At 62.7% G+C, this 57,022-nt stretch carries 48 protein-coding genes, 2 pseudogenes and 2 riboswitches (2 of these 52 running past the window's edge); of the genes and pseudogenes, 26 read left to right on the top strand and 24 right to left on the bottom strand.

Features of this window, described 5'->3' with window-relative positions:
* Positions 1-469 carry the 3' portion of an ABC transporter substrate-binding protein gene (locus BM019_RS25060; RefSeq protein ID WP_009044468.1) on the top strand. Its footprint begins 629 nt before the window's first position, so 469 of the gene's 1,098 nt are visible here — the last part of the coding sequence; its start codon lies beyond the left edge, outside the window; the stop codon is at positions 467-469.
* 7 nt (positions 470-476) lie between these two features.
* Here BM019_RS25060 and BM019_RS25055 read toward each other — a convergent pair whose 3' ends face one another.
* The gene (locus BM019_RS25055) at positions 477-695 is read right to left on the bottom strand and encodes a DUF2970 domain-containing protein (RefSeq protein ID WP_009044467.1); all 219 of its coding nucleotides are present in this window, start codon (positions 693-695) and stop codon (positions 477-479) included.
* A 173-nt stretch (positions 696-868) separates the two neighbouring features.
* Positions 869-4,579: a methionine synthase gene (gene metH / locus BM019_RS25050; protein ID WP_092421124.1), complete on the bottom strand. Its 3,711-nt coding sequence runs from the start codon at positions 4,577-4,579 to the stop codon at positions 869-871.
* A gap of 156 nt (positions 4,580-4,735) precedes the next feature.
* Here metH and BM019_RS25045 point away from each other — a divergent pair, with 156 nt between their 5' ends.
* On the top strand, positions 4,736-7,027 hold the full coding sequence (locus BM019_RS25045) for a fatty acid cis/trans isomerase (RefSeq protein WP_009044465.1): 2,292 nt from the start codon (positions 4,736-4,738) through the stop codon (positions 7,025-7,027).
* A gap of 203 nt (positions 7,028-7,230) precedes the next feature.
* Entirely contained in the window at positions 7,231-7,815 is a 585-nt protein-coding gene (nfuA, locus tag BM019_RS25040; protein ID WP_007921862.1) for a Fe-S biogenesis protein NfuA, read from the top strand.
* 153 nt (positions 7,816-7,968) lie between these two features.
* On the opposite strand, the gene cobM is transcribed toward nfuA, so the two are convergent.
* From cobM to BM019_RS25020, 4 genes are all read right to left on the bottom strand, one after another.
* Positions 7,969-8,715: a precorrin-4 C(11)-methyltransferase gene (gene cobM / locus BM019_RS25035; RefSeq protein WP_092421122.1), complete on the bottom strand. Its 747-nt coding sequence runs from the start codon at positions 8,713-8,715 to the stop codon at positions 7,969-7,971.
* Positions 8,716-8,795: 80 nt separating this feature from the next.
* Positions 8,796-9,209 (bottom strand): cobalamin biosynthesis protein, encoded by a 414-nt coding sequence (locus tag BM019_RS25030; RefSeq protein WP_092421120.1) that lies wholly within the window; start codon positions 9,207-9,209, stop codon positions 8,796-8,798.
* The gene (locus tag BM019_RS25025; RefSeq protein WP_092421118.1) at positions 9,206-9,913 is read right to left on the bottom strand and encodes a CbtA family protein; all 708 of its coding nucleotides are present in this window, start codon (positions 9,911-9,913) and stop codon (positions 9,206-9,208) included. The genes BM019_RS25030 and BM019_RS25025 overlap by 4 nt, the downstream gene beginning before the upstream one ends.
* A gap of 11 nt (positions 9,914-9,924) precedes the next feature.
* Positions 9,925-10,113: a CbtB domain-containing protein gene (locus BM019_RS25020; RefSeq protein ID WP_092421116.1), complete on the bottom strand. Its 189-nt coding sequence runs from the start codon at positions 10,111-10,113 to the stop codon at positions 9,925-9,927.
* Positions 10,114-10,210: 97 nt separating this feature from the next.
* Positions 10,211-10,433: riboswitch (cobalamin riboswitch) on the bottom strand.
* A 105-nt stretch (positions 10,434-10,538) separates the two neighbouring features.
* Positions 10,539-10,738: riboswitch (cobalamin riboswitch) on the top strand.
* Positions 10,739-10,833: 95 nt separating this feature from the next.
* Between BM019_RS25020 and cobW the strand changes: the two genes are divergently transcribed.
* The 4 genes from cobW to BM019_RS25000 all read left to right on the top strand — a co-directional run bounded on the left by cobW (position 10,834) and on the right by BM019_RS25000 (position 17,519).
* Positions 10,834-11,901, top strand: a complete 1,068-nt coding sequence (gene cobW, locus BM019_RS25015) for a cobalamin biosynthesis protein CobW (protein ID WP_092421114.1) — start codon at positions 10,834-10,836, stop codon at positions 11,899-11,901.
* Positions 11,902-11,904: 3 nt separating this feature from the next.
* Positions 11,905-15,678, top strand: coding sequence for a cobaltochelatase subunit CobN (cobN, locus tag BM019_RS25010; RefSeq protein ID WP_092421112.1), 3,774 nt, complete (start codon positions 11,905-11,907; stop codon positions 15,676-15,678).
* Between the two features lie 177 nt (positions 15,679-15,855).
* Positions 15,856-16,863 carry a magnesium chelatase ATPase subunit I gene (locus BM019_RS25005; RefSeq protein WP_092421101.1) on the top strand — a complete coding sequence of 336 codons (1,008 nt, stop codon included), beginning with the start codon at positions 15,856-15,858 and terminating at the stop codon, positions 16,861-16,863.
* Positions 16,864-16,916: 53 nt separating this feature from the next.
* A complete protein-coding gene (locus BM019_RS25000; protein ID WP_175510728.1) occupies positions 16,917-17,519 on the top strand; it encodes a vWA domain-containing protein in 603 nt (200 codons plus the stop codon).
* 56 nt (positions 17,520-17,575) lie between these two features.
* On the opposite strand, the gene BM019_RS24995 is transcribed toward BM019_RS25000, so the two are convergent.
* Together BM019_RS24995 and BM019_RS24990 are read right to left on the bottom strand one after the other, a co-directional pair.
* Positions 17,576-17,899, bottom strand: a complete 324-nt coding sequence (locus tag BM019_RS24995) for a hypothetical protein (protein WP_009044456.1) — start codon at positions 17,897-17,899, stop codon at positions 17,576-17,578.
* A gap of 203 nt (positions 17,900-18,102) precedes the next feature.
* Positions 18,103-18,996 (bottom strand): annotated as a pseudogene (locus BM019_RS24990) (2,4-dienoyl-CoA reductase); the annotation flags it as partial.
* Here BM019_RS24990 and BM019_RS24985 point away from each other — a divergent pair.
* A pseudogene (locus BM019_RS24985) lies at positions 18,976-19,323 on the top strand (MerR family DNA-binding protein); the annotation flags it as partial. The pseudogenes BM019_RS24990 and BM019_RS24985 overlap by 21 nt on opposite strands.
* Before the next feature lie 87 nt (positions 19,324-19,410).
* On the opposite strand, the gene BM019_RS24980 reads toward BM019_RS24985, so the two are convergent.
* The 3 genes from BM019_RS24980 to BM019_RS24970 form a co-directional block, all read right to left on the bottom strand.
* Positions 19,411-20,742 carry a Wzz/FepE/Etk N-terminal domain-containing protein gene (locus BM019_RS24980; RefSeq protein WP_239691104.1) on the bottom strand — a complete coding sequence of 444 codons (1,332 nt, stop codon included), beginning with the start codon at positions 20,740-20,742 and terminating at the stop codon, positions 19,411-19,413.
* A 608-nt stretch (positions 20,743-21,350) separates the two neighbouring features.
* A complete protein-coding gene (locus BM019_RS24975) occupies positions 21,351-22,889 on the bottom strand; it encodes an MFS transporter (protein ID WP_092421100.1) in 1,539 nt (512 codons plus the stop codon).
* Positions 22,886-23,383: a GlcG/HbpS family heme-binding protein gene (locus tag BM019_RS24970; protein ID WP_085534293.1), complete on the bottom strand. Its 498-nt coding sequence runs from the start codon at positions 23,381-23,383 to the stop codon at positions 22,886-22,888. Before BM019_RS24970 ends, BM019_RS24975 begins: the two co-directional genes overlap by 4 nt.
* Before the next feature lie 103 nt (positions 23,384-23,486).
* Here BM019_RS24970 and BM019_RS24965 point away from each other — a divergent pair, with 103 nt between their 5' ends.
* The 9 genes from BM019_RS24965 (at position 23,487) to BM019_RS24925 (ending at position 31,135) form a co-directional block, all read left to right on the top strand.
* Positions 23,487-24,362, top strand: coding sequence for a LysR family transcriptional regulator (locus BM019_RS24965; RefSeq protein ID WP_092421099.1), 876 nt, complete (start codon positions 23,487-23,489; stop codon positions 24,360-24,362).
* A gap of 205 nt (positions 24,363-24,567) precedes the next feature.
* Positions 24,568-25,221, top strand: a complete 654-nt coding sequence (locus BM019_RS24960; protein ID WP_139217391.1) for a hypothetical protein — start codon at positions 24,568-24,570, stop codon at positions 25,219-25,221.
* An 18-nt stretch (positions 25,222-25,239) separates the two neighbouring features.
* The gene (locus tag BM019_RS24955) at positions 25,240-25,632 is read left to right on the top strand and encodes a PAAR domain-containing protein (protein ID WP_009044450.1); all 393 of its coding nucleotides are present in this window, start codon (positions 25,240-25,242) and stop codon (positions 25,630-25,632) included.
* A 2-nt stretch (positions 25,633-25,634) separates the two neighbouring features.
* A complete protein-coding gene (locus tag BM019_RS24950) occupies positions 25,635-26,204 on the top strand; it encodes a DUF4123 domain-containing protein (protein ID WP_009044449.1) in 570 nt (189 codons plus the stop codon).
* A complete protein-coding gene (locus BM019_RS24945) occupies positions 26,197-26,580 on the top strand; it encodes a hypothetical protein (protein WP_009044448.1) in 384 nt (127 codons plus the stop codon). The genes BM019_RS24950 and BM019_RS24945 overlap by 8 nt, the downstream gene beginning before the upstream one ends.
* A complete protein-coding gene (locus tag BM019_RS31085; RefSeq protein WP_239691103.1) occupies positions 26,577-27,416 on the top strand; it encodes a Tox-REase-5 domain-containing protein in 840 nt (279 codons plus the stop codon). The genes BM019_RS24945 and BM019_RS31085 overlap by 4 nt, the downstream gene beginning before the upstream one ends.
* A 17-nt stretch (positions 27,417-27,433) precedes the next feature.
* Positions 27,434-28,156: an Imm52 family immunity protein gene (locus tag BM019_RS24935; RefSeq protein ID WP_085534302.1), complete on the top strand. Its 723-nt coding sequence runs from the start codon at positions 27,434-27,436 to the stop codon at positions 28,154-28,156.
* A 401-nt stretch (positions 28,157-28,557) separates the two neighbouring features.
* Positions 28,558-30,117, top strand: coding sequence for a TerC family protein (locus tag BM019_RS24930; RefSeq protein WP_092421097.1), 1,560 nt, complete (start codon positions 28,558-28,560; stop codon positions 30,115-30,117).
* A 100-nt stretch (positions 30,118-30,217) separates the two neighbouring features.
* Complete coding sequence (locus BM019_RS24925; RefSeq protein ID WP_092421096.1) at positions 30,218-31,135, top strand: hypothetical protein; 918 nt, start codon at positions 30,218-30,220, stop codon at positions 31,133-31,135.
* A gap of 95 nt (positions 31,136-31,230) precedes the next feature.
* Here BM019_RS24925 and BM019_RS24920 read toward each other — a convergent pair whose 3' ends face one another.
* From BM019_RS24920 to BM019_RS24910, 3 genes are all read right to left on the bottom strand, one after another.
* A complete protein-coding gene (locus BM019_RS24920; RefSeq protein WP_092421095.1) occupies positions 31,231-31,692 on the bottom strand; it encodes a YccF domain-containing protein in 462 nt (153 codons plus the stop codon).
* A gap of 72 nt (positions 31,693-31,764) precedes the next feature.
* Complete coding sequence (locus BM019_RS24915) at positions 31,765-33,525, bottom strand: hypothetical protein (protein WP_239691102.1); 1,761 nt, start codon at positions 33,523-33,525, stop codon at positions 31,765-31,767.
* Positions 33,526-33,848: 323 nt separating this feature from the next.
* Positions 33,849-34,847 (bottom strand): bile acid:sodium symporter family protein, encoded by a 999-nt coding sequence (locus BM019_RS24910; protein WP_062822801.1) that lies wholly within the window; start codon positions 34,845-34,847, stop codon positions 33,849-33,851.
* A gap of 84 nt (positions 34,848-34,931) precedes the next feature.
* On the opposite strand from BM019_RS24910, the gene BM019_RS24905 reads away from it, so the two are divergent.
* From BM019_RS24905 to BM019_RS24895, 3 genes are all read left to right on the top strand, one after another.
* A complete protein-coding gene (locus BM019_RS24905) occupies positions 34,932-35,720 on the top strand; it encodes an AraC family transcriptional regulator (protein WP_062822800.1) in 789 nt (262 codons plus the stop codon).
* Between the two features lie 96 nt (positions 35,721-35,816).
* Entirely contained in the window at positions 35,817-36,065 is a 249-nt protein-coding gene (locus BM019_RS24900; protein ID WP_009044432.1) for a type II toxin-antitoxin system Phd/YefM family antitoxin, read from the top strand.
* Positions 36,055-36,336: a type II toxin-antitoxin system RelE family toxin gene (locus BM019_RS24895; protein ID WP_007930524.1), complete on the top strand. Its 282-nt coding sequence runs from the start codon at positions 36,055-36,057 to the stop codon at positions 36,334-36,336. The genes BM019_RS24900 and BM019_RS24895 overlap by 11 nt, the downstream gene beginning before the upstream one ends.
* Before the next feature lie 190 nt (positions 36,337-36,526).
* Here BM019_RS24895 and BM019_RS24890 read toward each other — a convergent pair whose 3' ends face one another.
* The 3 genes from BM019_RS24890 to BM019_RS24880 form a co-directional block, all read right to left on the bottom strand.
* Complete coding sequence (locus BM019_RS24890; protein ID WP_092421094.1) at positions 36,527-38,176, bottom strand: FMN-binding glutamate synthase family protein; 1,650 nt, start codon at positions 38,174-38,176, stop codon at positions 36,527-36,529.
* A gap of 52 nt (positions 38,177-38,228) precedes the next feature.
* Positions 38,229-38,711: an acyl-CoA thioesterase gene (locus BM019_RS24885; RefSeq protein WP_009044429.1), complete on the bottom strand. Its 483-nt coding sequence runs from the start codon at positions 38,709-38,711 to the stop codon at positions 38,229-38,231.
* A gap of 991 nt (positions 38,712-39,702) precedes the next feature.
* The gene (locus BM019_RS24880; protein WP_092421093.1) at positions 39,703-39,975 is read right to left on the bottom strand and encodes a hypothetical protein; all 273 of its coding nucleotides are present in this window, start codon (positions 39,973-39,975) and stop codon (positions 39,703-39,705) included.
* 548 nt (positions 39,976-40,523) lie between these two features.
* Between BM019_RS24880 and BM019_RS24875 the strand changes: the two genes are divergently transcribed.
* The 6 genes from BM019_RS24875 to BM019_RS24850 all read left to right on the top strand — a co-directional run bounded on the left by BM019_RS24875 (position 40,524) and on the right by BM019_RS24850 (position 46,992).
* Entirely contained in the window at positions 40,524-41,618 is a 1,095-nt protein-coding gene (locus BM019_RS24875; RefSeq protein ID WP_092421092.1) for a ParA family protein, read from the top strand.
* Between the two features lie 4 nt (positions 41,619-41,622).
* Entirely contained in the window at positions 41,623-42,477 is an 855-nt protein-coding gene (locus tag BM019_RS24870; RefSeq protein ID WP_092421091.1) for a RelA/SpoT domain-containing protein, read from the top strand.
* Between the two features lie 788 nt (positions 42,478-43,265).
* Entirely contained in the window at positions 43,266-43,652 is a 387-nt protein-coding gene (locus tag BM019_RS24865; protein ID WP_007927369.1) for a RidA family protein, read from the top strand.
* 241 nt (positions 43,653-43,893) lie between these two features.
* Positions 43,894-44,658 carry an IclR family transcriptional regulator gene (locus BM019_RS24860; RefSeq protein ID WP_009044425.1) on the top strand — a complete coding sequence of 255 codons (765 nt, stop codon included), beginning with the start codon at positions 43,894-43,896 and terminating at the stop codon, positions 44,656-44,658.
* Between the two features lie 37 nt (positions 44,659-44,695).
* Positions 44,696-45,913: an amino acid deaminase gene (locus tag BM019_RS24855; RefSeq protein WP_092421090.1), complete on the top strand. Its 1,218-nt coding sequence runs from the start codon at positions 44,696-44,698 to the stop codon at positions 45,911-45,913.
* A 161-nt stretch (positions 45,914-46,074) separates the two neighbouring features.
* Complete coding sequence (locus BM019_RS24850) at positions 46,075-46,992, top strand: sugar kinase (RefSeq protein ID WP_092421083.1); 918 nt, start codon at positions 46,075-46,077, stop codon at positions 46,990-46,992.
* A gap of 187 nt (positions 46,993-47,179) precedes the next feature.
* Here the strand turns inward: BM019_RS24850 and BM019_RS24845 are convergent, their stop codons facing one another.
* The 7 genes from BM019_RS24845 to BM019_RS24815 form a co-directional block, all read right to left on the bottom strand.
* Positions 47,180-47,455, bottom strand: a complete 276-nt coding sequence (locus BM019_RS24845; protein ID WP_007932676.1) for a peptidylprolyl isomerase — start codon at positions 47,453-47,455, stop codon at positions 47,180-47,182.
* 52 nt (positions 47,456-47,507) lie between these two features.
* On the bottom strand, positions 47,508-50,045 hold the full coding sequence (locus tag BM019_RS24840) for a PAS domain-containing sensor histidine kinase (protein WP_092421080.1): 2,538 nt from the start codon (positions 50,043-50,045) through the stop codon (positions 47,508-47,510).
* 304 nt (positions 50,046-50,349) lie between these two features.
* A complete protein-coding gene (locus BM019_RS24835) occupies positions 50,350-52,305 on the bottom strand; it encodes an acetoacetate--CoA ligase (RefSeq protein ID WP_092421077.1) in 1,956 nt (651 codons plus the stop codon).
* Positions 52,306-52,464: 159 nt separating this feature from the next.
* Positions 52,465-53,250 (bottom strand): 3-hydroxybutyrate dehydrogenase, encoded by a 786-nt coding sequence (locus BM019_RS24830; RefSeq protein WP_009044420.1) that lies wholly within the window; start codon positions 53,248-53,250, stop codon positions 52,465-52,467.
* 7 nt (positions 53,251-53,257) lie between these two features.
* Entirely contained in the window at positions 53,258-54,649 is a 1,392-nt protein-coding gene (locus tag BM019_RS24825; RefSeq protein ID WP_062822788.1) for a GntP family permease, read from the bottom strand.
* 285 nt (positions 54,650-54,934) lie between these two features.
* Complete coding sequence (locus tag BM019_RS24820) at positions 54,935-56,353, bottom strand: sigma-54 interaction domain-containing protein (protein WP_092421074.1); 1,419 nt, start codon at positions 56,351-56,353, stop codon at positions 54,935-54,937.
* A 284-nt stretch (positions 56,354-56,637) separates the two neighbouring features.
* Positions 56,638-57,022, bottom strand: the 3' end of a protein-coding gene (locus BM019_RS24815) for an ABC transporter ATP-binding protein (protein ID WP_092421070.1). It continues 1,190 nt past the right edge of the window; only the last 385 of its 1,575 coding nucleotides appear in the window; the start codon falls outside the window, past its right edge; the stop codon is at positions 56,638-56,640.

Below are 57,022 nucleotides of genomic sequence, written 5' to 3'. Positions count from 1 at the left end.
GAATCGCCAGCGCGCCTTTGAGCAGGCCCAGCAGTTGCTCAAGCGCTATCCGCAGACGCAGTTGATCTGGTCGGCCAACGACGAGATGGCCCTGGGGGCGATGGAGGCGCTGGAACAGCAAGGGCGGCGACCGGGCAAGGATGTGCTGTTCAGCGCCCTGAACAGCTCGCCGCAGGCCTTGCAGGCATTGATCGACGGACGCCTGACGGCGCTGATCGCCGGGCACTTCACCCTGGGGGGCTGGGCGATGGTGGTGCTCAACGATGATGCCCGGGGGCTGAACCCTGCGGCCCATGGTGGCCCGAGCTGGCAACTGGGCGTGTTCCAGCTCCTGGACAAGGTCCAGGCGCAGCGTCTGCTGGAGTTGCAGGGGACACAGCAATACGGCGTGGACTTTCGCGGGTTGTCGGCCGAGGGCAAGCCGGCCGGCTACCCTTATCCCTTCTCGCTGAATCTATTACTGCACTGACAGGCGTTCAAAGCCCCGCCAGGTGCACTACCAGCTTGACGATACCGAACAGGGTCAAGGCGAACACCGCGGTGAACAGAATGCCCAGGATCATGAAATGGCTGGGCTTGCCGTGGGTGAAGTCGCGCTTGCGGTTCTTGCCGCTCTGCACGCCAAAGGCCGCAGCGGCGACGCTTTGCAGCATCTGCCAAAGGGTCGGCGGCTTGTCGTTGGTGGGGTCGTCCATAAATCCCTCGACACAAATGGGTGTGGGGAAAGCATAGACAATATTCGCGTAGCTCCCGCCCACACACTCTGTAGGAGCGAGCTTGCTCGCGATCAAAACGTCAAGACAGCGCGATTCTTCAGATTCACCGCGTCATCGTTGACGTCTATCGCGAGCAAGCTCGCTCCTACAATTTAGTTGTCGTAGCCCAGGTTCGGCGCCAGCCAGCGCTCGGTCACGGCCTGGTCCTGGCCTTTGCGCGCGCTGTAGCTGCTGACCTGGTCCTTGTCGATCTTGCCCACGGCGAAGTACTGCGCCTGCGGATGGGCGAAGTACCAGCCGCTGACCGCCGCCGCCGGGAACATGGCGAAGTGTTCGGTGAGGAACACGCCGCTGCGCCCGGCCTTGCCTTCGGATGCCTCGGGATCGAGCAGGGCGAACAGGGTGCTCTTCTCGGTGTGGTCCGGGCAAGCCGGATAACCCGGGGCAGGGCGGATACCGCTGTACTGCTCCTTGATCAGCGCTTCGTTGTCCAGCTCTTCGTCCTTGGCATAGCCCCAGTAGTTTTTACGCACTTGCTGGTGCAGCCACTCGGCACAGGCCTCGGCCAGGCGGTCGGCCAGGGCCTTGACCATGATCGAGTTGTAGTCGTCGCCTTTGTCCTGATAGGCCTTGGCCACTTCTTCGGCGCCGATGCCGGCGGTGGTGATGAAACCACCGACGTAGTCGGTCACGCCGCTGTCCTTGGGCGCGACGAAATCGGCCAGGGAGAAGTTCGGCTTGCCATCGGTCTTGATGGTCTGCTGGCGCAGGTGGTGCAGCCTGGCCAAAAGCTGGCCGTCGGCGCCATAGACTTCCAGGTCGTCGTCCTGCACCTGGTTGGCTGGCCAGAAGCCGAACACCGCGCGGGCGCTGATCAGCTTCTCATCGATCAGCTTGTCGAGCATTTCCCGGGCGTCCTTGTACAACGCGGTGGCGGCTTCACCCACCACTTCGTCCTCGAGGATGCGCGGGAACTTGCCGGCCAGGTCCCAGGAGATGAAGAACGGCGTCCAGTCGATGTATTCGGCCAGGACCCGCAGGTCGATATTGTCCAGCACCTTGGCGCCGGTGAAGGTTGGCGTGGTTGGCTGGTAGCTGCTCCAGTCGAACTGCGGCTTCTTGGCCACGGCCGCCGGGTAGCTCAGGCGCTCGGTGCGGGCGCTGCGGTTGGCGGTGCGCTCGCGGACTTCCACGTACTCTTCGCGGGTGCGCTCGACGAAACCGGCCTTGAGTTCCTTGGACAGCAGCTGGGTGGCCACGCCCACGGCGCGCGAGGCGTCGGTGACGTAGACCACCGCGTCATTGCTGTACTTGGGCTCGATCTTCACCGCCGTGTGCGCCTTGGAGGTGGTGGCGCCACCGATCATCAGCGGCAGGTGGAAGTCCTGGCGCTGCATTTCCCGGGCGACGTGGACCATCTCGTCCAGTGACGGGGTGATCAGGCCGGACAGGCCGATGATGTCGCACTTCTGTTCCTTGGCCACCTGCAGGATCTTCTCCGCCGGCACCATCACGCCGAGGTCGACGATGTCGTAGCCGTTGCAGCCCAGGACCACGCCGACGATGTTCTTGCCGATGTCATGCACGTCGCCCTTGACCGTGGCCATGAGGATCTTGCCCTTGGCTTCCGGCTTGTCGCCTTTTTCCAACTCGATGAACGGGATCAGGTGGGCCACGGCCTGCTTCATCACCCGGGCGGACTTGACCACCTGGGGCAGGAACATTTTGCCGGCGCCGAACAGGTCGCCGACGATGTTCATGCCGGCCATCAGCGGGCCTTCGATCACTTCGATCGGGCGGGCGAAGGACAGTCGCGACTCTTCGGTGTCCTCGACAATGTGGGTGGTGATGCCCTTGACCAGGGCGTGCTCCAGGCGCTTGTTGACGTCCCAGTTGCGCCACTCTTCGGTCTCGGCTTCCTTGACGCTGCCGTCGCCCTTGTACTTGTCGGCGATGGCGAGGAGGGCGTCGGTGCCTTCCGGGGTGCGGTTGAGGATCACGTCCTCCACGGCGTCGCGCAGCTCCTGCGGGATCTGGTCGTAGATCTCCAACTGGCCGGCGTTGACGATACCCATGGTCAGGCCGTTGCGGATCGCATACAGCAGGAACACCGAGTGGATCGCCTCGCGCACCGGGTTGTTGCCGCGGAAGGAGAACGACACGTTGGACACGCCGCCGGAACTCAGCGCATAGGGCAGCTCGTCGCGGATGTAGGCACAGGCGTTGATGAAGTCCACCGCGTAGTTGTTGTGTTCCTCGATGCCGGTGGCCACGGCGAAGATGTTCGGGTCGAAGATGATGTCTTCCGGCGGGAAGCCGACGTCGTTGACCAGGATGTCGTAGGAGCGCTTGCAGATTTCCTTCTTGCGCGCCTCGGTGTCGGCCTGGCCGGCTTCGTCGAAGGCCATCACTACCACGGCGGCACCATAGCGCTTGCACAGCTTGGCGTGATGAATGAACTGCTCGACGCCTTCCTTCATGCTGATGGAGTTGACGATGCCCTTGCCCTGGATGCACTTGAGGCCGGCTTCGATCACTTCCCACTTGGAGGAGTCGATCATGATCGGCACGCGCGAGATGTCCGGCTCACCGGCGATCAGGTTGAGGAAGGTCACCATGGCCTTCTTCGAGTCCAGCATGCCTTCGTCCATGTTGATGTCGATCACCTGGGCGCCGGCTTCGACCTGCTGCAGGGCGACTTCCAGGGCTTCGGTGTAGTTCTCTTCACGGATCAGGCGGGCGAACTTGGCGGAACCGGTGATGTTGGTGCGTTCGCCGACGTTGACGAACAACGACTGGTGATCGATGGTGAACGGCTCCAGGCCCGACAGTCGGCAGGCCTTGGGAATTTCCGGGATCTGCCGCGGGGCATAGCCGGCGACGGCCTTGGCAATGGCCTCGATGTGCCCCGGGGTGGTGCCGCAGCAGCCGCCGACGATGTTCAGGAAGCCGCTTTGGGCGAACTCTTCGATGACCTTGGCGGTTTGCGCCGGCAGTTCGTCGTACTCGCCGAATTCGTTGGGCAGGCCGGCGTTGGGGTGCGCGGAGACGTGGGTGCTGGCCTTGTTCGACAGCTCTTCCAGATAAGGGCGCAGTTCACTGGCGCCAAGGGCGCAGTTGAGGCCGACGGAGATTGGCCTGGCGTGGGCCACCGAGTTCCAGAAGGCTTCGGTGGTCTGCCCGGACAGGGTGCGGCCCGAGGCGTCGGTGATGGTGCCGGAGATCATGATTGGCAGTTCGAGGCCCAGCTCTTCGAACACGCCCTGCACGGCGAAGATCGCCGCCTTGGCGTTGAGGGTGTCGAAGATGGTCTCGATCAGGATCAGGTCGGCGCCGCCCTCGATCAGGCCCTTGGTGGCCTCGGTGTAGTTCTCCACCAGTTCGTCGAAGGTGACGTTGCGATAGCCGGGGTTGTTGACGTCCGGCGACAGCGAGCAGGTGCGGCTGGTCGGGCCCAGGACGCCGGCGACGAAGCGCGGCTTGTCCGGGGTCTCCAGGGTCTTGGCGTCGGCCACCTGGCGGGCCAGGCGCGCGCCTTCGACGTTGAGTTCGTAGACCAGCGCTTCCATGCCGTAGTCGGCCATGGAAATCTGCGTGGCGTTGAAGGTGTTGGTCTCGAGGATGTCGGCGCCGGCATCCAGGTAGGCTTTCTCGATGCCGCCGATCACGTCCGGACGGGTCAGCACCAGCAGGTCGTTGTTGCCCTTGACGTCGCTCGGCCAGTCGGCGAAGCGTTTGCCACGGTAGTCCTGCTCCTCGAGCTTGTAGCTCTGGATCATGGTGCCCATGCCGCCGTCGAGAATCAGGATGCGCTCTTTGAGGGCTTGCTGAAGGGCTTGGAGGCGCGTGCTGCGATCGGACATGAAAGACTACCTGGAAGGGCCATTACGAAGGGCGAGGATCATAGCAAACCTGTGCGCTTTTAGAGCATGCGGCGCTTTTGCATGAATATCGCTCATGTTGGTGGCCGTGCTGGCCCGGTAGAATCGCCGGATTTTCTTATGGATTGGACCAGGGATATGTCTTACCGCGTTGTCATCGGCAGTGTGTTGCTGCTTTTAAGTTCGCTCGCCAGTGCCGAGGGTCCCGCGCCAGCGATCTCCTACACCCGCGATATCCAGCCGATCTTCACCGAGAAGTGCGTGGCCTGCCACGCCTGCTACGACTCGGCCTGCCAGCTCAACCTCGGCAGCGGCGAGGGCGCGGCCCGCGGCGCCTCGAAGATCCCGGTGTACGACGGCGAACGCAGCAAGGCGCAGACACCGACCCGCTTGTTCTACGACGCTTCCGGCAAGCACGCCTGGCAGGGCATGGGCTTCTACTCGGTGCTCGACGCCCAGGGCAGCCAGGCGGCGCTGATGGCACGCATGCTCGAGCTGGGCCACAAGACGCCGTTGCAACCCAACGCCAAGCTGCCGGACAACATCGTCCTGGGCCTGAACCGCGAGAACATGTGTGCGCAACCGGCCGAATTCGATGGTTATGCCAAGGCCCATCCGCGCGAAGGCATGCCGCTGGCGGTGACCGGCCTGACCGATCAGCAATACCAGACCCTGCAACGCTGGCTGGCCTCCGGTGCGCCGATCGACGAGCAGGGCCTGGCGCCGAGCGCCAGGGAAGCGATGCAGGTGCTGCAGTGGGAAAATCTGCTCAATGCCCCGGGCGCCCGGGAAAGCCTGGTGGCCCGCTGGCTGTTCGAGCACTGGTTCCTCGCCCATATCTACTTCGAGGGCGGCGAGCCGGGGCATTTCTTCCAGTGGGTGCGTTCGCGCACGCCGAGCGGCCAGCCGATCGACCTGATCAACACCCGTCGGCCCAACGACGACCCGGGCACCCAGGTGTATTACCGCCTGTGGCCGGTGCAGGGGGTGATCGTGCACAAGACCCACATCACCTACCCGCTGAGCGCGGCGAAGATGGCGCGGGTCAAGACCCTGTTCTACAGCGGCGATTACCAGGTCACCGCGCTGCCGGGTTATGGCCCGGGCCGCCGCGCCAACCCGTTCGAGACCTTCGAGGCGATTCCGGCCAAGGCCCGCTACCAGTTCATGCTGGATAACGCCGAGTACTTCGTGCGCACCTTTATCCGCGGTCCGGTGTGTCGCGGGCAGATTGCCACCGACGTGATCCGCGACAACTTCTGGGCGCTGTTCCAGGCCCCGGAACACGACCTCTATATCACCGACCCGGCCTACCGCGGCCAGGCCACGCCGCTGCTGGCCATGCCCGGGCAGAACGACGACGTCGGCAGCGTGCTGAGCCTGTGGCTGGCCTACCGCGACAAGCGCAACGAATACGAGATCCTGCGTCGCGATTCCTACGCCGATGCGCCGCCGCCAAGCTGGTCGACCCTATGGGCGGGCAACGACAACGCGTTGCTGAGCATTTTCCGTCACTTCGACAGCGCCTCGGTGACCAAGGGCCTGATCGGCGAGGTGCCGCAGACGATGTGGCTGTTCGACTACCCGCTGCTGGAGCGCACCTATTACCAGTTGGCGGTCAACTTCGATGTGTTCGGCAACGTCTCGCACCAGGCGCAGACCCGCCTGTACTTCGACCTGATCCGCAACGGCGCCGAGCAGAACTTCCTGCGCCTGATGCCCGCCGGCACCCGCGAGGACTTCCTTGACGATTGGTACCAGAACAGCGGCAAGTTCAAGATGTGGCTGGACTACGAGTCCATCGACGACGACAAGGCCAGCGCCCTGGTGCTGGACGAAAAGGATCCGAAACGCGACTTCGCCAACCAGTTGCTGAACCGTTACGGCGACCTCAATGCGCGGCCCGATCCGATCAACCGCTGTGACGGCGCCTACTGCTCGCGGCCGAATATCGACCCGGCGCTGCAGAACGCCGAACAGGCCCTCAGCGGCCTGGTTTCGCGGCCAGCGGCCGGCATGCGGGTCATCGACCTGTTGCCGGAGGCCACCATGCTGCGCATCCAGGCACCGAGCGGCAAGCGGGTGTTCTACAGCATGCTGCGCAACCGCGCCCACAGTAACGTGGCGTTCCTGCTGGGCGAGTCGCTGCGCTACCAGCCCGGCCTGGACACCCTGACCATCTATCCGGGCGTGCTCAGCAGCTACCCGAACTTCATATTCAACATTCCCGCCGGGCAGGTGCCGGAGTTCGTGGCCGAGATGGAAAACGCCAAGGACGCCCACCGTTTCGAGAAAATCGTCGAGCGCTGGGGGATCCGTCGCAGCCATCCGCAGTTCTGGCAGTACTTCCATGACCAGACCCAGTACATCCTCGAGACCGATCCGAAAGAGGCGGGCGTACTGGACATGAACCGCTACGAGAACCTCTGAAGGCGCCAAGCCCTTGAAATCCCGGGTCGCAGCCCTCAGGTTGCGGCCCGGCCCATTCCGGAAAAGCCTTGTAAAAAATCCCAGGCGTTGCGTTGACCACGCAGCGCGGGCCTATCGACCAAGGTCTATCCCGACAAAAATACTAGGACTTTGTCCGGCACGCCGATTGGCGTAAACTGCGCCCACGCCTGCGAGGAATTTCCATGACCGCTATTACCATTACCGACGCCGCCCACGATTATCTGGCTGATCTGCTCTCCAAGCAGAACACCCCGGGCATTGGCATCCGCATCTTTATCACCCAGCCAGGGACTCAGTACGCCGAGACCTGCATCGCCTATTGCAAGCCGGGTGAAGAGAAACCCGAAGACAAAGCCCTGGGGCTGAAGAGCTTCACCGCCTACATCGACGCCTTCAGCGAAGGTTTCCTCGATGACGCGGTGGTCGACTACGCCACCGACCGCATGGGCGGCCAGCTGACTATCAAGGCACCCAACGCCAAGGTGCCGATGGTCAACGCCGACAGCCCGGTCAACGAGCGCATCAACTACTACCTGCAAACCGAGATCAACCCGGGGCTGGCCAGCCACGGCGGCCAGGTCAGCCTGATCGATGTGGTCGAGGACGGCATCGCCGTGCTGCAGTTCGGTGGTGGTTGCCAAGGCTGCGGCCAGGCCGACGTGACCTTGAAGGAAGGCATCGAGCGCACCCTGCTCGAGCGCATTCCCGAGCTCAAGGGGGTACGTGACGTCACCGACCACACGCAGAAAGAAAACGCCTACTACTAAGGCGTTCGCTGCGAACATGAAAAACGGCGCCCCGTGAGCGCCGTTTTTTATGCCCATTATTCCAGGTGTCTTGCGGCGCCTGGATCGCGAGCAAGCTCGCTCCCACAGGGGGGCACGATCAACTGTAGGAGCGAGCTTGCTCGCAATACACCCTCAAGGCCGATACAGGTGCGCATGCCCGGCGCGATACAACGATGACTCGCTGAAGGCATCGGTGGCCAGCACCCGGCCCACCAGGATCAGCGCCGTGCGCCGAAAACCCTTGGCCTGGACCTTTTCGGCAATGTCCGCCAGGGTGCCCAGCACCCAGTCCTGGTCCGGCCAGGTCGCCCGGTGCACCACGGCAATCGGGCAATCGGCGCCGTAGTGGGGCAGCAGCTCGGCGACAATCTTTTCCAGATGGTTGACCCCCAGGTGAATCGCCATGGTGGTGCCGTGGGCGGCCAGGCTGGCGAACGCCTCGCCGGCGGGCATCGAGGTCTTATCGGCATAGCGGGTCAGGATCACGCTCTGGGCGACGTCCGGCAGGGTCAGTTCGGCCCCCAGCAAGGCCGCGCAGGCCGCGGTGGCCGTCACGCCGGGGATGATCTCGAAGGGGATGCCCAGCTCGCGCAGACAGCGAATCTGCTCGCCGATGGCGCCGTACAGGCTCGGGTCGCCGGAATGTACCCGGGCCACGTCCTGGCCTTTGCCATGGGCGTCCTTGATCAGCTCGATGATCTGTTCCAGGTGCAGCTCGGCGCTGTTGACCAGCTGTTCGGCGCGATGGCCCTGGAGCACGGCTTCGGGCACCAGGGAGCCGGCATAGATGATGACCGGGCAGCTGTGGATCAGCCGCTGGCCCTTGACGGTGATCAGTTCCGGATCGCCGGGACCTGCGCCGATAAAAAAGACGGTCATGGCGTTCTCCTGTGAAAAAAGGGCGAGGCAACCTCACAGATGAAGATTGCTCATGATCAGCGGCGGGGATTATCGAAGATTTACCCGGAGCAGGCCAAGGCGAGGGTCGCCTGGGCGTATTTCTGCCGCGGGACCAGCAGCTTTGCCGGGCTTCGGGCCAGGCGTTCGGCCAGGGCCAGGGCGGCACTTTCGGCGACGCCGTAGCAGCCGGTGCGCTCGTAGGCGATCTCTGAACGATGGCTGAGTTGCAGCACATAAGGCGTCAGCTGGTTACTGCTGAAACAGGTCAGGGGCAGGTCCAGCTGCGCGGCCAGGGCCAGCAGGCCGGGTTCCTCGCATTTCAGGTCGATGCTGGCCAGGGCCTTGATCTGCCCGAGGTTGATGCAATGGGCACTCAGGGTCTGGTCGAGCAGGGCGCGCAAGGTCTCCACCGGGCAGCCCCGCTGGCAGCCCAGGCCGACCACCAGGGTCGGCGCTGTGCTGGCGTGCGTCATGCCGAGTACTGATCGTCGCTCTTGCGGCGGAACAGCCAGGCGCTGATCAGGCCCAGGGCCAGCCAGAACGCGGCGTTGGTCAGCTGCGAAGCGATCTTGAACTGCGCCTCGAGCTCCTCCGGGGCGAGCATCGAATGCACTTGCGGTTGTGGCGCGCCGATGAGATGCGGCACGGCGAGGATGGCCACGCCCAGCACTTTCAGCAGCCAGTTCCGGGCGAAGACGATCAGGGCAATGCCGACCGCGGTGGAAGCGGCGGTGCCGACCCACCAGATCTGCCGTTGCGCCAGGTCCGCGGCGGCGGTGCCGGGCAGTTCGGGCGGCAGGCCGAGGGTCGGCGCCAGGCAGAAGGTCGCATAACCGGCCAGGCCCCAGAGCAGGCCCTGGGACGTACGGTTTGGCGCGCGCAGGGTGTAGAGGCCGGCGAGCATCAGGGCGAAGCCCACGGCGACCACCAGGTTGCCGCCGGTGGTGGACAGCACGCGCTGCCAGCCGTCTTCCGGCTCCCAGGCTTCGGCCTCGTGGCTGTGGGCGGCGCTGCCGGCGGCGTGCTCATGCACTGCTTCATGCTGGGCGGCCGGGGCCTTCTCATAGGTTTCCGCCTCCAGGATCAGCGGCGCGACCCAGAAGCTTTGCAGCAGGGTCAGCAGCAGGGCCGCCAGCAACCCGGTGAACCCCGCGGTTTGCGCGATACGCTTGATCATCTCGGCAGGTCTCAGTGGCAAGGGAAGGCGGCGCTATGACGGGTATCGTGGGCGGCGTTGTGCACCGCTTCGATATGGGAGAAACCGGCGAAATACACAAGGCACGCGCCGAGAATCGAGGCGCCGATGGAGGCGACCAGGCGTTGGCTCAGGGTGGCGGTACTGCTGCTGGAGTGGCTGGTGCTGCTGATGATCGACATGGCGCTTCCCTCTGGTGTGTCAGCGGGTGAATCGAGCGCAGCAAAACCCCGCGAAACGGGCTCGCAGGGAATTAACAGCGCCCGCCCACCGCGGGTTTGTTATGACTGTGTAGCGGGCCGGTCTCCGGGCTCGCGAGGGGCGGGGCTTGCGCCTGGCCTGCAAGAATCGCCTTCCCATGCCGGACTGCTGGCACAGTGGATCTGATTCTTCGCTCGCTTACCGTTGCGGGGGCAGCACCGGACTGATCAAGGCTTTTGGCCTGTGACGCACCGGTTTCCCGTTTCACCCTGTGAAGGGCACCCGTAACAAGGTGTGTAGGAGAGCATGGGCGAGGGAGGGGCGTCAATTGGCAAGGGTTCTCGTTTTCGATCGCAATTGGCCTGTCCTTGCGCTGCATGAACATTGACCGCCCCCCAAGCTCTGCGTAGCCTTGCGCTTTCGAGGTTCTTCGGCGTCTGCCGAAGCTAAGAAGGGAACGCGGTCCAAGCCGCGGCTGCCCCCGCAACTGTAAACGGTGATGAACGATGCAAGGCCACTGCCAGGCGGCGGGAAGGCGCATCGTTGGCCAGTCGAACGACCGGCACGCCGTCAGCCAGGAGACCTGCCTCGGACCTGATTCTCACTACAACCGGGCGGGGTGATCCGGTGGCGAACCTTTCCGTGCAGCTGCCTGCGCGGTTCTCGTCCCGTATGCCCGCCACCTTGCCAAAGGGCATCCGATGAAAACACTGGCCAAACTTCCCGTCACCATCGTTACCGGCTTCCTCGGCTCGGGCAAAACCACCTTGCTGCGGCACATGCTGGACAACGCCCAGGGCCGACGCATCGCGGTGATCGTCAACGAGTTCGGCGAGCTGGGCATCGACGGCGAGATCCTCAAGCAGTGTTCCATCGGTTGCACCGAGGAAGAAGCCAGTGGTCGCGTCTACGAGCTGGCCAACGGCTGCCTGTGCTGCACCGTACAGGAAGAGTTTTTCCCGGTGATGCGCGAGCTGGTGGCCCGTCGCGGCGACCTCGACCATATCCTGATCGAAACCTCTGGCCTGGCCCTGCCAAAACCTTTGGTCCAGGCTTTCCAGTGGCCGGAAATCCGCAGCGCCTGCACCGTCGACGCGGTGATCACCGTGGTCGACAGCCCGGCCGTGGCCGCCGGCACTTTCGCCGCCTTCCCGGACCAGGTCGACGCCCAGCGCAAGCTCGACCCGAACCTGGACCATGAGTCACCGCTGCATGAGCTGTTTGCCGACCAGCTGTCCAGCGCCGACCTGGTGATCCTCAACAAGGCCGACCTGATCAACCCGGCAGACCTGGCCAAGGTGCGCCTGGAAGTGGCCGAGGAGCTGCCGCCGGCGGTGAAAGTCATCGAAGCCAGCAGCGGTCGCCTGCCGCTGGACGTGCTGCTGGGCCTGGGCAACGGTTCGGAAGAACACATCGACGGCCGCCACAGCCATCACGATCATCACCACGATGGCGACGATCATGATGATCATGACCACGACGCCTTCGATTCCATCTCCATCGAGCTGCCCCAGGCCGACGAAAGCCTGCTGCTGGACGCCCTGACCCAACTGGTGGTGCAGCACGGCATCCTGCGGGTCAAGGGTTTCGCGGCGATTCCCAACAAGCCGATGCGCCTGTTGATCCAGGGCGTGGGCACGCGTTTCGACAAGCACTTCGACCGCCAGTGGGGCGCCGACGAAGCCCGTACCACGCGCCTGGTGCTGATCGGTCAGGCGCTGGACGCTGTGCTGCTCGAAGCGCAATTGCGCGCTGCGCTTAGCGTGTAAGCCATGCACCTGCTCAGGACCCAGCCCGGCGGTTTCGTGTCGGATGACAACATTGCCGACCTTGGACAAACCCCCGCCGAGCTGGTGATCCTGTGCAGCGGCGACTCCAGCCTGGCGCTGCTGGCCGAGGCGGCGCAGCAATTGCCGGAGGACTACCCGAGCTTTCGCCTGGCTAACCCGATGCAGGTGCAGAACCATGCCTCGGTCGACCTGTATGTCGACCAGGTGCTGCGCCACGCCAAGGTGATCCTGCTTTCCCTGCACGGCGGCATCGCCTATTGGCGTTATGGCATCGAGCAACTGGTGCAGCTGGCGCAACGCGGCGTGCAGCTGATCCTGGTGCCGGGCGACGACCGCCCGGACCCGGAACTGAGCGACCTGAGCACGGTGCCCGCCGGCGACCGCGAGCGCCTCTGGCACTTCCTGCGCCAGGGCGGCATGGGCAATGCGCTGAACCTGTACCGCTGCCTGGCCAGTGGCTGGCTGGGGCGCGATTACCCTTGGTCCGAGCCGCAGACCCTGCCGCGCACGGCGATCTACCACCCGCGAAAAAGCAGCGCCGCCCTCAGCGATTGGCAAGCCGACTGGCGGGCCGGCCAGCCGGTGGCGGCGCTGCTGTTCTACCGCTCGCATTTGCAGGCGGCCAACACCGCCTTTATCGATGAGTTCTGCCGGCGCTTGTTGGCGGCGGGCCTGAACCCGCTGCCGATTGCCCTGGCCAGCCTGAAAGAGCCCGGTTGCCTGGCGGTGGTCGAGGACCTGTTGGATGAAGTTGAGGCAGGGGTGATTCTCAACACCACCGGCTTTGCCCAGTCCAGCCCGGAGGCGCCGCACCTGCGACCGTTCCGCCGCGATATCCCGGTGATCCAGGCCATCTGCGCCCAGGACAACGAACCCGGCTGGCGCGCCAGCGAGCAGGGCCTGGGGCCGCGGGACCTGGCGATGCATATTGCCTTGCCGGAACTGGACGGGCGCATCATCAGCCGGCCCATCAGCTTCAAGGACCTGGCCTGGCGCAGCGAGCGCAGCCAGTCGGACGTGGTCTGCTACCGCCCGGCCCCCGAGCGCATGGATTTTGTCGCCGAACTGGCGCGGCGCTGGGTCGATCTGGCCCGGCTGCCCAATGCTGAAAAACGTATCGCCCTGATCCTCGCCAACTACCCGACCCGCGACGGCCGCATCGGCAATGGCGTGGGCCTGGATACGCCGGCGGCGGCGCTGAACATCCTGCGCGCCCTGCAAGCCGAGGGTTACCCGTTGCCGGCCGAGTTGCCCGACAGCGGTACGGCGCTGATCCAGCAACTGCTCGGCGGCGTCAGCAACGACCTGGACAGCCTCGACCTGCGTCCGTGCCAGCAAAGCCTGGCGCTGGACGAGTACCAGGCCATGTTCGACGCGCTGCCCGAAGCCAATCGCCTGGCGGTGACGGAACGCTGGGGCGGGCCGGAAAACGACCCGATGTTCCGCGGCGGGCGGATGATGATCGCCGGCCTGCGTTTTGGCCTGACCTTTGTCGGCATCCAGCCGGCGCGCGGTTATCAGGTCGATCCGAGCGCGGTCTATCACGATCCGGACCTGGTGCCGCCCCACGGCTACCTGGCGTTCTACTTCTGGCTGCGCCAGACCTACGGTGCCCACGGGCTGATCCACGTCGGTAAGCACGGCAACCTGGAGTGGCTGCCGGGCAAGGGCGTCGGCCTGTCCGAAAGCTGCTGGCCGGACGTGCTGCTGGGGCCGCTGCCGAATATCTATCCATTCATCGTCAATGACCCGGGCGAGGGCGCCCAGGCCAAGCGCCGGACCCAGGCGGTGATCATCGACCACCTGATGCCGCCGCTGACCCGCGCCGAAACCTACGGCCCGCTGCGCGACCTGGAACTGCTGGCCGACGAGTACTACGAAGCCCAGTTGCTCGATCCGCGCCGCGCCCGCGAGTTGCAGAAAGACATTCTCAAGCTGGTGCGGGTGACCCGGATCGACCGCGAACTGCAGCTGGACGGGCAGCTCGACGGCGAGGCCGACGCGGCGCTGTGGCTGCCGCGCCTGGATACCTACCTGTGCGACCTGAAGGAGTCACAGATCCGCGATGGCCTGCATGTGTTCGGCGAATCGCCGGTGGGCCGTCTGCGTATCGACACTTTGCTGGCCTTGCTGCGCATTCCCCGTGGCGATGGCCGGGGCGGGCAGTCGAGCCTATTGCGGGCCCTGGCCAAGGCTTTCGAGCTGGGTTTCGATCCGCTGGATTGCGCCCTGGCCGAGCCCTGGAGCGGGCGCCGGCCACAGGCCTTGCAGGACATCAGCGAGCAGCTGTGGCGTAGCGCCGGGGATACGCGGGAGCGTCTGGAGCTGTTTGCCGGGCGCTTGATAGAAGCGGCCTTGGCCGGTGAGGTCGAGCAACTGAGCGAGCCCGGCTGGAGCGAGGTCAAGGCGATCATCGACAGCCTGCGCGAAGTAGTGGCGCCGCGCCTGGATGCCTGCGGCCCGGCGGAAATGCGTGGCTTGCTGGATGCCCTGGGCGGGCGTTTTGTGCCGGCCGGGCCCAGCGGCGCACCGAGTCGCGGGCGCCTGGATGTTCTGCCCACCGGGCGCAATTTCTACTCGGTGGATGTGCGCAACCTGCCGACCACCACCGCCTGGCGCATCGGTTTCCAGTCGGCCAACCTGATCCTCGAACGGCACCTGCAGGACCATGGCGACCACCTGCGTCAGCTCGGCCTGTCGGTGTGGGGCACCGCGACCATGCGCACTGGCGGCGACGATATTGCCCAGGCCATGGCGCTGATGGGCGTGCGCCCGGTGTGGGCCACCGGCAGCCAGCGGGTCGACGACTTCGAGATCATGCCGCTGAGCCTGCTGGACCGCCCGCGGGTAGACGTGACTTTGCGGGTGTCCGGGTTCTTCCGCGATGCCTTCGCCAACCTGATCCGCCTGTTCGACGCCGCGGTGCAGGCGGTGGCCGCGCTGGACGAGCCGGACGACCTCAACCCGCTGGCGGCCAAGGTCCGCGCCGAGCGTGAAGCGCTGCTGCAGTCCGGCCTGGATGCCGAGGCCGCGCAGCGCCAGGCCGGCTGGCGGATCTTCGGCGCCAAGCCCGGGGCCTATGGCGCGGGCGTGCAGGGCGCTATCGACGCTCGCCTGTGGCAGAGCCGCGAGGACCTGGCCGAGGTCTACCTGAACTGGGGCGGCTACGCCTATGGCGGCGCCGACGAAGGCACCGCGGCCCGTGGCCAGTTCGCCCAGCGCCTGAGCCAGGTGCAGGCGGTGCTGCAGAACCAGGACAACCGCGAGCACGACCTGCTGGATTCCAACGACTACTACCAGTTCCAGGGCGGCATGCTCGCGGCGGTGGAAAGCCTCAGCGGCGAAAAGGCCTCCAGCTACCACGGCGACCACAGCCAGCCGGACCTGCCGAAGATCCGCAGCCTCAAGGAAGAGCTGAGCCGGGTGGTCCGCTCCCGCGCGGCCAACCCGAAGTGGATCGCAGGGGTGAAACGCCACGGCTACAAGGGCGCCTTTGAAATGGCCGCCACCGTGGATAATCTGTTCGCCTTCGACGCCACCACCGAACTGATCGACGATCACCAGTACGCCCTGCTGGCCGACGCCTATCTGCTGGACCCGGCGACCCGCGAATTCATCCGCCAGCACAACCCCCATGCGTTGCGCGACATGACCGAGCGCCTGCTCGAGGCCCAGCAGCGCGGGATGTGGCAGGCGCCCGGCGAGTACCGCGAGGCCCTGGAAAACCTGCTGCTGGATATTGAAGAAGATGGCTGATGCTCCTGTAGCCGCTGCCGCGGGCTGCGATCGGGCCCGCAGGGCCCGCTGGGGCAGGCGACGCGGCCGGTCAGATGCCAAAGCGTCGTCTGTTTTATGCCGACTGCGTCGTCAATCGCAGCCTGCGGCAGCGGCTACATCGATTGATGTTCGTGCACCCCTTTACCGAGAACCGACATGAGCGATACCCCACATTTCCCGCTGTCCGCCGTGGTCGGCGCCGATGACCTGAAACTGGCGCTGTGCCTGACGGCCATCGACCCGAAAATCGGCGGGGTGTTGATCGAAGGCCCGCGGGGCATGGCCAAGTCGACCCTGGCCCGCGGCCTGGCGGACCTGCTGGCCAGCGGGCAGTTCGTCACCTTGCCCCTGGGCGCGACCGAAGAGCGCCTGGTCGGCACCCTGGACCTGGACGCGGCGCTGGGCGAAGGCCGGGCGCAGTTTTCCCCGGGGGTGTTGGCCAAGGCCGATGGCGGGGTGCTCTACGTCGACGAGGTGAACCTGCTGCCGGACCATCTGGTGGACCTGCTGCTGGACGTGGCCGCCAGCGGCACCAACCTGATCGAGCGCGACGGTATTTCCCACCGGCATTCGGCCAGGTTCGTGCTGATCGGCACCATGAACCCGGAGGAGGGCGAGTTGCGCCCGCAACTGCTGGACCGCTTTGGCCTCAACGTCGCCCTGAGCGGGCAGACGCCGCCCGCTGAACGGGGGCAGATCATTCGCCGGCGGCTGGATTTCGACAGCGATCCCCAGAACTTCTGCCAGCAATGGGCCGCCGAGCAGGCGGCGCTACGCCAGCGCTGCCAGCAGGCGCGTCTGTTGCTGGCGGAGATCGCCCTGGACGATCGAGCGCTGGAGCGGATCACCGAACGCTGTTTCGCCGCCGGCGTCGATGGCCTGCGCGCGGACCTGGTCTGGCTGCGTGCCGCCCGCGCTCATGCGGCCTGGCGTGGTGCCCGGGCTATCGAGGAGCAGGACATAGACGCGGTGGCCGAATTCGCTCTGCGCCATCGCCGTCGCGACCACCCGCCGAGCGCGGCGCATCAGCCGCAGCCGTCTTCCGCGCCATCCCCGGCCCAATCCAGCCCCGCCGAAGGCCAGGGCCAATGGGGCGAGCTGCCGGCCCAGACGCTGGCCACCGGCGCCCGGCGTGAAGTGCCGAGCTGGCCAAAAAAGCCCTAGGCATTCGCCCCCGGTCCGACGCGGGGGCGAATGCCAAGTCCTGCGCCGGGCGGTTGGACAAGGGCAGGCAAGGCCGCGCGCGCACGGCCGTCCATGGCTCGATCAACTGGCCCGGCACCTTGCTCAATGGCCGGCCCCGCCAGCGTGACGATCTGTTGTGGTACCTGCGCAGCCGTTCGCCCCATGAACTGTGGCTGGTGATTGTCGATGCGTCGGCCTCGACCCGCCGCCATCAGGCACTGAGCGATGCCAAGGGGCTGCTGGCCCAGCTGTTCGATGATGCCTACCGGCAGCGCGCGCGCCTGGCCCTGCTGACCGCCAGCGGCCGCGCGCCGAACTGGCAGGTGCAGGGTTTGAAGGCTTCGAAGGATTTGCGCGACTGGCTCGACGGGCTGGGCGCGGGCGGCGGCACGCCGTTGCTGGCGGCCTTGGCCGAGGCGGGACGGTGGCTGGTCTCGCGGCAGAAGCGTTACCCGGCCGAGCAGCAACGGGTACTGCTGCTCACCGATGGCCGGCTCAAGACCTTGCCGCCCTTGGCGCGCCTGGGTTGCCCGACCCTGTTGATCGATATCGAACGCGGGCCGATCCGCCTCGGCCGCGCTCGCGAGCTGGCGCAGCAGCTGGATGCGCAGTACCGGCATATCGATGGGGTGTGATGGGGTGAGGGCAGTCCGGCCGTGAGCCGGCCGACGACTGCCCCCGGATCAGCGTTTTAGCCGCCGAAAGGAGCGGAACGGATGGCTTCGCCTTTCCTGGCGCAGGAAGGCGGGTTGGTCATGCCCAGGGTGAGCAGGTTGCCGCCGTTGATGATGCAGTTGAACTCCTTGTTGTCGTTGGTTTTCAAGGCCACATAGGTGTTGGTGCCTTCGGTGCGACGGCTGACGATGCTGACGTCCGAGGGGGCATAACCCAGGGCGCCGCTGGTCTGGGATTTGATCTGTTCATCGCTCAGGGTATTGGTCTTGCCGGCGATCGAATTGCAACCGGCGAGTCCGAGGGTGAGGGCACAAGCCAAGGCAAGGGGGACGACTCTCATGTGTTGCTCCTTTATTAGGGTGAGGTCCGCCGGAAATCCTAGCAGCGGCGTATTTTTTTGCTGGGTGCCCTGGATGTTTTTTGCGATCCGCTGCGCGAATCGAGCATTACCAGCCGACGGACGGATGCGTTTGCTCGGGCGCCCCGTCCTTTCCCTTGAGCGCGGGCAAGAGTGTCCCCTTGCTTGCGCTCTTGCATCGGCTATTACCTGGCCATTTCCTGTCGGTACTGGCGCGTGCGCCTGGGGCTGTTCAACTGGTCGAGCAGCAGCGCCAGCCAGGGGCGTACTTGAGGTTTGGGCGCGCGCCCGCGACTGAGGCGATGCATCTGCAGGCGGACGATGGTTATGGTCGCCAGGGAGGCCAGGGGCTTGCGTTTCCAGCGTAGCGGCGGCAGTTGCGGATGGCTGTGCTGGCCGCTGCGCCAGAGCCGGGACAGGGCCGGCTCGAGGGCCAGGGCGGTGGCGATGCCGGCCATCGCGATACCGCTGTCCAGCACTTGTTGCACCACCGGCAGGCGGCGGATGCCGCCAGTGACCATCACCGGCATCCGCGCCACGGGCGCCAGTTCGCTGGCCATTTCGATGAAGTAGGCTTCGCGCGCCAGGGTCCGGCCGTCGCGCACTTCGCCCTGCATGGCCGGGGACTCGTAGCTGCCGCCGGACAGCTCCAGCAGGTCCACCGGCAGGCCGTTGAGCATCTCGATGACCTGGCGCGCGTCCCTGGCATCGAAGCCGCCGCGCTGGAAGTCGGCGGAGTTGGGCTTGACCGAGACACAGAACGTGGCCGAAACTCTCTCCCGTACCGCCTTGATCACCTCCACCAGCAGATGCGCGCGGTTCTCCGGCGAGCCGCCCCATTGATCGCTGCGGCGGTTGGTCAGGGGTGAGAGGAACTGGCTGATCAGGTAGCCGTGGGCGGCATGGATCTGCACCCCTGAAAAACCGGCCTGTTCGGCCAGCCAGGCACTATTGGCGAAGCGCTGGATGATCTCGGCGATGTCCTCTTCGCTCATGGACCTGGGTTCGGCGAACATTTTCGAGAACTGCCCCATGTCCAGGGCCACTGCCGATGGCGCCAGGGCCTGCTGCCCCAGGTCCAGCGCCAGGCCAACGGCTATCGCCGTTACCCACCGCAGATCCTGCAGACCCTGAAGATCATCCAGTGCGCCCAGCAGGCCGGGTTCAGCCTGGAGGAACTCAAGCAACTGCTGCCGGGCTGCGAGTCGAGTGACCTTGACCATCAGGCCCTGCTGCAAAGCCTCGAGCGCAAGGTCGGGCAGATCGAGGACATGCAGCGGCACCAGGCCCAGAGCAAGGCGCAACTGCTGGAGATCATCGACAACATCCGCGACCGCCCGGAAGGCATGGATTGTTCCGAGAACGCCGAGCGGGTCATGGCATCGATCAAGGGTGGGGTGTTCTGAGCCATCTGTGTTTCGGGGCGCCTGAAACAATTTGGGCGACCATCGCGGTCGCCCAAAAGGTGTTTCAGGTTTGGCGGATCGAACCGCTTACTGTGGCGTATCGTTGCCTTTGCCCCGAATGTTGCCGGACTGGTCCAGCAATACTGGGGTGGCGAGCAAGGCATCGTGGTGGGATGCACGGTACGAGTGGACGAAGTGACGAATCAGGGCGATGGCCACACCGAGCATCAGGCCCAGTACCAGCGACAGGATGATGACCAGGGCGGGCTTCGGCTTGAGCGGGCTCACCGGTTGCAAGGCCTTGCGATCGATGGTGACCAGTTTCAGCCGGTCCATATCGATGTTCAGGTTGCGCAGGCGAGCCACTTCAGCCCTGAGCGGAAAAACGTCCTTCAGGAAAATGTCCTCGTTGGAGCGCTTGTTCAGTTCCTGCACCTGGCGGTTGACCTGCAGCATCTGCAGTTCCTTGCCGATTTCGGCGATACGCTTCTCGGTGAAATCGTCAGAGGTGCGTTTCTGCAGGGCTGCGCGCTCGGCCTCGAGGGTTTCATAGCCCATGAAATACAACGGGATGCTCTGAGTGTTGACCTCGGTGCGCATCACCTGGGTCGAGCCGGCGCGGGAGGCGTCGGACATCGAGGACGGCGTGGTTGGCGTGCGGATGCCCATCGACTTGGCGATGGTGATCGCTTCGGCCAGTTCGGCCAGACGATCCTTGCGCTGTTCTTTCAACTGCCCGCGCAAGGCCTTGAGTTCGTCCTCGAGCTGCGCGCGGCGAATATTATCGCTTTCGAGCAAGGCCGCGATTTTCGATTCCTTGTCGGTTTCATAGTTGGAGCGCGCCGCGGCAATCTTGCCTTTGAGTTCATTGAGCCGGTTGTTGACGATGACCTTGAGGTCGGCGCCAATGCGTTCCCGTTCAGCATCGATGGCGTATTCGACGAAACCGTTGAGGATCTGTACCCCGTTGACATCCTTGGGATATTGCATTTCCAGCTTGATGTAGCTGCTCAGGGCGTTGTCTTTTTTCGGATCTGGCTGAACCAGCTTTATCGAGTCGCGGTTGAAGTCCTCGAAGCTTTGTTCGAGTGTTTGTCCTGGGCGTTTGAAGGCCTGGAACAGATCCTGATGAGAACGGAAGAACTCCAGTCGTGTTTCATAGGACTCAAGTGCTGCGCCGACCTTGGACAAGGCATCTGCGGGCGGCAGTTTGTAGACTTCCGAGCGATTGAGGGCGTCGAGTTCATTCAGGGCGGCTGGGCGTAATACGCTGCTCACCTCATATACACGGGGAGCCAATAGCGCATAAGCCATACCCACCAGTGTCACGGCAACGGTACAACCGATTACCAGCATCTTTTGCTGCCAGACGGATTGGAACAATGCAAACAGATCAATTTCATCCGCGTCAGCATTCATCTGAGGCCGGGGAACAATATTCAAAATCAGCACACCTCTAATTCATGTGAATCCTAACCCTGTCATGCCGTACCCCAGACGGAGCATGCATGCAGGGCTGCCCCCGTGATGAGGCTCCTTGCCGATGGGCGCCACTCGTTGCCAGAAAAAAACCATGAGATGGGGCTGTTTTCTTGCGAGAGATAGTTGGCAGGCCGCTTTCCGAGCTAGGTCCCGGAAATGGCTGTTTCGATGCCGAGCGCCTTTAACGTAACTCTTGAATCCTGAAGGCACTTTGCCATTGGCGTTGGTGAAGACGTTAAGTGGGCGAATATTACAGGAATGCTCGGGAGGATAAATATATGAATTTAACCGTACCTTCATAATTCGCCTTATCTATTGCTGTTTGGATAGCAAAGCGGCCTGTTTCCCATATGGAAGTTTATCGGTGCCCCATAAGAGGGCGGGTAGGCTTACAAGTTGTGAGTATTTCTAATAGCCTGGCAGTTGGCCTCAAAAGAATGGGCGATAGAACACCCTGAGGTTTTATTGGTGCTGGGCAGATCATGACTGGCCTGATACAGAGTTGTCGCACCTTGAGCGCGAGAGGGGGCGAGCCCCATGAGTGTTCACTCCACGCTCAGCGTCAAAGGCCGCGGCTGCGGGATGGGATTGCGCATCAGCGTGCCCACCGTCACTGCCGCCAGCAGCGCCAGCAGGCCGGCCACCCAGAGCACCATGCCGAAACCGTCGATAAAGGCCTGGCGGGCCAGTGGTTCGACCAGTTCTTTCGCGGAGTCGGGCAGCAATGCCAGGGCTGCGGGCATGTCGCCGGCCACCACCCGGGAGGCGATGGCCTGGTCCTGGTCGAGCCATTGCGCGGCGTTTGCGCCCAGGCTGGCGTGCAGGCGTTGCTGGGTATGGCTGCCGAGCAGGGCGCCGAACACGCCAATGGCCAGCATGATGGCGCTGAAGCGCATGGTGGTGCTCAGGCCCGAGGCCATGCCGGCGCGGTCGCGGGGCACGCAGGCCATGATGTTTTTCTGCGTGTCGCCGTTGAGCAGGCCGGCGCCAGCACCCGTCACCGCGATGGCCAGGGCAAAGCTCAGGTAGCCGCCAGCCTGCACGGCCCAGGCGGCGAGCAGGTTGCCGCAACCGACCAGGGTCAGGCCGGCGGCCATCAGGGTCGCCGGGGCATAACGCGTCGCCAGGCGCACACCGATGCGCGGACAGATCAGCATGGTCAGGGCAAATGGCAGCATGCCCAGCCCCGAGGCGATCGCCGAGAAGCCCAGGCCGTTCTGCAGGTAGAAGGGCAGCAGGGTCATCATCACCTGGGCGCAGCCGGCGTAGGCGAACATCCCCAGCAGGGCACCGATGAAGCGCGGATGGCGGAACAACTGCAGGTCGACCATGGGCCGGTGCTGCACCCGCTCGATCAGCACGAACAGCCCGAGCAACACCATGCCGCCCAGCAGCCGGGCGTAGGTCAGCGGGTGGCTCCAGCCGATGCGATTGGCTTCGATCAGGCCCCAGATCAGGCACAGCAGGCTGGCGCTGAAGGCCAGGCTGCCCCAGGGGTCGAGGCGGGCGGCCTGGGTGTCGCGGGACTCGGGTATCGCGCGCAACACCATCAGCACCAGCAGCCCGCCCACCGGCAGGTTGAGGTAGAAGATCCAGCGCCAGCCGATGAACTCGGTGATCAGGCCGCCGACGGTGGGCGCGGCGGTCATCGCCACGCCCATGCAGGCTCCCCAGAACGCCCAGGCCTTGGCCCGTTCGACCTCGTCATGGAAGGTGTGGCCGATGGTGGCCAGGGCCGAGGTCAGCAGCAGCGCCGCGCCGACCCCCTTGATCGCCCGGGCGATGTCGAGCAACAGCACGTTGGGCGCGGCGCCACAACCGAGGGAGGCGAGGATGAACAGCCCGAGGCCGCAGAGCAGGGTGCGCTTGCGCCCGAAGCGGTCAGCCAGGCTGCCGGCCGGTAGCAGCAGCGCGGCGAAGGCCAGCATGTAGGCGCTGACCACCCACTCGATATCGGCGAAGTTGGCCCCCAGGTCGCGGGCGATGCTCGGCAGGGTCACCGCGACAATGTTGGTGTCGAGCACGATCAGCGAGCACACCCCGGAAGCGGTGAGCAGGGTCAGGCGCGGGCTGGCCGGCCTCATGGCTGCACCCGTTGACCCAGCGCGGCGAGGGCGGCCTGGGCGATTTCATCGTCATGGGCCGGGGTGTCGGCGCTGATGCCGATGGCGCCGATCACCTGGCCGTCGACGCGGATCGGCTGCGCGCCTTTCATCATCAGCAGGCCCGAGGTGATGGCCGCCTGGCGCCCGCCGTTGATGGCGTTTTCCAGGTCGCCGGAGGGGCGCTTGAACAATGCCGAGGTCCGCGCCTTGCCCTGGGCCAGTTCGATACCGGCCACCACCGGCGCGCCGTCCATGCGCGCGCTGAGGATCGGCCAGCCGCCGTCGTCGACGATCGCCACGGCGCAGGGCCAGCCCTTGGCCGAGGCGGTGTCCTGGGCGGCCTTGAGCAGTTGTTGGGCGGTGGCGAAATTGAGGATTGCCTTCTGGGCAACGTCGGCGTCTTTCTCGGCGGCGAAAGTCGTGGGCACGCTGCAGCAAGTGATCATGGCCAGAAACAGTGGTTTGACGTGCATGGCGTGGGCTCTCTACTGTGAAGGTCTGGCCAGCTTATCCCGGGCTTTCGCCCATTCTGTTAGGCGAGCTGGAGCACTTCATTACCTTTGAGCTAACACACTTATGGAAATCCGTCATTTCCGCTATTTCCTGGCGGTGGCCCGACAACGCAATTTCACCCGCGCCGCCGAGCAACTGGGCATCGCGCCGCCAACCCTGAGCCGGCAGATCCAGGACATGGAACAGGCCCTGGGCACCCGCTTGTTTGTGCGCCAGCAGCGCGAGGTCAGCCTGACCGAGGCCGGCGCGGCCCTGGTGCGCGAGGCCGAGGCCACGGTGCGCCAGTTCGAGTTCGCGCAACGTAACGCCCAGCGCGCCGGGCGCGGCGAAATCGGCCATATCGAGCTGGGATACGTGGCCTCGGCGGTGTATTCGGGGCTTCTGCAAAAACAGGTGCAGCGCTTCAGCCAGGACTGCCCGGACGTCAGCCTGAGCGTGCGCGAAAGCCCGATGGCGGCGTTGCCCGGACTGGTGGCCGAGGGGCGGTTCGACATCGGTTACATCCGCTCGCCCATGACCTTGCCCGAAGGGGTGGAGGCGGTCCGCCTGGATGGCGAGGGCTTTGTCCTGGCGCTGCCCGCCGAGTCCTGGCTGGGACGCTTGCCGGAGATCGCCCCGGCCCATCTGCACAACGAGACCTTCGTGCTTCCGGAACAGATCAGCGGCACCTTGCAGGTCGCCGCCGAGGGCGGTTACGCACCGAAACTGGGGGCGCAGCCCGGCGGCCTGGTGGCGGTGCTGGCCCTGGTCTCCCTGGGGCAGGGGGTGGCCGTTGTGCCGGAATCGGTGGTCGGGCACGTGGGGCTGCCCAATGTGTTGTACCGGCCGATCCAGGGCAGCACGGCTTCATCCTGGCTGTCGCTGATCCACCGCCGCTTCGAAAAGGCCCCGGCGGTGGCGCGTTATATCGAGCAGGTCAGAGGCACATTGCGGGGGTAGGGGCGATGCGGCCGCTGAGGTAGTTTTGCTCTAAGCCGGCCAGCAGCGCCTGAAATGTTTTGTAAAAAATTCTTCGGAGCCTGTAGGCATAAGGCTTCGAGCGCAACTGCGCAACTTCTTGCGCAATTCATGGTTGCTAGAGTGGCGGGCTCAATGGAACGACTGACAAGCGCCTGACAGATCGCGCTGCTCGGGAGGGAGCGGGATGGTTCGATTTCAAGGACTGAGATCCTCAATTCGTCTTTATGGGTTGGTCACGGTCACCGGTATTCACGACCAGCCTGCCCTGGATCCGGTGCAGATAAGTTGCGTCGGCGACCTCGATGCACCCACCGTCCGGGTGTTCATTTCCCGGCTGGACGCGGAGATCTACCTGCGCGCTTCCCATCTGCGCAACTATCGTGTGGTGCCACTTCGATCGTTCGATCCTTCCCAGCTCCTCAATCAGGCTAATGGCTGGTTGAAACTCAATATCTGCCTGGGTTTCGCCGCCCAGGACGACTGCCTCCTCAGTATCGATCAACAGGAAGTGATTCCGGTCGGGCTGACGGCCTGGACCCGGCCGGTCCTGGATGATCAGGGTTATTACCTGCAATGGTCGGACACGGAATTACCCGAGTACCTGCTAAGTGCCTATAAAAGTGTTGGCGCACCGGACTACAACCGGCAGCTCAACGAACTGGACGATTGGGCGCCAGCGGCCATGGAGCGGACGGTTGCCGAAGCACTGCAGATGTCGCCCCCGTTCAAGGCCCCCGGCTCGACGGCCAGCCAGCTCGCATTATTCGATGTGGAGGATGCCTGTTGGCGCTTTGGTCTCTTCCAGATCGATGGCCTAGGGACAACACGCAATACCTAACGGATAAAGGAGATTGCCATGAGTGGAAAACCTGCGGCACGTGTCACGGATATGACCGCTTGCCCGTTGCCCGGGCACGCCAGTAACCCGATTGTCTCGGGATCGCCCGACGTATTGTTCGATGGGCTCAGCGCGGCGCGGATGACCGACACCACGGCCTGCGGCAGTGCCCTGGTCAGTGGGGTGGTTGCCAATGTGCTGATCAATGGCTTGCCGGTCGCGACCCTGGGCACGACCGGTAATCACGGGAATGTGGTGGTGAGCGGGTCGGGAAGCGTGATCATCGGGCAGCAGGTCAGTGCCGCGGCTGTCGCTCCCGTGATCAAAATTCCCGGGCTTTGCCTGCCGTGCCTGTTGGCGGCGGCGCAGCGCAATGAAGCCTTTGTCCCGCTGCAAAGCCTGGGGAACTGATCATGAGTGTTCCTGGCAATGGACGCCGGACTGATCCGAATGTTCTGCAATTTCGTACCCATATTCGCCACTGTCTGGAGCAGCACCCTGAAACCCGGCTCTATGTGCTGGTGGATGGCGCCCGGTACATGACCCTGGAGAACCGCCTGGACGCGGCCGGGGCGGCGATCCGCGTCGAGTGGTTGCTGGCCGCTACCGAGCTGGACGAAATCAGCCGTGGGGGACCAGCGCTGGTGGAGTTCATGACAAATAGCGACGAGGCCTCGCAACTGCTCGACTGGCTGATCGAGCGCGACCAGAAGTCGCCGCTGGTTTCATGGCTGTGGAGCGAGCGTTCCTTTGAGGCGCTGAGCAACCATCTCAAATCCCATTTGTTCAGCCGTCTGCCGGATGGCCGGATGGCGTTGTTTCGTTATTACAACCCGATCGTCCGCCGCAGCCTGGAGGCTGTCTTGGACAGCGAACAGCGAATGGCCCTGATGTTGCCGCTTGATCGCTGGCAGATCTGGCAGCCATTGGTCCTGGCGTACCAGACGTATTACCGGGTCGGGCAGGAGGCTCGCCATGCTTGAGTTGACGGCAGACCAGCTGAAAGCGCTGGAGCAGGTTCGGCAAAATGAGGTGATCGAGAAGATCATGCTCGAGATACGTCAGCACAATCCTCAATGGCTCGAGCAGAAGGGCCAGTGGCAGACGATCCAGTACCTCAAGGACTACCGGGAAAAAGCCTGGGCGCTGCAAATCGAAGAGCCCGATACGGTTGAAAGCTTCATGCGCTTTGGCCTGCAATTTCCTGGTTTCGAAGAAACACCCGGGTTTATCCGATGGATGAAAAGGCCGGTAAACGACACCCCGGAGCAGCGTTTTCGCGATTACGCAAGCGTCATGGATTTCGTCCAGGGGCAACGCGCCTGGCGTGCAGCACTCAAGACAGGGATGCCTGAATGACCAGTTTCATCAGTGGAGCCGTAGCGCAACTGGCACCTCCCATAAGCAGTGGGGTGCGTTTGCCATTACCTCGCAGTGGACCGAGGCTGCCCTTCGATATACCCATTCCCGCGCCGCCTCGATTGCCGATGCCGCCGCCACGACCGTTGCCGGTTCCGCCCCCGGAAGTCGTCCCCCGGCCGCTACCGAGCCCAAGACCGGTGCCGCAGCCTTTGCCGCTACCCGGGACCAAGCCCGAGGCGCTGCCCAAGGCGGATGCGCCGGCAAGCACCCGGGACCGGACGAAGGAGGCGGAAAGAGAGTGCAAGACCCAGAAGAAAGACTGCGTGAAGTGCCCGCCCGAAGACGGGCATATGTACATTCCGGTCAACGGGAAGGGACACAGCATGAGTGACCTGTCGAGCAGGTACCAAAACTGGGTGACCAACTTCCCATTTCCCTGGGAGTGGCTGTGGAGTACTACGGACTGGGACGGTTTTGTGAAAAACCGCTGTACCTTGCAAGAGGCCAAGGCCAACTACAAATTCATGCTCATACTCGGTTTCAAGCACCCTAAGTTTGCCAAGAACCTTGAGAAGGACCTGATCGTGAAGGCGTTCAAGCAGGCAGACAAGGCCAAACCCAGCCCGCCGGTGAGGCTCGAGTGGCATTTTCTTCAGCGCGAGGTCTACGAGTATTGTTCCGAGAAGTACGAGGAAGGTGGGCTCACCAACCTGACGGCTTACTGGAACCCGATGCCTGGCACCAAGGATGATGAGGAGTACCAGGAAATGCGTCGCGAGGAGAAAAAGGCGCTGGACGAGTACTACAAGCAGAACCCGGATTTAATTGCCTGAGACCGTATGGAGTACTCATGGACACATTCAAGCGTTTCAATTTCAAGCTGAGCTTCGATAAGCAGAAGATTGCCCAGGTTACCGAGCAGCAACAAATCGACAGGAGCCTGGCCTTTCTCAAGGCGATAGGCGAGATCGACCCCATTCTCAAGAACTGGTTCTTGTGCGCCGAAGGCAAGGATGACGGCCTGACGCACAATGTGCTCCTCGACCCGAGCAGCTTGCGGCGGGAAATAGCCTCCTGGAAAGACTCGGACTTCGACGTCAACGACATGAGCTTTGTGTTGTGGAACGGGATACCTGATCCGCTGAAGGGCGGGCTTTCGATCACCTATCACGCCCGAAGCGGCGGTTCGTTGCCCGCGGGCATCGAGTTTTCCGAAGCCGGGACACTGGTCCGTTGCCTGCCGGATCCTCGACAGGGCATTGTCGAGTTGATGAACGCAGCGGTCGATCTCTGGCCGGAGATCTATTGGGGCGTGGCCGCTCCCAACGAGTACTTTCGCAAGCAGCGGGTGTTCCAGGACCGGCAGACTATCGGCTGGATCGGTTATTGCCCGCACCCTCTGTCGGCGGCCGATTTTCCGGAGGTCGCCGAGCTGCGTCCCACTCAATCGAAGGGCACCATCGTCGTTGCCTGCCCCGGCATCATGGACGAGAAGAACGTCCAGCATGTGCAGGTGGTGGGTGACACCGATATCAAGCTGGTGGAACTCGGGCTGTTGCCCGGACGCTATTGAGTCGCACAGGCAGGCTCGCTTTTGCTGGGGCGAGCTTGCCTGCCATAGCCGTGGCCAGACACCCCGATAAGATCTTGAAATGATTTCCCTCATGGGAAATTCCCCTTGGGGTTGTAGGATTCAAGTCCGTTTTTCTTCACAGGACTTGCATGAACACCCTCTCGGAGCCTCCCAGTCGTCCTTATTCCTGGACGCCTCAGCCTTTCCCCGCTCGATCCGCCTCGCGGTGCCTTCCGTCAGTCATAAGGCGCGGCCGTTACCCCGAACTCGCTGTTTTTCGCTGCTCGCCGCCGGTCGTCGCGACCGTTGGGCGCTGGCCTGCGTTTGCCGTTCAAAGGCCTTGTGGCCTTGCCTTGCCGTGTCCGGCTGCCTGAATTCACTGGAGAGATAGAGTCGTTTTTATGGAATGGATAATGGACCCCACGGCCTGGCTTGGCCTGTTGACCCTGATCGTGCTCGAGCTGGTGCTGGGGATCGACAACCTGGTGTTTATCGCGATCCTCGCGGACAAGTTGCCGCCCCACCAGCGTGACCGCGCGCGGATCATCGGCCTGTCCCTGGCGCTGATCATGCGCCTGGGCCTGCTGGCGAGCATTTCCTGGTTGGTGACCTTGACCGCGCCGCTGTTCGAGGTGTTCGGCAAGAGCTTCTCCGGTCGCGACCTGATCATGCTGTTCGGCGGTGTGTTCCTGCTGTTCAAGGCCACCATGGAGTTGCATGAGCGCCTGGAAGGCCATGTCAGCCAGCGCGCCGGCAATGCCGCTTACGCGTTGTTCTGGCCGATCGTCGCGCAGATCGTGGTGCTCGATGCGGTGTTCTCCCTGGACGCGGTGATCACCGCCGTGGGCATGGTCGACGAGCTGGCGGTGATGATGATCGCGGTGATCATTTCCATCGGCCTGATGATCGTCGCCAGCAAACCGCTGACCCGCTTCGTCAACGCCCACCCGACGGTGATCATGCTGTGCCTGGGCTTCTTGATGATGATCGGTTTTGCCCTGACCGCCGAAGGCCTGGGCTTCCACATTCCGAAAGGCTACCTGTACGCGGCCATCGGTTTCTCGATCCTGATCGAGCTGTTCAACCAGATCGCCCGTGCCCGTCGCAAGAAATCCATGCAGGGCCTGCGGCCGATGCGTGAGCGCACGGCCCATGCGGTGATGCGCCTGCTCGGCGGTCGCCAGCTGGCGGTGGAGGAGGTGGGCGAAGAGATCGCCGACCTGCTGGACAATGGCCAAGCGCCGAGCGCGGAGCTGTTCGACCGCCGCGAGCGGGTGATGATCAGCGGCGTGCTGCAACTGGCCGAACGACCGATCCGCACCTTGATGACGGTGCGCGCCGATGTCGACTACATCGACCTGGCCGACGATGCCGAAGCCATCCGCAACAGGCTGATGCATTCGTCCTACTCGCGCCTGCCGCTGATTCGCGACGGCGCGGTGGAAGAGCCGCTGGGCTTCGTGCACAAGAAGGAACTGCTCAAGGAATACCTGGCCGGCAACGAGCCGAACCTGGAACACCTGGCGCGCACGGCGATCAACCTGCTGGACAGCTTCTCGATCCTCAACGCCCTGGAGCAGATGCGTAAAGCCTCGACCCACATCGCGTTCGTGATCAACGAATTCGGCGATTTCGTCGGCGTGCTGAGCATGACCGACATCCTCGAATCCATCGCCGGCGAGCTACCCGACGCCAGCGAAATCGAAGGCCCGGACATTGTCGAAGAGCAGGGCGGTTTCATGGTCAGCGGCGCCTTGAACCTGGCGCAGATCCGCCAGCGTACCGGCTTCGACGCCGAACCGACCGAGGACTACCAGACCCTGGCCGGGTTGGTGATGAGCCTGCTGGACCGCTTGCCGGTGATTGGCGACCGACTGCAATGGCAGGACTGGACGCTGCAGGTGGTGACGGTGGAAGAGCGGCGAGTGACCCGGGTGCTGCTCAGACCCGCGGGCGAATAGCCGAGGTTGGCCAGTTGCCTGGGTGCGGTCGCCGCTGTTGAAGCCTCGTGTCTATTCCTGCACCATCGCCGCCCGCTTGTTCAATGGATGGAAGAGAAGTATGCGCAAGGTTTGCATGGGCGCGGTACGCGGCAGGGCCGTCATGGGGGGATTCTGCCTGTTTACCCTGGCACTGCTTGGCGGTTGTGATGACCAGGATGAGGCCCCCGCGGTGGCGCACCCGGTGGTGGAAATGGCCCTGCATGAGCCCATTGCCCAGGTGCTCGCCCGGAGCCCGCTGCCGTTTTCCAAGGACTGTCTGAAGCCCGTCAGGATGTGCTGGTATGAAATCGAGCGTTCCAGCAACGACAAGAACCTGCCGGTCGTCCTGATCGGCGGTGGTGAGCATGGGCTCAGGATCGAACAGGTCTCGGACATCAGTACGGTGATCGACGAGGACCTTGGAGATACGGTCAGTAATATCGACATCACGTTGCGAGGCCTGCCGGATAAAAGTCCCTACGCCGAGCAACAGGCTTTCATTCTCCAGCGTATTGCCGAGCTCAAGAGCGCTGGCTGGAAGCGTTACTACCTACCTTCGAACCCGCGGGTTTCCGGCTCCCAGGCCGACAAGATTCCCTCTGGCGACAATGTGCTGGGCCACTCCATGCTCAACCATCCCTGGCTCGACCCGGACTACCCGATACCGCTCGAGCGCTGGCTGCACAACAAGTCCTTCTACAGCTGGTACTTCCATCGGGACGACGCCTACCTGCATGTCTGGTCCTGGTGTTGGGATGACCAGCAGGCACCCATGGAGCGAGCGACCTGTCTGACCACCCTGCAGTTCCAGAGTGAATACGATTTCTGGTTGTCCAGTTTCGAGGAGAACGAGCGACCGCGCTGGAAGGAGCTGATGCCCGCCAAGCTGGCCAAGGACCGGGAGACGCGGCGAGTGGTGGAAGAGCAGTTGCGTGCCGCTGGCATCGAGATCGACGACAGCTACCAGGACCCGCCGATCAAGGCGCTGGCCCCCTGAGTGCCTGCACCGGTGAACGGCGGGGTTACGGGTGAGCGGTATAAAACCATCCTGGCCCGTATGGGGTGCCTGTTACCGCGCCTGTCAGCCTTGGCTCAGCCCGGCTGACGCTGTTTCAGCGCCGCATCCTGGGCATTGAAGGTGCGCGCCGCGGCGGCCACTTCCTTGCTCACGATGGTCTTGCCGATCGGCGCCAGGGCGATGCCCGCCAGCTTCAGGTGCTGGATGCCAAAGGGAATGCCGATGATGGTGATAAAGCACAGCAGCGCCGACATCACATGTCCCAGCGCCAGCCAGATCCCGCCGAACACAAACCACAGCACGTTGCCGATCACTCCCAGGCCGCTGGTGCCGATATCGTCCTTGTTGTTCAGCTCGCGCCGGCTGATCGCTTCCTTGCCGAACGGAAAGAACGAGAAGGCACCGATCACGAAACAGGCCCGGCCCCAAGGGATGCCGACGATGCTGATAAAGGCCAGGATGCCCCACAGCCACCAGCACAGGCCCATGAAAATGCCGCCGAGGATAAACCAGAGAAAATTGCCGATGGCGCTCATGTGAAGCTTCCTTGTTTGAACCGTGAAGGGTATCGAGCAGGCCCCGTTCGAGGCCCGTGCAGGTATAGACGCTTATTCCTTGCGCCGAGTCAGGCCGGAGACGATCGCCACCAGCAATAGGCTGATGCCCCAGCCGATCAGGGTTTCGAGCCACACCAGAAAGCGGATGCTATGTCCCCAATCCCAGTTCCAGAACTCCACCCAGGCGTTGGGGGAAGGGGTAGTGGTGATCGGTCCCCAGTCCTTCTCCTGTTGCAGATCGACCAGTGACAACAGGATGTCCAGCGAATAGGCACCAGGGCTGAAGCCAGTGTACTCACCGCGCAAGGCATCGCAGGTGTACCAGTTGCCGATATCGGAAGGCAGGTCCTGTTTAGGGTGCTGCTGCTTCCAGGCCTCGCCATATTCCGCGGTACAACTGGCGTAGGTCTCGCTCTGGAACACCAGCGGGTTGCTGGGGGCGAAGACCTTGTGTTCGACGGCGGCGTACCAGTAGATGCTGGTGAATAACAGCCAGATGCCCAGTATCCAGGCCAGCAGGCGCATGGGGCGGTAGCCGTAGCCGGTAAGAGCGCCGTAGAGCACGTGGGGGACCTTGCCGAGCCAGCGCAACCCTGGCCACCATCGAGCGGTACCCTGGCCGACCAGCCCCACTTTGCGTAGGCGCTTCTCGAAGGCGATCCCAACCTGTCGAGCCTCTTCGGAATGGCCCATTTCTTCGAAAACTTTCTGCAGATGTCGCCAGGGTTGAGGGCGGAATTTGCTGTCGCTGCCCTTGAGGCCGTCTTGTCCGCTGTAGGCTGCGTCTTGACGGTCCAGCCAGGCAATGCGTGTTTCTGCGGTGAGCGGGGTTCGGCTATTTATAAAGTTGTAGGTAAAGCCGTTGAGCAATAGCCTGTCGCCCCAGGTACTTGCATCGTCAATCAAGCTTTTTACGTGGGAACCGCTGAATGCAGCTTTGCTCAGCGGCACAGGAAACTCGGTCAGTACCAGAGAGCTGTCTACCCGCATGCCTTGGGCCGATAGCGTATTCCCGCCATTTCCTTGAAAGTGCGCGCCGCGGAAACTCAGTTGTCCTGCAATACGGGCACCAGAGATACGCGTCATGCCAATACTATGGAATCCCAGGTAGACCCCACCTTTGACAATGATGTTGTCTGCGTTGAAAGCTGAACCTTTGATTGCTCGAAATGTGCAGTTCTTGCAGCTCAACTGGTTGTCTATCGAGGCGCTAATCAGAGAAAACCCGCCAATCACCTGGGAGGAGTCTTCAATCCGTACTACGGTTCCGACATAGGCACCGTCCAGCTTCAGAGCGGTGTCTCCGAGACCGTATAGGTAGCTGCCCCGCACGTAGATTGAGCCGCCTATCTGGGCTGCCACCAGATAGATCGGTCCATGGGAATAGAGCTGATTCAGGGACAACGAGCCGGAGATGGACACGCGAGAGGCGAGAAGCCCTGGAATCGCGCTGTAATTCAGGTTCAGCGACCCCTTTAATTGCATACCCTCCAGGTAAAGCGGCTGAAAGCACAGGCAGTGCTCCAGCGTTACGCTTATGCCTATCTCGGCACCACGAAGGTCCAGAGCTCCGACGATATAAGCGCCTTGCAGGTTGATGCCTCGCTCGTGCACGGGGTTTTCAGCATCGCCACCGAGGATCAGAAAGCGCAGGAAGTCAGCGCGTACCCTGTTCTTCTTGGTGCCGGTTTCTGGCCGGCTATCGGCGATCCTGGCCAGGGAGCCAGATGCCGCATGTTCCAGCAAGATTCTTTCGGCAAACGTCAACTCATCGAAGTGTTCCAGCAAACGGCCGTTGGGCAGGGTCTTCAATGGACTTCCCCCGGCAGGTTTGTGGGGGTGGGCTGTGGTTTGCTGCTGCAACCAACGAGAAAGGAAAAAGCGCAAGGCACAAGCAAGGGATGCATGGAAACTTCCGTGTAGAGTCGCCGGGCGGCAGAAAAAAGTGGCGTTATGCTATCGACTTGCCGCAGTCAACAAAAGCAGAAATCCATGCATTGCAGGGTGAGCCCTAAAAATCGCGGGCGCCTCAATCGTTAGTAACTGAAGCACTGAATCCGCAGCGCGTTTTCGTTGACGATTTATCGCGAGCAAGCTCGCTCCTACAAAGGCGACATGCAGTTCAGGAGCCGCACTCAGGGATCGACCTGCGCCATCAACTCCGGCACCGACTCGGGGCGTTTGGCGTAGCGCTGGGCCAGCACCGCGCAGACCATCAGCTGGATCTGGTGGAACAGCATCAGCGGCAGGATCAGCACGCCCATGGTGCTGCCGGCGAACAGCACCTGGGCCATGGGCACGCCGGTGGCCAGGCTTTTCTTCGAGCCGCAGAAGAGGATGGTGATGCGGTCTTCCTGGTTGAAGCCGAACAGCTTGCTCAGCAGGCTGGAAGCCAACAGTGCCAACGCCAGCAGCACGCAGCAGGCCAAGACCAGCCCGGCCAGGTTCCACAACGGGATCTGGTGCCAGATGCCTTCGTTCACCGCCTCGCTGAAGGCGCCGTAGACCACCAGCAGGATCGAGCCCTGGTCGACGAACTTCAGCCAGTTTTTGTTGCGGCCGACCCAGGCGCCGATCCAGCGGCGGGCGATCTGCCCGGCGATAAAGGGCAGCAGCAATTGCACGCTGATCTTGACGATGGCATCCAGGGTCGAGCCGGCATCGCCGTGCACATTCAGCAGCAGGGTCACCAGCAACGGCGTGAGGAAAATCCCGAACAGGCTGGACGCCGCGGCGCTGCAGATCGCCGCCGGTACGTTGCCCCGCGCCAGGGAGGTGAAGGCAATCGCCGACTGCACGGTGGCGGGCAGGGCGCAGAGGTAGAGCATGCCCAGGTACAGCTCGTTGCCGATCAGCGGCGACAGCAGCGGCTTGAGCGCCAGCCCGAGGATCGGGAACAGCACGAAGGTCAGGCTGAAGATCAGCAGGTGCAGGCGCCAGTGGCCGGCCCCGGCGATGATCGCCTCGCGCGACAGCTTGGCGCCGTGGAGGAAGAACAGCAGGGCGATGGCGGCGTTGGTCAGCCAGCCGAAGCCTAGCGCCACCTGGCCGCTGGCGGGCAGGAAGCTGGCCAGCAGCACCACGCCGATCAGGGTCAGGGTGAAATTGTCGGGCAAAAGACGTGAGCGACTCATATCGGGATCATCCAGGGGTTGCCAGGGCGGTGGGCCGACTCTAACGTGATGGCGGACTGCCGACTAACGCCAATGAGCCAGTAAATGCCGCCTAAAGGACATGAAAAGATCGTCCGCCGCAGTATTCCCGGTCTGCCAAGCCTGCCGCGACCGGTGTACGGGCGCACCGAATCCCTGCCCAATCGGGCGCTGACCCGGCGCCACAGCCACCCCTGGGTGCAACTGTCCTACGCCATCCAGGGCGTGCTGGAAGTGCAGACCAGCGCCGGGCGTTTCATCGCCCCGCCGCAACGGGCGGTGTGGATTCCCGCTGGCATGCCGCACAAAGTGTTCAGCTCGCCGCGCACTGAAATGCGCAGCCTGTACCTGGATTGCCGCGTCACCGCCTGGGCCGGCGAAACCTGCCAGGTGCTGGCAGTGAGCAGCCTGCTGCGCGAATTGATCCGCGCCTTCAGCGAGCTGCCGGTGGAATACGCCGAAGACGGCGCCGATGGGCGCCTGGCCCAGGTCCTGCTGGATCAACTGGCCGCCGCGCCGCAACTGGACCTGATGTTGCCGCTGCCCCAGGACCCGCGCCTGCGGCAGATCTACCGCAGCCTGCAAGCGCACCCGGACCAGCCGACCACCCTGGGGCAGTGGAGCGAGAAACTGGGGGTGACGGAGAAAACCCTCAGCCGGCTGTTCCTGCGGGACACCGGCCTGACCTTCCGCGCCTGGCGCCAGCGCCTGCGCCTGCTGGGCGCCCTGACACCCCTGGAGAACGGCGAGCGGGTGACGGACGTGGCGCTGGCCTGCGGCTACGACTCGACCTCGGCCTTTATCGCCGCGTTCCGCCAGCAGTTCGATGCCACGCCTGGAGAATTCTTCCGCTAGCGCTCGTTCCCTGACACTTCTCGTCTGCTCTCAAGGTACTTGTCTACGCAAAAGTGCTATTTTGAGTGCTCTTAACAGCACTCGTGAGAGCACTCCATGACCCATGTTCTTCTGTCCAATGTCGTCGCGAGCATTTCCGAGCTCAAGAAAAACCCCATGGGCACCGTTGCGGCCGGTGGTGGTTCCTCCGTGGCCATTCTCAATCGCAATGAACCGGCGTTTTACTGCGTTCCGGCCAAGGAATACGAAGCGATGATGGAGCGTCTGGAGGATATGGAGCTGCTCGCCTTGTGCCGTGAGCGAGAGAATGATCCGACCATCAAGGTTTCGCTCGATGACTTATGAGCTGGAGTTCTCCGAGAAAGCCTGGAAGGAATGGCAAAAGCTGGGCCCCACGCTGAAAGAGCAATTCAAGAAGAAGCTGCAGGAACGACTCGTCAACCCCCATGTTCCGGCTGATCGCCTGAGCGGTTTGGGCAATGCCTACAAAATCAAATTACGTACGGCGGGCTACCGCCTGGTGTATCGGGTGGTGGATGAGGTGTTGGTGGTGACGGTCATTGCCGTGGGCAAGCGGGAGCGGGGGAGTGTCTATCAGCAAGCCAGGAAGCGTTAGTCAGCCAGGAGAAGCTCAAACTATCCGCAATGGTCTGTGGCCCCTGTAGCCGCTGCCGCAGGCTGCGATCGGGCGCTTGCGCCCGTCACGATCTGACTTCTGGAATGCGCTGACGCCGGCAGCCGCCACCCTTCAACCCTGGACCTGACACCCATCATCCAGCGCGAGCGGCCACCGCGTCCTTCAAAAACTAAGCCGGCGTCAGCCGCTCAATCCTGGCGGGCGTAGCCACAACCAGCGGCGCAAAGCTGTGGGGCTGGGCCATGTTCCACATGCGTGCGTAGAACTCCGAACTGATGGGGCGTTGCAACAGCTCGCCGGGTTCGAGGAACACGTGGATCTGCGAGAACAGTCGAACCTCGGTGGTGGTCAGGCGCCGTACCAGGTGCTTGGCCTGCAACTGCGCCGGGTGGTCGAGGCCGGCGGCGCTGAGCATCTCGCCGAGGGCGACCAGGGTGTTGCGATGGAAGTTGTGCACCCGCTCGGCCTTGTCCGTGACCTGCAGCGCTTTCTGGCGCAGCGGGTCCTGGGTGGCGACGCCGGTGGGACATTTGTTGGTGTGGCAGCTTTGCGACTGGATGCAGCCGATGGCGAACATGAAACCGCGCGCGGCATTGACCCAGTCGGCGCCGATGGTCAGCACGCTGGCGATGTCGAAGGCACTGATCACCTTGCCGCTGGCGCCCAGCTTGATCTGTGAGCGCAGGCCGGCGCCGACCAGGGTGTTATGCACGAACAGCAGGCCCTCGCGCATGGGCATGCCGATGTTGTCGGTGAACTCGCGAGGCGCGGCGCCGGTGCCGCCTTCCTTGCCGTCGACCACGATAAAGTCCGGCTGGATGCCGGTCTCGAGCATGGCCTTGACGATGGCCATGAACTCCCAGGGATGACCCACGCAGAACTTGAAGCCCACCGGCTTGCCACCGGACAGGTTGCGCAGCTTGACGATGAACTCCAGCAGTTGCATGGGCGTGCTGAACTCGGAGTGCCGCGCCGGCGACACGCAGTCATGGCCCATCTGCACGCCACGGGTCTTGGCGATTTCGGCGGTGACCTTGTGCTTGGGCAGGATGCCGCCATGGCCGGGCTTGGCGCCCTGGCTGAGCTTGATCTCGATCATCTTCACCTGCGGATGGCTGGCCTGCTCGGAGAAGCGCTGGGCATCGAAACGACCGTCCAGGGTGCGGCAACCGAAGTAGCCGCTGCCGATTTCCCAGATCAGGTCGCCGGCGAATTCCTGGTGATAGGGGCTGATGCTGCCTTCTCCGGTGTCGTGGGCGAAGCCGCCGAGTCGGGCGCCTTTGTTCAGGGCGCGGATGGCGTTGGCGCTCAGCGCACCGAAGCTCATGGCCGAGATGTTGAACACCGAGGCGCTGTAGGGCTGCAGGCAATCCGGCCCGCCTACGACCACGCGGAACTGGCTGGGGTCACAGGCATCGCCCGGGACCATGGAATGGCTGATGAATTCGAAGCCGGGCTGATAGACGTCGGCCAGGGTGCCAAAGGCCTTTTCCGCGGGCTGGTTCTTGGCGCGGGCGTAGACCATCGAACGCTGCGAGCGGGAGAAGGGTAGCTTCTCGTCGTCGCCTTCCAGCAGGTACTGGCGGATCTCCGGTCGAATCGACTCGATCAGGTAACGGATATTGCCGATGACCGGGTAGTTGCGGCGCACCGCATGGTGGCTTTGCAGCAGGTCGTTGAGGCCGACCAGGCTGAGCACCCCGGCCAGCACGATCAGCCCCTGGCCCCAGAGGCTGGCGGGCCAATACAACAGGCCGAACAAGGTAAGGGCAAGGCATAGGGTCAGGGTCGCGTAGCGACTGAGCAGCGATATCTTCATGGTCGTTCCTTGGGCAAATCGCAAGACATGGGTTCAGGCGGGCAGGGCGGGTTCAATCCGAGTTACGGATCTGCCGATAGCGTTCCTGCAACTCCTGGCGCTGCTGTTTACGCAGCAAGCCCTGGGCGTAGCGGCGTTGTTCGATGGCGGTTTCCGGCACGAAGGCGCGCACCGGGTGCGGGCGCCCGTCGGGGTCGACGGCGACCATGGTGAAGTAGCAACTGTTGGTGTGGCGCACCGTGCGTTCGTGGATGTTCTCGGTCATCACCTTGACCCCGACCTCCATCGAGGTGCGCCCGGTGTAATTGACCGAGGCGAGGAAGGTCACCAGCTCGCCGACATGGATCGGCTCCTTGAAGATCACCTGATCCACCGACAGCGTGACCACATAGCGCCCGGCATAGCGCTTGGCACAGGCGAAGGCCACTTCGTCGAGCAACTTCAGCAGAGCGCCGCCGTGCACGTTGCCGGAGAAATTGGCTTTGTCGGGCGTCATGAGCACGCTCATGCTCAATTGATAACTGCCTGGTTCCATGGGTGACCTCATCAGTAATCGATGCTGTCCGGATAGGCAGGCTAGAGCCCCTGCGGACAGCATTTGGCTGGAGACCGGAGGGTAATAAGAATTCTTGATAGTTAGCTAGCTATCTTTTGCAATGAGCTGTTGTGGGGATTGCAATAATGCTTGCGATCCACCAGGGCAGAGCCCCGGCCCCACGCTTCCACCCTGTAGGAGCGAGCTTGCTCGCGATGACGGTAGTGGCGTCACTGGTGGTGCTGGCCGGTATACCTATGCATCCCCGCGCTAATGGTCCTTTGTTGGGGGCTGGTTCACCCACATGGGTAGCAGATTCGTTCAAGCACATAGGTAACACCACGGACTCTGTAGCCGCTGCCGCAGGCTGCGATCGGGCGCTAGCGCCCGCCAAACCTGAATCCGCGATTTGAGCAGTGGAATAGGGTGGTGGCCTGCATGGGTGTTACTGCGGTAGCCACGATTTCTCGGTATGACACCGACCTGTAGGAGCGAAGCTTGCTCGCGATAGCGTCCGTCCCGGCGCTGCATTTTTTGGACGGGTACATATCCGTTTCTGCGGTCACGGCGGCTTATGGTCTCGCCCTGACGGCGGGGCACTTTTTACAAGCTTCTGTAGGAGCGAGGCTTGCCCGCGATGGCGTCTGTGCTGGCGCTGCATTTTTGGGACGGGGTACATATCCATTCCTGCGGTCACGGCTACTTATGGTTCCGCCCTTACGGCGGGTCACTTTTGGCAAACGCCCCAAAAGTAACCAAAAAGTCTTGCCCCTGCGTACGGCCTTCGCTGCGCTCAGGTTCCCTCGCTCCGGTCCTGCTCCGTGGGCCGCCGCCACAGGCCATCCATGGCCTGGGGCGGCTAACTCGGCATCCTTGCCGAGTTGCCCACTGCGCAGAACCTCCACTCGGCCTCCCGATGGGGCGGGTGGATCAAGATCAAAAACAAAGCCAAAACCAAAGCACAGCAAGAGCAAAGGCTAGGCGCCGTGGTTTAAGGCTTTGGCAGGTCCATTGCTCGTTGTTCAACCACGTGCAACACATCGCATCCGTCCTGCAATAACAAGGTTGCCGCGCTGGAGAAGCGCATCAGGTCGAGGTCGTCGGCGTTGCGGCTGGTCATGCCGGACACGCTGTCCAGCATGTCGCGGGCAGCGCGGATGCGCAGGCCGGCGTAGGTCAGCAGGTCAAGCAAGGGGGCTTGCGGGTTGATAAAGGCGACGGGATGGTCGGTGGTGTTGGAGGAGGTGAAAGGTTGGTAATCCATATCAGTGACGCTCCATAACTTAGGTAGCTACCACCAATCGCGGCCAAGCGAAGCAGGGTGGCAACTGTACGCGGGTTGGCCGACCGGGCCTAAGCATCCCGGCACACCCGAAGGTGTCCCACGCACAGTCGCCATAACACGAACGTGCGAGCGCAAAAAAAGCGCTTGCCTTGTTATGGGGAGCGCCTGTGCGCTTAGGATGCTGACGGCCAAGTCAGGTCGCTGAATTTGCAGCGACGGATCAGACTATAAGGGTATAGAGGGAAAGGGGCAAGACAGTTGCGTCTGCTCACTAGGAATATAGGGAATATCTATCTGCATAAGGGATTGGCTTTAAAAATGATTTGAGTTATTTGAGCAAAGAATATTGAAAAGTTACGGTGGACGTAGTCATGGCTTTTTGCTAGCTTTGTTGTTGATTTCCGAAAGTCAAAAAGGTTGTTATTCTTGATTTTACTTTTAGAAGTATCAAGAAACCTTAAAAGATATCTATATTGTTTGCTTGATGGGTTTTGGATTTTTAGCGATCTTGGATTGGATGGGGTGAGATGAAGACGATTTCTGTATTTAATAATAAAGGTGGTGTTGGCAAAACAACTCTTACCTATCATATGGCTCACGCCCTCTCTTCGATGGGTAAAAAGGTTCTTATATTTGACCTTGATCCTCAATGTAATATTACTGCTCTATCTGTTCCTCAGGATTGGCTTTTAAAAGTCTGGGAAAGTGAAGATGGTTACATACAGGATTTCAAAAGTACAAGGGAACGGGCTGGTGATTCATTTACCAAGATGAATAGAAGTACTCGGACTGTTCATTATTTGTTGATGCCGACACAGGAAGGTACTGCCGAGCTAGATGTGTTACCTCCACCCGTACTATTGGCGCCTAATCTTCATCTTATTCCTGGGCGATTAACTATGCACCTTTATGAAGACAAAATTTCTAGTAGGTGGAGTGACGTTTACCAAGGCGATCCTTTGGCCATAAGAACAATTACTCGGATTCGAGAGCTTGCCGACCAATATGCGGAAATTTATGATTATGACTATGTGATTATGGATACCTCTCCAAGTCTTGGGGCATTAAATAAGGTGGTTATATCGACTACGGATGGTTTTTTAATACCGTGCGCTCCTGATATGTTTTCATTGTACGGGATCAGAAATTTGGGTAGCGCTTTGGGGATGTGGCAAAAGCAGTTTAATACTATATATCAATTGTTATCTGATGAAAAAAGAAGTCAGTTTCCGGAGCGATTTGTTAGTCTTCTAGGGTTTACAATCTATAATGCAAAAAAATATACGGGGGTTTCTCCTTGGGATTTGGCAAAGGCACATTATAATTATGCAATGCAGATTCCTCAGGAGATAATTTCTTATATCCCAAGTGAAGTAAGAAATCATGTTCCTGAAAATACTATGGCGCACCCCATAGGTGGGACGTCCATTATGCATACCCATAACACACTAACGGGTATGTCTCAGAAATATCATCTACCTATGTGGGATGTGCCGGGTTACTCAAATCTTGGAGATGATTACAGCACTGTTACAGCGAACAAGTCAGTGTATGAAGGTACTTACGAAAAATATGAGTCCTTCAGTAATGATGTTCTCTCTAGAATTGCTACATTAGGGTGAATTAATGGCTAGCCTAGAGGAAGTGACGGCATATTGTCTTGAGCAGTTTGGGGAGATAGAGCATGAATTGTCTTTGTTTAAAAGCCAAGTTCAAGGTTGGTTTGATACACATCCTAAGCTTTCTAAGTGCAAGCCCCCAATAGTGCATTCAGTTAAGAGTCGCTTAAAAGATAGAGACCATCTCGCAGAAAAGATTTCTAGAAAGCTAATTGGGGATGCGATAAATCAAGCAGAAGAAAGAGAAGGTTGGATTTCGCTTGAAGTTTTTGGGAGCTTAACAGATCTTGCTGGGGTGAGGGTTCTTCTTCTGCATCAAAAGCAGTATGGTGCTGTGCACTCTGAGATTATTAAGAAAATAAATTCTGGTGATTGGGCTCTCCATGAAGAGCCCAAGGCTTACACGTGGGATCCTGACTCTGCTTCTTATTTCGAGTCTCTTGGGATAGGAACTAAGGTTAAAGATAGTCACTATACAAGTGTTCACTATGTTATTCGACCTAGAGCTGAGTCCCCCTTGGTTTGTGAGGTTCAAGTGAGAACCTTGTTTGAAGAGATATGGGGTGAGGTTGATCATACTTTGAATTACCCCAGCCCAACTGAAAGTGTTGCTTGTAAGGAGCAGCTTCGTGTGCTAGCTAAAGTGGTAGGGGCTGGAAGTCGTTTAGTGGATTCTATATTTAATAGTGCAGAGGTGCCGACTCTAAGAGTGGAGCAGCCTGAAGGGCTCCATCAACATGTCGAACAGTCAGTAGTGGAGCATGTAGGTGTAATAGAGGCGATACCTCCTACCGAAAAACCAGCCCCTGAGACTTTACCTGAGGGAGTGCCAGAAAACCCTGAGATTAGAATTCAAAGGTAACGGTTTCGTGAGGCCGCAAGCGCTATCTTTCGGCATGGGTAGATTAATGATTTAATCTGCCCGGCTCTGGGCGAGCTAACTGGATTTAACGGATCTGTTTCTTTAGGTATTGTGGCTTTTATGAAATGTGTGTGGGTCGGTTGATGTAAACGTCAATCTGAAGGTTGTAATGTAGCTAGCGGGGTTCGGGAGGGGATTTTCTAATAACTGTTGCTAGTGCGGCTCTATGTTTTCTAATGCTTTAGGTTTGGTTGTTCTTAAGTTTTACATTGGTAGTGTGTGTTTTGTGTTTCAATGATTTATTGTTTTGCAAAGTTTTGCTAGTAAGTGCCTCTGCGATATTGATAGTTCTTGGTTCTGTTTGAATAACACTATTTTTCAAAAGTGGTGTCTGCTTTTTGATCATGGGGTTGATAGGTGAGAACTAAATTCTGAGGTGTTTTAATCTACATGCAAAAATCATCTACCTGTACCGCTACGTGATCTTCTGCGTCCTTCTGTATCACTTCATGCATCTTCCTAGCGTCCATTTCCTATCCCCCTACGTCTCAAAAATTTTCCCTACTCCTCCGTCTCCGATCTCATGGGCATTGCCTATGGATCATTTTTTGTTGTTTAATCCGGTATCACGAATTTGTGTCCGTTATAGCGGAATTATTTGGTTGGCCGGTATTGTCATGCATCACGGCTTTTGTCTGTTGAGGGCGTGCGTTTTTGTGGTTGCATTTGCTCTGGCCTCTGAGCAACCAGGTTTTCAACCCTTCATTTTTCAATCAGGAGAAACACCCATGAGCATCACTCGCTACGGCACCGGCAGCACCGCCGGTGGTGGCCAGCCTCGTCCTTTCGCTCGTGCCGTTGAGGCCGATGGTTGGTTGTATGTGTCCGGTCAGGTGCCGGCGCTGGATGGTGAAATTATTCATGGCGGGATCGTTGAGCAGACGCATCAGACGATGCGCAATGTGGTGGCGATTCTGGAGGAGGCGGGGTATGGCCTGGAGGATGTGGTGCGGGTTGGGGTGTGGTTGGAGGATCCGCGGGATTTCTGGAGTTTCAACAAGGTGTTCGGTGAGTATTTCAAGCCGGAGCATGCGCCGGCGCGGGCCTGTGTGCAGGCCAGCATGATGGTGGATTGCAAGGTCGAGATCGATTGCGTGGCTTACAAGAAGAAGTAGGACTGTGGACCGCTGATCGCGAGCAAGTTCGCTCCTACAGGGGCGGGTGGGGTTTGTTGTAGCCGCTGCCGAGCTTTGGCGAGGCTGCGATCGACCCCGTAGGGGGCGCGACGACTTCAAGAGCCTGCGCCCGCGTTGCGGTCGATCGCAGCCTCGCGGGCTCGGCAGCGGCTACGGGGATAGGGGCAGTGCCGGGGTTTTGGGGCGCCGGAAATTTCGCAGTTTTGCAAAAGGCACAAAGATGACTGAAGACACCATCAAGCGTCGGGCCAAGGGGCTGGACCGGGCGTTCGATATTCTCGATTTCCTCAAGGAGATCGGCCAGCCGTTGCGGCCCAACGATATCGCCAAGGGGATCGGCAGCCCCAAGTCCACGGTGTACGAACTGGTGGCGTCCTTGCTGGAGCGGCGGGTTCTGGAGCCGGTGGGCCAGGATGGGCATGTGTACCTGGGGCGTCAGCTGTACTTTCTTGGGCAGGCCCATCTGCGCCATTTCGACCTGACCCGCGAGGCCGACTCGGCCTTGCAGGAGATCGTCAGCCAGACCCGCGAGACCGCGCAGATGTGCCTGCTCAACGGGCGCAAATACACGGTGGCGCTGATGAAGGAGGGCGAGCGGCATTTCCGCATCTCCTCGAATATCGGCGAGAACGCGCCGATTCCCTGGACCGCTTCCGGGCGCTTGTTGCTGGGGCATTTGAGCGATGAGCAGATCGTCGAGTTGATCGACGAGCGCGACTTCATGCTCCCCGACGGGGAACGCCTGCCTGTGGCGACCTTCTTGAAGGAAATCCGCCAGGCCACGCAGGACGGTTTCTTTTCCTTCGACAGTGTGGCCGACACCTTTACCCATTGCTTCGCCGCTCCGGTGCGGGACGAGCGCGGGGTGTGCATCTGCACCCTGTGCATCGTCGCGCCACGGGCCGATGCACAGAACAATTACGCCGACTACCGCCGGGTGCTGATCGACAGCGCGAATCGCCTGGCCCGTCGCATCAACGACTAATGCCAGCCCCTGTGGCTGCGCCGTAAGGAGTTCGAATATGTCTTCTGCCTTGATCAATGCCGCGGTGGAAAAGGGCGCCGCTCAACCGGGCGTCAGCCTGGTGCGCGATGTCAGCCTGCCGGCCCTGGTGCTGCACCGCGCGGCGCTGGAACACAACATCCGCTGGATGCAGAAGTTCGTCAGCGACAGCGGCGCCGAGCTGGCGCCCCACGGCAAGACCAGCATGACCCCGGCGCTGTTCCGTCGGCAGTTGGAGGCGGGCGCCTGGGGCATCACCCTGGCCACCGCGGTGCAGACCCGTGCGGCCTATGCCCACGGCGTGCGTCGGGTGCTGATGGCCAACCAGTTGGTGGGCGCGCCGAACATGGGGCTGATCGCCGAGCTGCTGGCCGACCCGACGTTCGACTTCTATTGCATGGTCGATCACCCGGACAACGTCGCCGACCTCGGGCAGTTCTTCGCCGCGCGCGGGGTGTGCCTGAACGTGATGATCGAGTACGGCGTGGTCGGCGGCCGTTGTGGCTGCCGCAGCGAGCAGGAAGTGCTGGCGTTGGCGCAGGCGATCAAGGCGCAACCGGCCCTGGCCTTGTGTGGTATCGAGGGCTACGAAGGGGTGATCCATGGCGATCACGCGGTAAGTGGCATTCGGGAGTTCGCCGCGTCCCTGGTGCGCCTGGCGGTGCAGTTGCAGGAGGACGGGCTGTTCGCTATCGATAAGCCGATCATCACCGCCTCGGGGTCGGCCTGGTATGACCTGATCGCCGAATCCTTCGAGGCGCAGAACGCTCAGGGGCGGTTCCTCAGCGTGCTGCGCCCCGGCAGTTACGTGGCCCACGACCATGGCATCTATAAAGAGGCGCAGTGCTGCGTGCTCGACCGGCGCAGCGACCTGCACGAAGGCCTGCGCCCGGCGCTGGAGGTCTGGGCCCATGTGCAGTCCCTGCCGGAGCCGGGGTTCGCGGTGATCGCCCTGGGCAAGCGCGACGTGGCTTATGACGCCGGTCTGCCGGTGCCATTGTTGCGCTACAAGCCGGGCGTGCTGCCGGCCAAAGGTGATGATGTCAGTGCCTGCAAGGTCACGGCGGTGATGGACCAGCATGCGTTCATGACCGTGGCGCCGGGGGTTGAGTTGCGGGTGGGGGACATTATTGCCTTCGGTACTTCGCACCCGTGTTTGACCTTTGATAAGTGGCGCACCGGGTTGCTGGTGGATGAGCGGATGGATGTGCTGGAGAGCATGGAGACCTGTTTCTAAGGCGACCATCGCCGCGTTGCGGCTATCGCGAGCAATCGAGCGTCGACCGGCTGCTCCTACAAAGGACCGCATTGCCCTTGTAGGAACGGCCGGTCGACGATCCGGCTTGCCCGCGATGACGTTCTCCCCAACAACAAAAAACTGTCAGAGACGCCTCCACCATGAACACTTCCAGCACCGGGAAACGCATCGCCCTGATCGGCGAATGCATGATCGAACTGCAACACCGCGCCGACGGTAGCCTGCAACAGAGCTTCGGCGGCGACACCCTGAACACCGCCGTGTACCTGGCCCGTGAATTGGGCGAGGGCGCCCATGTCGACTATGTCACCGCCCTCGGTGACGACAGCTTCAGCGACGCCATGTGCTACAGCTGGGCCGAGGAAGGCATCGGCCTGGGCATGGTCCAGCGCCTGCCGGGGCGCTTGCCCGGGTTGTATTGCATCCAGACCGACGCCAAGGGCGAGCGGCGCTTTCTTTACTGGCGCAACGAAGCGGCGGTGCGCGACTGTTTCACCACCCCCGCGGCCGAGCCGATCCTCGCGGCGTTGCCGGCCTACGCGGTGCTGTATTTCAGCGGCATCACCCTGGCGGTGCTCGGCGAGTTGGGGCGCAAGAAGCTGATCGAGACCTTGGTTGAAGCACGCAAGCGTGGGGCGCAGATCGTCTTCGATAACAACTACCGGCCACGGCTCTGGGCCTCGGTGGAGCAGGCGCAGGCGGCTTATCGCCAGGTGCTGGCCTATGTCGATCTGGCGCTGTTGACGGTGGATGACGAGCAGGCGCTGTTCGGTTATGCCGACAGTCAGGCGGTATTGGCGGCCTACGCGGACACGCCGGAAGTGGTGCTCAAGCGGGGCGCCGAAGCGTGCCTGATCCGCTGTGGCGGCGAGTCGTTCGAGGTGCCGGCGCAGCGGGTGGAGCAGGTGGTGGACACCACGGCGGCGGGGGATTCGTTCAGTGCGGCGTATCTGGCGTGCCGCTTGAAAGGCGGCAGTCCGCAGCAGGCGGCGCAGGCCGGGCATCGCTTGGCGAGCCGGGTGATCCAGGTGCCGGGGGCGTTGATCCCAAGAGCCTGACGCCAGCCTGTAGCCGCTGCCGAGCCTGCGAGGCTGCGATCGGCACCGCAGGGGCCGCAAAACCTGGCAGCGCGGTCTACCTGAAAGATTGGGGATACCGCCCTTGCGCCGGCTGCGCCGTCGATCGCAGCCTCGCAGGCTCGGCAGCGGCTACAGGGGCGTGGTCGAAGCGTGGTGAGCGACGCGGTCAATCGCGGTAGAACACCTGCACCAGGTGGTAACCGAACTTGCTCTTGATCGGCCCGTGCACGGTGCGCAGGGGCTTTTTGAAGATCACCTGGTCGATGGCCCCGACCATCTGTCCCGGCCGCACTTCACCCAGGTCGCCGCCGCGTTTGCCGGAGGGGCAGGTGGAGTATTTCTTCGCCAGCACGTCGAAGGCTTCGCCCTTGGCGATGCGCTGCTTGAGCTGTTCGGCCTCTTCGGCGGTTTTCACCAGGATGTGGCGGGCTTGGGCTTTCATGGGGTAATTACCTTGGAACGGTGCGGACGGCGGGGGCGGATTATGCCTGAAATCAGCCCTGCCGGCCGATCATCTGACGAATCTTCTGGGCCAGCGCCTCGATGGAAAACGGCTTGGCGATCAGGTCCATGCCGGCGTCGAGAAAGCCCTGGCGCTCGGCGGCTGTTTCCGCGTAACCGGTCATGAACAGTACCTTGAGTTCCGGCCGCTGCTGGCGGGCGATCTCCGCCAGTTGCCGGCCGTTCATGCCCGGCAGGCCGACATCGGTCACCAGCAGGTCGACGCGCCGCTCGGACTCCAGCAACGGCAAGGCGCTCTTGGCGTCCTCGGCCTCGAAGGCGCTGTAGCCCAGTTCGCTCAGCACGTTGAGCACCAGCATACGCACCGCCGGGTCGTCCTCCACCAGCATCACCGATTCGCCGGCCACCGCATACGGCGCTTCGACGCTGGCCGGTGCCGGGCTGGCGGTTTGGGCACCGCTGTACAGGCGCGGCAGGTACAGGCGCACGCAGGTGCCCTGGCCCGGTTCGCTGCTGATGGTCAGGTGGCCGCCGGATTGCTGGGCGAAGCCGTAGATCATCGACAGCCCCAGGCCCGTGCCCTGGCCGATGGGCTTGGTGGTGAAGAACGGATCGAAGGCCTTGGCCAGCACTCGCGGGGTCATGCCGGCGCCGTTGTCGCTGACGCCGAGCATCACGTAGTCGCCGGCCTTGACCGGTTCCAGGGTGCCCAGGTCGCTGCCGTTGAGGTAGCTGTTGGCGGTCTCGATGGTCAGCACGCCGCCGTCGGGCATGGCGTCGCGGGCGTTGATCACCAGGTTGAGCAGGGCGTTTTCCAGCTGGCTGGCGTCGCTGTTGATCGACCAGACGTTGGCGCCCAGGTTCATCTTCAGCTCGATATGTTCGCCCTTGGTGTGGTTGAACAGGTCCTGCAGCGAACGCACCAGCTGGTTCGGTTCCAGCGGCCGGCGGTCCAGCGACTGGCGTCGGGAGAACGCCAGCAGGCGGTGGGTGAGGGCGGCCGCACGCTTGGCCGAGGACATCGCCGCTTCGGTGAAGCGGCCGATTTCAGCACTGCGGTCGGCGTCGATGTAGCGCTGCATCAGCTCCAGGCTGCCGATGATGCCGGTGAGCATGTTGTTGAAGTCGTGGGCGATGCCGCCGGTGAGCTGGCCTACGGCTTCCATCTTCTGCGCATGGCGCAGGGCGTTTTCGGCGCGTTCGCGTTCGAACATCTCGCTCTGCAGGCGCTGGTTGGCGGCGGCCAGCGCCTGGGTGCGCTCGGCCACCCGTTCTTCCAGGGTTTCATTGAGGTTGCGCAGGGCTTCCTCGGTCTGTTTGCGCTCGGTTTCGTCGATCACGAAGATGTAGAAACCATTGATCGCACCGTCGGCGCCGTAGCGCGGCAGGTACTTCATCAGCGCGTGCCGCGCGCGCCCGTCGCGGTGCGGCGAGTTGGCTTCGAAGCTGCAGGGTTTGCCGGCCAGGGCGGCGGCGATCTTGTCGGCGCGGGTGGCGTAGATCTCGTCCCCCACCACTTCGCGGATGGTCCGCCCGTACAGCTCCTGCGGGGTCAGGCCGTACCAGTCGAGGTAGGCGCTGTTGTTCAGGCGAAAGCGCTCTTCGTGGTCGACGTAGCCGATCAGCACCGGCATGGCGTTGATGATCAGTTGCAATTCGGTCTGGCTCTGGCGCAGCGCCTGTTCCATCTGCTTGCGGTCGGTCAGGTCCAGGGCGGCGCCGAGGAAGCGCACCGGCCGGCCGTGGTGATCCTTGTAGCAGCGCCCGCGGGCGAAGACCCAGCGGATCTGCCCGTCGGGCTGTTGCAGGCGGTATTCCTCGGCGTATTCGGTGCCGTGGGTGATGCAGTGCTTGATGCTGCGCGCCACCATGCCGCGGTCTTCCGGGTGCACGCCCTTGAGGTAGTCGCTGATGGGCAGTTGCCCGGCCTGGGCCGGGTCGATGCTGTGCAGTTGGGCGAAGTGGGCGTCGGCGATAAAGCGGTCGTCGCCGATGTCCCAGTCCCAGGTGCCGACCGCATCGGTCGCTGCCAGCGCCAGTTGCAGGCGCTCTTCGGTTTCGTGCTGGGCCTTGAGGCTGGCCGCCGAACGCTGCTCCAGTTCCAGGGCGATGCGCCGGCGCTCGTTGGTTTCGATGCTGGTGACCAGGATCCCGGCGACTTCGCCGCTTTCGTCGCGGATCGGGCTGTAGGTCAGGTCCAGCCAGACGTCCGATTCACGGCCGTGGCGCAGCAGGGTGAAGGGTTTTTCGCTGAAGGTGCGCACCTGGCCTTGCAGCACGGCTTGGTAGATCGGCGCGGTGAAGTCCTGGAGTTCCGGCCAGGTCAGGTGGGTCGACTGGCCGAAGGCGCCAGGGTGCTTGTTGCCGGCCAGCAGGGCGAAACCGTCGTTGTAGATCTGTGTCAGTTGCGCGCCCCACAACAGCAGCATCGGCATCGGCGAGTGAATCACGATGTCCACCGCGGTGCGCAGGCTCTGCGGCCAGTGGTCGACCGCGCCCAGCGGCGTGGCGGCCCAGTCCAGCCGGGCAATCAGGGTTTCGGCTTCGCTGCCGGAGGGGGAGGCGTTCATGTCGGGGGTGTCCTGAGCGTGCATCACGCCGGCATTGTAGCCGCTGCCGCAGGCTGCGATCGACGGCGTAGCCGGTGCGAGGGCGGTTTCCCCGGTCCTGGTGGACCGGGTTGCCCGGTTTGAACCGGCCCCTGCGGTGCCGGGCGTAGCCTGCGGCAGCGGCTACAACTGGCACCGCGCCCAGCCCTTGTAGCCGCTGCCGAGCCTGCGAGGCTGCGTAAAGGCCCGCAGAGCCTTCAGCGGTCCTGAGATCGCGCCCCTGCGGGTCGTTCGCAGCCTGCGGCAGCGGCTACAGGGGCGGCCGTCAGTCCCGTAGCTCAGGGCGATCGCGAAACTGCTCCAGCGCCTCGGGGTTGGCCAGGGCGTCGGTGTTTTTCACCGGCAGGCCGTGCACCACGTTGCGCACCGCCAGTTCGACGATCTTGCCGCTGATGGTCCGCGGGATGTCGCTGACCGCGAGGATCTTCGCCGGCACGTGCCTTGGCGTGGTGTTGGCGCGGATCACCTGGCGGATCTGCTCCTGCAGGGCGTCGTCCAGTTGCACGCCGTCCTGCAGGCGCACGAACAGCACCACCCGCACGTCGTTGTCCCATTGCTGACCGATGGCCAGGCTTTCCAGGACCTGCTCGAGTTTCTCCACCTGGCGGTAGATTTCCGCGGTGCCGATGCGCACGCCGCCGGGGTTGAGCACCGCGTCCGAGCGGCCGTGAATCAGCCAGCTGCCATGGGCCAGTTGCTCGGCGTAGTCGCCCTGGGCCCAGACCCCGGGGAACTGGCTGAAGTAGGAGGCGCGCAGCTTCTCGTGCCGCGGGTCGTGCCACAGGCCGATGGGCATGGCCGGGAAATGCCGGGTACAGACCAGCTCGCCCTTTTCGCCGATCACCGCCTGGCCCTGGTCGTTCCAGACCTCGACGGCCATGCCCAGGCCCTTGCCCTGCATTTCGCCGCGGTGCACCGGCAGCAGCGGGTTGCCGATGATGAAGCAGGAAATGATATCGGTGCCGCCGGACATCGAGGCCAGGCACAGGTCCTGTTTGAACGCGCGGTACACGTAGTCGAAGCTCTGCGGCGACAGCGGCGAGCCGGTGCTGAGCAGGGTCTTGAGGCTGGCCAGGGAGTGGCTCTGGCGCGGCTCGATGCCGGCCTTTTCCAGGGCCACCAGGTACTTGGGGCTGGTGCCGAAGACACTGATGCCTTCCTGGTCGATCAGGTCGATCAAGTGTTCGGGCGCCGGGTGGAACGGCGAGCCGTCGTACAGCAGTACCGTGGCGCCCACCGCCAGGGCGGAGACCAGCCAGTTCCACATCATCCAGCCGCAGGTGGTGTAGTAGAACAGCACTTCGCCGGCGTGCAGGTCGGTGTGCAGGCCGTGCTCCTTGAGGTGCTGCAACAGCACGCCGCCGGTGCTGTGGATGATGCACTTGGGCACGCCGGTGGTGCCGCTGGAATAGAGGATGTACAGCGGATGGGCGAAGGGCACGGCGACGAACGCCGGCTCGCCGCCGGGGCGGTAGAAGTCGTCCCACCGCGCGACCCTGGCCGAGGTGCGGAAGTCTTCGGCGCGAGCCTCGGGCCGTGCGTACGGCACGATGATCAGCTGTTGCAGGGACGGCAGGCGTTCGAGGATCTCGTTGACCTTGGCCGTCTGGTCGATCTGTTTGCCGGCGTAGCGGTAGCCGGCGCAGGTGATCAGCACCTTGGGTTCGATCTGGCCGAAACGGTCGATCACCCCCTGGGTGCCGAAGTCCGGCGAGGAGCTGGACCAGACAGCCCCGAGGCTGGCGGTGGCGAGCATGCCCACCAGGGTCTGCCAGGTGTTGGGCATGCAGGCCGCGACCCGGTCGCCAAGGCCGACGCCGGCCGCCCGCAGGCTCTGTTGCAGGCCGGCGACATGGGCCGCCAGCTGGTTGTAGGTCAGCTGTTCGCGCTGGCCGTTCTCGTTGATCGCGCTTACCGCGACGCCGTCGTCACGGCGCTTGAGCAGATGTTCGGCGAAGTTCAGGGTGGCGTCGGGAAACCACTGGGCGGCGGGCATGCCGCGGCCTTCGATCAGCACCGCGCTGGGGGGCGCATGGAACTCGACATCGAAGAAGTCGACGATGGCCTGCCAGAAGTCCTCGCGCTGCTCGATGCTCCATTGGTGCAGGGCGGGGTAGCCGTCGAGGTCCAGGTCGTGACGGTGATTGATCAAGCGCCGGAAGGCTTCCATGCGGGTCTTGCTGATGCGCTCGGCACTGGGTTGCCAGAGTAATTCGGACATGGGTGGCCTCTTGTTTTTCTAATGCACACACAAAACGGGTCCAACTCTACCTGTAGCCGCTGCCGAAGGCTGCGATCGACCGGAACGGTCGTGGCGATATCACTGGCGCTGAAAGACTCTTCGGGTCTTATCGCAGCCTGCGGCAGCGGCTACAACGGTTTACTGCGCCAGCCAGCCGCCGTCGATATTCCACGCCGCGCCACGCACCTGGCTGCCGGCCTCACTGCACAAGAATAGGACCAACTCGCCCAGCTGCGAAGGCGTGACGAACTCCAGGGACGGCTGTTTTTCCGCCAGCAGGTCATGCTGCGCCTGTTGCGGGTCGACCCCGGCGGCGATGCGGTCGTCGATCTGCTTTTGCACCAGCGGGGTCAGGACCCAGCCCGGGCAGATGGCGTTGCAGGTGACGTTGCTGGTGGCGGTTTCCAGGCCGACCACCTTGGTCAGGCCGATCACCCCGTGCTTGGCCGCCACATAGGCGGCCTTGCCCACCGAGCCGACCTGGCCATGCACCGAGGCGATGTTGACGATCCGCCCCCAGCCCTTGGCGCGCATGCCGGGCAGGCTCAGGCGGGTGCTGTGGAACACCGACGACAGGTTGATGGCGATGATCGAGTCCCAGCGCTCCACCGGGAATTCCTCCACCGCCGCCACATGCTGGATGCCGGCGTTGTTGACCAGGATGTCGACGCCGCCGAACTCGCGCTCGGCGTAGGCGAGCATGTCGGCGATCTGCGCCGGGTCGCTGACGTCGGCCGGGTGATGGCCGACCTTGCCGCCGTGGTCTTTATTGAGGCGTGCGACCTCGGCGAGCACCGTCGAGGCATCGCCGAAGCCGTTGAGGATCAGGTTGGCGCCGGCCTTGGCCAGGCTCAGGGCGATCCCTAAGCCGATGCCGCTGGTGGAGCCGGTGACGAGGGCGGTCTTGCCCGCAAGATTGCTCATGAATACCTCACACAATGCCGGTGGCGTAGAAAGTGGCGATCACGACGAAGACGGCCAGGGTCTTGATCAGCGTAATGCAGAAAATGTCCTTGTAGGCTTGGCGGTGGGTCAGCCCGGTAACCGCCAGCAGGGTGATCACCGCGCCGTTGTGCGGCAGGGTGTCCATGCCGCCGCTGGCCATGGCGGCCACGCGGTGCAGCACTTCCAGCGGGATGTTGGCGGCGTGGGCGGCGCTGATGAAGGTCTCCGACATGGCCGCCAGGGCGATGCTCATGCCGCCCGAGGCGGAGCCGGTGATGCCGGCCAGCAGGGTCACGGTGATGGCTTCGTTGACCAGCGGGTTGGGGATGCTTTTCAGCCAGTCCGACAGCACCAGGAAGCCCGGCAAGGAGGCGATCACCGCGCCGAAGCCGTATTCCGAAGCGGTGTTCATCGCCGCCAGCAGGGCGCCGCTGACCGCGCTCTTGCTGCCCTCGGCCAGCCTGCCGCGAATGGCCGAGAAGCCGAACACCAGGACCATGATGATGCCCACCAGCAAGGCGGCCTGGACCGCCCAGATGGCGGTGAGCTTGGCGACGTCGGTCTGCACCGGGGCGGCCATGCCGGCCAGGGCCAGGCTGTGGGTCTTGCCGTACCACTGGGGAATCCAGTGGGTGAACAGCAGGTTCATCAGGCCCACCAGCAGCAGTGGCGACAGGGCGATCCAGGGGTTGGGCAGCTGGATGTCGGCGGCGGTTTCCGGCTCGTTGCGCAGGTCGCTGCCGTAGCCTTCACCGGCGTTGTGCGCCTTGTTGCGCTGGCGCTGGAGAAACAGCATGCCGGCGCAGAACACGAAGACGGTGCCGATCACCCCCAGCCAGGGCGCGGCCCAGGCGGTGGTGTTGAAGAAGGTGCTGGGGATGATGTTCTGGATCTGCGGGGTGCCGGGCAGGGCGTCCATGGTGAAGGAGAACGCGCCGAGAGCGATGGTCGCCGGGATCAGGCGCTTGGGGATATTGCTCTGGCGGAACATCTCCGCGGCGAACGGGTAGACCGCGAACACCACCACGAACAGCGAGACGCCACCGTAGGTCAGCAGGGCGCAGACCAGCACGATCACCAGCATCGCCTGGCGGGTGCCGAGCAGGCGGATGGCCGCCGCGACAATGGAGCGGGAGAAGCCCGACAGCTCGATCAGCTTGCCGAACACCGCGCCGAGCAGGAACACCGGGAAGTAGAGTTTGATGAAGCCGACCATCTTCTCCATGAACACGCCGGTGAAGGCGGGCGCCACGGCGGACGGGTCGGTGAGCAGGACGGCGCCGAGGGCGGCGATGGGGGCAAAGAGGATAACGCTGTAGCCACGGTAAGCAGCCAACATCAGCAGCGCGAGGGCTGCTAGGGCAATGATCACACTCATGGTGTGTCTCTCCAGGATTGTTATTTTTGTAGGGTGTTGCGGGTGTGGGAGGGGCTATAGCGAGTTTTGTGCCAGATGGTTAAGCGTTTGATTTATAAAGGTATTCTTGTTTTTATTGGAAAGTTTTGAGGATATTTGTCTCTGATCTGAGACGTGTTGGCCGGGAAACTTCTATCGCGAGCAAGCTCGCTCCTACAGGGACGGTGTGAACCCCTGTAGGAGCGAGCTTGCTCGCGATGAGCGCGAAGCGCTCAAGGCTGTCTCTGTATAGAGATTTATGTCTCTTTATTGAGACTCTTCGATCCCCAGCGCCGCCATCTTCTTGTACAAAGTCGAGCGCCCCAGCCCCAGGCGCGCCGCGGCCTCCACCACCTTGCCGCCACAATGCGCCAGGGCCGACTCGATCACCTGGCGGTCGAAACGCTCGCGCGCGGCGGCGAAGGTTTCGTTGGCTTGCACCTCGGCGGCCTGGGGGCTGGCTGCGCGCGGCACCGGGCTGAAGGTACCGATGGCCGCGCGCAGGTCACCGGCGTTGAGCATCAGGTCGTCGCTGAGCAGGGCGGCGCGTTCCAGGACGTTGCGCAGCTCGCGGATATTGCCCGGCCAGGCGTGCTGGCCGAGCAGGGCCAGGGCATCGGGGGTCAGTTCGTGCTGGCTGCGCAGTTCTTCGAGGATGGCTTCGCTGAGGGCTGGCAGGTCGTCGAGGCGTTCGCGCAGCGCCGGCACCTGGATCGGCAGCACATTGAGGCGGTAATACAGGTCGGCGCGAAATTCGCCGCGCTTGATCGCCGCTTCGAGGTCGGTGGAGGTGGCGGCGATCACCCGCACGTCGCTCTGGATCACCTCGTTGGAGCCCACCGGCTCGAACTCTTTCTCTTGCAGCACCCGCAGCAGCTTGCTTTGCAGCGGCAGGGGCATGTCGCCGATCTCGTCGAGAAACAGCGTGCCGCCCTGGGCGATCTGCAGCTTGCCGGCGCGGCCCTTGCGGTCGGCGCCGGTGAAGGCGCCGGGGGCGGTGCCGAAGAACTCGGCCTCCAGCAAGGCCTCGGGAATCGCCGCGCTGTTGATGCTGACGAAGGCCTTGTGCGCCCGTGGCGACGCGGCGTGGATGGCCTGGGCCAGCAGCTCCTTGCCGGTGCCGGTCTCGCCTTGCAGCAGTACCGGCGAGTCGGCGCTGGCGCTGCGCCGCGCCCGGCGTTTGACTTCCAGGCTGGCGGCGCTGGTGCCAATGAAGTGGGCGAAGTTGTATTTGGCCTGCCGCGCCCGCAGCAGCGAGCGGGTCGAGGCCAGCTCTTCCTGCATGCTCAGGTAGCGCTTGAGCATCGGCGACAGGCTGCGCAGCTCGTCGAACAGGGCAAAGCCGATGGCGCCGATCACCGCCCCGGCGTCGTCGTGGATCGGCAGGCGCATCACCACCAGCGGGTCCTTGGGGGTGTCCTGCATGTCCAGCAGGATCGGCCGCCCGGTACGCACCACTTCGCGCAACAGGCTGCCGGGGATCACGCTTTCGCAGGCCTTGCCGATGGCGAACGCCGCCGACTCCAGGCCGAAGCGCCGGGCGTAGCGCTCGTTCATCCAGACGATGTTGGCGTCGCGGTCGACGATCACCGTGCCCTCGCTGGATTGCTCGATGATCTCGAACAGCGAACGGATCGCCAGTTGGCGGACCCGCTGGTAATCCTTGAGGCTTTCGGTGTCGTTCATGGGGGAGGTCCTGAAGGGAGCGCGGCGCCGATTATGCCGGGAATCTTCACAGCGACGCGACCATCAGGGTTGCCGCTATCCCTGTAGCCGCTGCCGCAGGCTGCGAAAGGTCCGAAGGACCTCCGGCGGCCTCCAGACCCTGCGCCCGCTTCGCGGTCGATCGCAGGCTTCGCCAGCGGCTACAGAGTGGTGCTTCTGTGCCTGCGGTGGGTTCGGCGCGGTGGGCTTGCAATACCGCGGTGCTTGCATCGCGAGCAAGCTCGCTCCTACAGGGGAATGCGGGTTCAGGCGGGGTGGGCGGCGGCCAGCAGTTCCTGGGTGTAGGGATGTTGCGGCGCGTCGAACACTTCGTGGCTGGGGCCGCGTTCGACCACCTTGCCGTCCTTGATCACGATCATGTCGTGGGCCAGGGCACGGACCACCGCCAGGTCGTGGCTGATAAACAGGTAGGTCAGGCCATGCCGCTCCTGGAGCTGACGCAACAGCGCCACCACCTGTTTCTGCACGGTGCGGTCGAGGGCCGAGGTCGGTTCGTCCAGCAAAATCAGCGCCGGCTTGAGCACCAGGGCCCGGGCAATGGCGATGCGCTGGCGCTGGCCGCCGGAAAACTCGTGGGGGTAACGATGGCGGCTGGCCGGGTCCAGGCCGACTTCTTCCAGCACCTGGATC

This window comes from Pseudomonas sp. NFPP07, assembly GCF_900115645.1.
GTDB classification, from domain to species: Bacteria; Pseudomonadota; Gammaproteobacteria; order Pseudomonadales; family Pseudomonadaceae; genus Aquipseudomonas; species Aquipseudomonas chlororaphis.
Note: the sequence above shows the minus strand (reverse complement) of the source record. Positions and strands in the feature narration are given on the sequence as shown.

Bases quoted from the DNA above. Each gene is read 5' to 3' on its own strand.
- BM019_RS24895 (WP_007930524.1), top strand. From the start codon at position 36,055: ATGACTTATGAGCTGGAGTTCTCCGAGAAAGCCTGGAAGGAATGGCAA.
- BM019_RS24860 (WP_009044425.1), top strand. From the start codon at position 43,894: ATGACTGAAGACACCATCAAGCGTCGGGCCAAGGGGCTGGACCGGGCG.
- BM019_RS24840 (WP_092421080.1), bottom strand. From the start codon at position 50,045: ATGAACGCCTCCCCCTCCGGCAGCGAAGCCGAAACCCTGATTGCCCGG.
- BM019_RS24855 (WP_092421090.1), top strand. From the start codon at position 44,696: ATGTCTTCTGCCTTGATCAATGCCGCGGTGGAAAAGGGCGCCGCTCAA.
- BM019_RS24930 (WP_092421097.1), top strand. From the start codon at position 28,558: ATGGAATGGATAATGGACCCCACGGCCTGGCTTGGCCTGTTGACCCTG.
- BM019_RS24995 (WP_009044456.1), bottom strand. From the start codon at position 17,899: ATGAGAGTCGTCCCCCTTGCCTTGGCTTGTGCCCTCACCCTCGGACTC.
- BM019_RS24975 (WP_092421100.1), bottom strand. From the start codon at position 22,889: ATGAGGCCGGCCAGCCCGCGCCTGACCCTGCTCACCGCTTCCGGGGTG.
- BM019_RS24950 (WP_009044449.1), top strand. From the start codon at position 25,635: ATGAGTGTTCCTGGCAATGGACGCCGGACTGATCCGAATGTTCTGCAA.
- BM019_RS24820 (WP_092421074.1), bottom strand. From the start codon at position 56,353: ATGAACGACACCGAAAGCCTCAAGGATTACCAGCGGGTCCGCCAACTG.
- BM019_RS24845 (WP_007932676.1), bottom strand. From the start codon at position 47,455: ATGAAAGCCCAAGCCCGCCACATCCTGGTGAAAACCGCCGAAGAGGCC.
- BM019_RS24830 (WP_009044420.1), bottom strand. From the start codon at position 53,250: ATGAGCAATCTTGCGGGCAAGACCGCCCTCGTCACCGGCTCCACCAGC.
- BM019_RS24900 (WP_009044432.1), top strand. From the start codon at position 35,817: ATGACCCATGTTCTTCTGTCCAATGTCGTCGCGAGCATTTCCGAGCTC.
- BM019_RS24935 (WP_085534302.1), top strand. From the start codon at position 27,434: ATGGACACATTCAAGCGTTTCAATTTCAAGCTGAGCTTCGATAAGCAG.
- BM019_RS25020 (WP_092421116.1), bottom strand. From the start codon at position 10,113: ATGTCGATCATCAGCAGCACCAGCCACTCCAGCAGCAGTACCGCCACC.
- BM019_RS24870 (WP_092421091.1), top strand. From the start codon at position 41,623: ATGGCTAGCCTAGAGGAAGTGACGGCATATTGTCTTGAGCAGTTTGGG.
- cobN (WP_092421112.1), top strand. From the start codon at position 11,905: ATGCACCTGCTCAGGACCCAGCCCGGCGGTTTCGTGTCGGATGACAAC.
- BM019_RS24925 (WP_092421096.1), top strand. From the start codon at position 30,218: ATGCGCAAGGTTTGCATGGGCGCGGTACGCGGCAGGGCCGTCATGGGG.
- BM019_RS24955 (WP_009044450.1), top strand. From the start codon at position 25,240: ATGAGTGGAAAACCTGCGGCACGTGTCACGGATATGACCGCTTGCCCG.
- BM019_RS24865 (WP_007927369.1), top strand. From the start codon at position 43,266: ATGAGCATCACTCGCTACGGCACCGGCAGCACCGCCGGTGGTGGCCAG.
- BM019_RS24980 (WP_239691104.1), bottom strand. From the start codon at position 20,742: ATGAATGCTGACGCGGATGAAATTGATCTGTTTGCATTGTTCCAATCC.
- metH (WP_092421124.1), bottom strand. From the start codon at position 4,579: ATGTCCGATCGCAGCACGCGCCTCCAAGCCCTTCAGCAAGCCCTCAAA.
- BM019_RS24835 (WP_092421077.1), bottom strand. From the start codon at position 52,305: ATGTCCGAATTACTCTGGCAACCCAGTGCCGAGCGCATCAGCAAGACC.
- cobW (WP_092421114.1), top strand. From the start codon at position 10,834: ATGAAAACACTGGCCAAACTTCCCGTCACCATCGTTACCGGCTTCCTC.
- BM019_RS31085 (WP_239691103.1), top strand. From the start codon at position 26,577: ATGACCAGTTTCATCAGTGGAGCCGTAGCGCAACTGGCACCTCCCATA.
- BM019_RS24875 (WP_092421092.1), top strand. From the start codon at position 40,524: ATGAAGACGATTTCTGTATTTAATAATAAAGGTGGTGTTGGCAAAACA.
- BM019_RS25005 (WP_092421101.1), top strand. From the start codon at position 15,856: ATGAGCGATACCCCACATTTCCCGCTGTCCGCCGTGGTCGGCGCCGAT.
- nfuA (WP_007921862.1), top strand. From the start codon at position 7,231: ATGACCGCTATTACCATTACCGACGCCGCCCACGATTATCTGGCTGAT.
- BM019_RS24970 (WP_085534293.1), bottom strand. From the start codon at position 23,383: ATGCACGTCAAACCACTGTTTCTGGCCATGATCACTTGCTGCAGCGTG.
- BM019_RS24910 (WP_062822801.1), bottom strand. From the start codon at position 34,847: ATGAGTCGCTCACGTCTTTTGCCCGACAATTTCACCCTGACCCTGATC.
- BM019_RS24945 (WP_009044448.1), top strand. From the start codon at position 26,197: ATGCTTGAGTTGACGGCAGACCAGCTGAAAGCGCTGGAGCAGGTTCGG.
- BM019_RS24905 (WP_062822800.1), top strand. From the start codon at position 34,932: ATGCCGCCTAAAGGACATGAAAAGATCGTCCGCCGCAGTATTCCCGGT.
- BM019_RS25030 (WP_092421120.1), bottom strand. From the start codon at position 9,209: ATGACGCACGCCAGCACAGCGCCGACCCTGGTGGTCGGCCTGGGCTGC.
- BM019_RS24965 (WP_092421099.1), top strand. From the start codon at position 23,487: ATGGAAATCCGTCATTTCCGCTATTTCCTGGCGGTGGCCCGACAACGC.
- BM019_RS25055 (WP_009044467.1), bottom strand. From the start codon at position 695: ATGGACGACCCCACCAACGACAAGCCGCCGACCCTTTGGCAGATGCTG.
- BM019_RS24920 (WP_092421095.1), bottom strand. From the start codon at position 31,692: ATGAGCGCCATCGGCAATTTTCTCTGGTTTATCCTCGGCGGCATTTTC.
- BM019_RS25045 (WP_009044465.1), top strand. From the start codon at position 4,736: ATGTCTTACCGCGTTGTCATCGGCAGTGTGTTGCTGCTTTTAAGTTCG.
- BM019_RS24960 (WP_139217391.1), top strand. From the start codon at position 24,568: ATGGTTCGATTTCAAGGACTGAGATCCTCAATTCGTCTTTATGGGTTG.
- BM019_RS24850 (WP_092421083.1), top strand. From the start codon at position 46,075: ATGAACACTTCCAGCACCGGGAAACGCATCGCCCTGATCGGCGAATGC.
- BM019_RS24890 (WP_092421094.1), bottom strand. From the start codon at position 38,176: ATGAAGATATCGCTGCTCAGTCGCTACGCGACCCTGACCCTATGCCTT.
- BM019_RS24885 (WP_009044429.1), bottom strand. From the start codon at position 38,711: ATGGAACCAGGCAGTTATCAATTGAGCATGAGCGTGCTCATGACGCCC.
- BM019_RS25025 (WP_092421118.1), bottom strand. From the start codon at position 9,913: ATGATCAAGCGTATCGCGCAAACCGCGGGGTTCACCGGGTTGCTGGCG.
- BM019_RS24825 (WP_062822788.1), bottom strand. From the start codon at position 54,649: ATGAGTGTGATCATTGCCCTAGCAGCCCTCGCGCTGCTGATGTTGGCT.
- cobM (WP_092421122.1), bottom strand. From the start codon at position 8,715: ATGACCGTCTTTTTTATCGGCGCAGGTCCCGGCGATCCGGAACTGATC.
- BM019_RS24880 (WP_092421093.1), bottom strand. From the start codon at position 39,975: ATGGATTACCAACCTTTCACCTCCTCCAACACCACCGACCATCCCGTC.